This window comes from Helicobacter pylori, assembly GCF_002832345.1.
GTDB lineage: Bacteria > Campylobacterota > Campylobacteria > Campylobacterales > Helicobacteraceae > Helicobacter > Helicobacter pylori_CP.
The window spans coordinates 1-56,349 of sequence record NZ_PHLZ01000008.1; the positions used below are offsets into that span (position 1 = coordinate 1).

At 37.0% G+C, this 56,349-nt stretch carries 54 protein-coding genes and 4 pseudogenes; 39 read left to right on the forward strand and 19 right to left on the reverse strand.

Annotated features, from left to right (window positions below; genetic code table 11):
* From CXY28_RS03440 to CXY28_RS03550, 23 genes and pseudogenes are all read left to right on the forward strand, one after another.
* Window positions 1-657 (forward strand): annotated as a pseudogene (locus CXY28_RS03440) (DUF1542 domain-containing protein); the annotation flags it as partial.
* Window positions 658-682: 25 nt separating this feature from the next.
* Window positions 683-1,234, forward strand: coding sequence for a hypothetical protein (locus CXY28_RS03445; RefSeq protein WP_100979463.1), 552 nt, complete (start codon window positions 683-685; stop codon window positions 1,232-1,234).
* Window positions 1,231-1,626: a DUF1353 domain-containing protein gene (locus tag CXY28_RS03450; RefSeq protein WP_100979464.1), complete on the forward strand. Its 396-nt coding sequence runs from the start codon at window positions 1,231-1,233 to the stop codon at window positions 1,624-1,626. The genes CXY28_RS03445 and CXY28_RS03450 overlap by 4 nt, the downstream gene beginning before the upstream one ends.
* Window positions 1,626-2,027: a hypothetical protein gene (locus CXY28_RS03455; protein WP_100979505.1), complete on the forward strand. Its 402-nt coding sequence runs from the start codon at window positions 1,626-1,628 to the stop codon at window positions 2,025-2,027. The genes CXY28_RS03450 and CXY28_RS03455 overlap by 1 nt, the downstream gene beginning before the upstream one ends.
* A complete protein-coding gene (locus CXY28_RS03460; protein ID WP_100979465.1) occupies window positions 2,024-2,611 on the forward strand; it encodes a phage adaptor protein in 588 nt (195 codons plus the stop codon). The genes CXY28_RS03455 and CXY28_RS03460 overlap by 4 nt, the downstream gene beginning before the upstream one ends.
* 238 nt (window positions 2,612-2,849) lie before the next feature.
* On the forward strand, window positions 2,850-3,410 hold the full coding sequence (locus CXY28_RS03465; protein WP_100979466.1) for a Coiled-coil domain-containing protein: 561 nt from the start codon (window positions 2,850-2,852) through the stop codon (window positions 3,408-3,410).
* Between the two features lie 11 nt (window positions 3,411-3,421).
* Window positions 3,422-4,573 (forward strand): phage capsid family protein, encoded by a 1,152-nt coding sequence (locus CXY28_RS03470; RefSeq protein ID WP_100979467.1) that lies wholly within the window; start codon window positions 3,422-3,424, stop codon window positions 4,571-4,573.
* 14 nt (window positions 4,574-4,587) lie between these two features.
* Entirely contained in the window at window positions 4,588-4,953 is a 366-nt protein-coding gene (locus CXY28_RS03475) for a hypothetical protein (protein ID WP_100979468.1), read from the forward strand.
* 88 nt (window positions 4,954-5,041) lie between these two features.
* Window positions 5,042-5,473 carry a hypothetical protein gene (locus CXY28_RS03480; RefSeq protein WP_100979469.1) on the forward strand — a complete coding sequence of 144 codons (432 nt, stop codon included), beginning with the start codon at window positions 5,042-5,044 and terminating at the stop codon, window positions 5,471-5,473.
* A 66-nt stretch (window positions 5,474-5,539) separates the two neighbouring features.
* Entirely contained in the window at window positions 5,540-7,351 is a 1,812-nt protein-coding gene (locus tag CXY28_RS03485) for a portal protein (RefSeq protein WP_100979470.1), read from the forward strand.
* 112 nt (window positions 7,352-7,463) lie between these two features.
* Window positions 7,464-9,020: a hypothetical protein gene (locus CXY28_RS03490; RefSeq protein ID WP_100979471.1), complete on the forward strand. Its 1,557-nt coding sequence runs from the start codon at window positions 7,464-7,466 to the stop codon at window positions 9,018-9,020.
* Between the two features lie 66 nt (window positions 9,021-9,086).
* A complete protein-coding gene (locus tag CXY28_RS03495; RefSeq protein ID WP_100979472.1) occupies window positions 9,087-9,299 on the forward strand; it encodes a hypothetical protein in 213 nt (70 codons plus the stop codon).
* A 10-nt stretch (window positions 9,300-9,309) separates the two neighbouring features.
* Window positions 9,310-9,540 carry a hypothetical protein gene (locus CXY28_RS03500; RefSeq protein ID WP_100979473.1) on the forward strand — a complete coding sequence of 77 codons (231 nt, stop codon included), beginning with the start codon at window positions 9,310-9,312 and terminating at the stop codon, window positions 9,538-9,540.
* Window positions 9,540-9,866 (forward strand): holin, encoded by a 327-nt coding sequence (locus CXY28_RS03505; RefSeq protein ID WP_100979474.1) that lies wholly within the window; start codon window positions 9,540-9,542, stop codon window positions 9,864-9,866. The genes CXY28_RS03500 and CXY28_RS03505 overlap by 1 nt, the downstream gene beginning before the upstream one ends.
* 1 nt (window position 9,867) lies before the next feature.
* The gene (locus CXY28_RS03510) at window positions 9,868-10,833 is read left to right on the forward strand and encodes a coiled-coil domain-containing protein (protein ID WP_100979475.1); all 966 of its coding nucleotides are present in this window, start codon (window positions 9,868-9,870) and stop codon (window positions 10,831-10,833) included.
* Window positions 10,830-11,054, forward strand: coding sequence for a hypothetical protein (locus CXY28_RS03515; RefSeq protein WP_100979476.1), 225 nt, complete (start codon window positions 10,830-10,832; stop codon window positions 11,052-11,054). The genes CXY28_RS03510 and CXY28_RS03515 overlap by 4 nt, the downstream gene beginning before the upstream one ends.
* A gap of 47 nt (window positions 11,055-11,101) precedes the next feature.
* Window positions 11,102-11,647, forward strand: a complete 546-nt coding sequence (locus CXY28_RS03520; protein WP_100979477.1) for a DUF5675 family protein — start codon at window positions 11,102-11,104, stop codon at window positions 11,645-11,647.
* 3 nt (window positions 11,648-11,650) lie between these two features.
* Window positions 11,651-12,448, forward strand: coding sequence for a hypothetical protein (locus CXY28_RS03525; RefSeq protein ID WP_100979478.1), 798 nt, complete (start codon window positions 11,651-11,653; stop codon window positions 12,446-12,448).
* Window positions 12,448-13,011 (forward strand): hypothetical protein, encoded by a 564-nt coding sequence (locus CXY28_RS03530; RefSeq protein ID WP_100979479.1) that lies wholly within the window; start codon window positions 12,448-12,450, stop codon window positions 13,009-13,011. Before CXY28_RS03525 ends, CXY28_RS03530 begins: the two co-directional genes overlap by 1 nt.
* A gap of 8 nt (window positions 13,012-13,019) precedes the next feature.
* Window positions 13,020-13,346, forward strand: a complete 327-nt coding sequence (locus CXY28_RS03535) for a hypothetical protein (protein ID WP_100979480.1) — start codon at window positions 13,020-13,022, stop codon at window positions 13,344-13,346.
* Between the two features lie 55 nt (window positions 13,347-13,401).
* Window positions 13,402-14,283, forward strand: coding sequence for a hypothetical protein (locus tag CXY28_RS03540; RefSeq protein WP_100979481.1), 882 nt, complete (start codon window positions 13,402-13,404; stop codon window positions 14,281-14,283).
* A gap of 15 nt (window positions 14,284-14,298) precedes the next feature.
* Window positions 14,299-15,147, forward strand: a complete 849-nt coding sequence (locus tag CXY28_RS03545; protein ID WP_100979482.1) for a Coiled-coil domain-containing protein — start codon at window positions 14,299-14,301, stop codon at window positions 15,145-15,147.
* 1 nt (window position 15,148) lies between these two features.
* Complete coding sequence (locus CXY28_RS03550) at window positions 15,149-15,913, forward strand: helix-turn-helix domain-containing protein (protein WP_100979483.1); 765 nt, start codon at window positions 15,149-15,151, stop codon at window positions 15,911-15,913.
* Between the two features lie 608 nt (window positions 15,914-16,521).
* Here CXY28_RS03550 and CXY28_RS03555 read toward each other — a convergent pair.
* From CXY28_RS03555 to hopE, 5 genes are all read right to left on the reverse strand, one after another.
* Window positions 16,522-18,597 carry a porin family protein gene (locus CXY28_RS03555; protein WP_100979484.1) on the reverse strand — a complete coding sequence of 692 codons (2,076 nt, stop codon included), beginning with the start codon at window positions 18,595-18,597 and terminating at the stop codon, window positions 16,522-16,524.
* A gap of 224 nt (window positions 18,598-18,821) precedes the next feature.
* Window positions 18,822-19,724 (reverse strand): SAM hydrolase/SAM-dependent halogenase family protein, encoded by a 903-nt coding sequence (locus CXY28_RS03560; protein WP_100979485.1) that lies wholly within the window; start codon window positions 19,722-19,724, stop codon window positions 18,822-18,824.
* A 156-nt stretch (window positions 19,725-19,880) separates the two neighbouring features.
* Window positions 19,881-20,225: a hypothetical protein gene (locus CXY28_RS03565; protein ID WP_100950057.1), complete on the reverse strand. Its 345-nt coding sequence runs from the start codon at window positions 20,223-20,225 to the stop codon at window positions 19,881-19,883.
* A gap of 20 nt (window positions 20,226-20,245) precedes the next feature.
* Entirely contained in the window at window positions 20,246-21,172 is a 927-nt protein-coding gene (rsmH, locus tag CXY28_RS03570) for a 16S rRNA (cytosine(1402)-N(4))-methyltransferase RsmH (protein ID WP_100979486.1), read from the reverse strand.
* 178 nt (window positions 21,173-21,350) lie between these two features.
* On the reverse strand, window positions 21,351-22,172 hold the full coding sequence (gene hopE, locus CXY28_RS03575; RefSeq protein WP_157819742.1) for a Hop family outer membrane protein HopE: 822 nt from the start codon (window positions 22,170-22,172) through the stop codon (window positions 21,351-21,353).
* A 164-nt stretch (window positions 22,173-22,336) separates the two neighbouring features.
* Between hopE and uvrA the strand changes: the two genes are divergently transcribed.
* On the forward strand, window positions 22,337-25,162 hold the full coding sequence (gene uvrA, locus CXY28_RS03580) for an excinuclease ABC subunit UvrA (RefSeq protein WP_198542601.1): 2,826 nt from the start codon (window positions 22,337-22,339) through the stop codon (window positions 25,160-25,162).
* Between the two features lie 349 nt (window positions 25,163-25,511).
* Here the strand turns inward: uvrA and CXY28_RS03585 are convergent.
* The 14 genes and pseudogenes from CXY28_RS03585 to CXY28_RS03650 form a co-directional block, all read right to left on the reverse strand.
* Window positions 25,512-26,338: pseudogene (locus CXY28_RS03585) on the reverse strand (hypothetical protein).
* A 170-nt stretch (window positions 26,339-26,508) separates the two neighbouring features.
* Window positions 26,509-27,654 carry a transcriptional activator FlgR gene (flgR, locus tag CXY28_RS03590; protein WP_100968769.1) on the reverse strand — a complete coding sequence of 382 codons (1,146 nt, stop codon included), beginning with the start codon at window positions 27,652-27,654 and terminating at the stop codon, window positions 26,509-26,511.
* On the reverse strand, window positions 27,651-28,124 hold the full coding sequence (locus CXY28_RS03595; RefSeq protein WP_198542602.1) for a hypothetical protein: 474 nt from the start codon (window positions 28,122-28,124) through the stop codon (window positions 27,651-27,653). Before CXY28_RS03595 ends, flgR begins: the two co-directional genes overlap by 4 nt.
* Window positions 28,124-30,610: a DNA topoisomerase (ATP-hydrolyzing) subunit A gene (gene gyrA, locus CXY28_RS03600; protein ID WP_100979489.1), complete on the reverse strand. Its 2,487-nt coding sequence runs from the start codon at window positions 30,608-30,610 to the stop codon at window positions 28,124-28,126. The genes CXY28_RS03595 and gyrA overlap by 1 nt, the downstream gene beginning before the upstream one ends.
* A gap of 15 nt (window positions 30,611-30,625) precedes the next feature.
* Complete coding sequence (locus CXY28_RS03605; protein ID WP_024117987.1) at window positions 30,626-31,012, reverse strand: diacylglycerol kinase; 387 nt, start codon at window positions 31,010-31,012, stop codon at window positions 30,626-30,628.
* Window positions 31,005-32,033, reverse strand: coding sequence for a hypothetical protein (locus tag CXY28_RS03610; protein WP_100979490.1), 1,029 nt, complete (start codon window positions 32,031-32,033; stop codon window positions 31,005-31,007). The genes CXY28_RS03605 and CXY28_RS03610 overlap by 8 nt, the downstream gene beginning before the upstream one ends.
* Window positions 32,034-32,346: 313 nt before the next feature.
* The gene (locus tag CXY28_RS03615) at window positions 32,347-32,847 is read right to left on the reverse strand and encodes an acetone carboxylase subunit gamma (RefSeq protein WP_015085794.1); all 501 of its coding nucleotides are present in this window, start codon (window positions 32,845-32,847) and stop codon (window positions 32,347-32,349) included.
* A gap of 16 nt (window positions 32,848-32,863) precedes the next feature.
* Window positions 32,864-35,161, reverse strand: a complete 2,298-nt coding sequence (locus CXY28_RS03620) for a hydantoinase B/oxoprolinase family protein (protein WP_001285072.1) — start codon at window positions 35,159-35,161, stop codon at window positions 32,864-32,866.
* A gap of 11 nt (window positions 35,162-35,172) precedes the next feature.
* Window positions 35,173-37,314: a hydantoinase/oxoprolinase family protein gene (locus tag CXY28_RS03625; RefSeq protein WP_100979491.1), complete on the reverse strand. Its 2,142-nt coding sequence runs from the start codon at window positions 37,312-37,314 to the stop codon at window positions 35,173-35,175.
* 189 nt (window positions 37,315-37,503) lie between these two features.
* Window positions 37,504-38,505, reverse strand: coding sequence for a lipid A deacylase LpxR family protein (locus CXY28_RS03630; RefSeq protein WP_100979492.1), 1,002 nt, complete (start codon window positions 38,503-38,505; stop codon window positions 37,504-37,506).
* A 123-nt stretch (window positions 38,506-38,628) separates the two neighbouring features.
* Complete coding sequence (locus CXY28_RS03635) at window positions 38,629-39,993, reverse strand: TIGR00366 family protein (protein ID WP_100979493.1); 1,365 nt, start codon at window positions 39,991-39,993, stop codon at window positions 38,629-38,631.
* Between the two features lie 18 nt (window positions 39,994-40,011).
* The gene (locus CXY28_RS03640) at window positions 40,012-40,635 is read right to left on the reverse strand and encodes a 3-oxoacid CoA-transferase subunit B (RefSeq protein WP_100979494.1); all 624 of its coding nucleotides are present in this window, start codon (window positions 40,633-40,635) and stop codon (window positions 40,012-40,014) included.
* A complete protein-coding gene (locus CXY28_RS03645; RefSeq protein ID WP_100979495.1) occupies window positions 40,632-41,330 on the reverse strand; it encodes a CoA transferase subunit A in 699 nt (232 codons plus the stop codon). Before CXY28_RS03645 ends, CXY28_RS03640 begins: the two co-directional genes overlap by 4 nt.
* 10 nt (window positions 41,331-41,340) lie before the next feature.
* Window positions 41,341-42,516 carry an acetyl-CoA C-acetyltransferase gene (locus CXY28_RS03650; protein ID WP_100979496.1) on the reverse strand — a complete coding sequence of 392 codons (1,176 nt, stop codon included), beginning with the start codon at window positions 42,514-42,516 and terminating at the stop codon, window positions 41,341-41,343.
* 193 nt (window positions 42,517-42,709) lie between these two features.
* Here CXY28_RS03650 and CXY28_RS03655 point away from each other — a divergent pair, with 193 nt between their 5' ends.
* The 15 genes and pseudogenes from CXY28_RS03655 to CXY28_RS09020 form a co-directional block, all read left to right on the forward strand.
* Window positions 42,710-43,474 (forward strand): hypothetical protein, encoded by a 765-nt coding sequence (locus CXY28_RS03655; protein ID WP_100966765.1) that lies wholly within the window; start codon window positions 42,710-42,712, stop codon window positions 43,472-43,474.
* A gap of 10 nt (window positions 43,475-43,484) precedes the next feature.
* On the forward strand, window positions 43,485-45,401 hold the full coding sequence (locus CXY28_RS03660; protein WP_100979497.1) for a toprim domain-containing protein: 1,917 nt from the start codon (window positions 43,485-43,487) through the stop codon (window positions 45,399-45,401).
* Entirely contained in the window at window positions 45,391-45,693 is a 303-nt protein-coding gene (locus CXY28_RS03665; RefSeq protein ID WP_000649840.1) for a TrbC/VirB2 family protein, read from the forward strand. Before CXY28_RS03660 ends, CXY28_RS03665 begins: the two co-directional genes overlap by 11 nt.
* Window positions 45,694-45,954 carry a virB3 type IV secretion protein gene (locus CXY28_RS03670; RefSeq protein WP_100979498.1) on the forward strand — a complete coding sequence of 87 codons (261 nt, stop codon included), beginning with the start codon at window positions 45,694-45,696 and terminating at the stop codon, window positions 45,952-45,954.
* Between the two features lie 12 nt (window positions 45,955-45,966).
* Window positions 45,967-48,465, forward strand: a complete 2,499-nt coding sequence (locus CXY28_RS03675) for a VirB4 family type IV secretion/conjugal transfer ATPase (RefSeq protein WP_100979499.1) — start codon at window positions 45,967-45,969, stop codon at window positions 48,463-48,465.
* Window positions 48,458-50,392, forward strand: a pseudogene (locus CXY28_RS03680) (type IA DNA topoisomerase). Before CXY28_RS03675 ends, CXY28_RS03680 begins: the two are co-directional and overlap by 8 nt.
* Window positions 50,392-50,520, forward strand: a complete 129-nt coding sequence (locus CXY28_RS08885) for a hypothetical protein (RefSeq protein ID WP_001185488.1) — start codon at window positions 50,392-50,394, stop codon at window positions 50,518-50,520. Before CXY28_RS03680 ends, CXY28_RS08885 begins: the two are co-directional and overlap by 1 nt.
* A gap of 1 nt (window position 50,521) precedes the next feature.
* A complete protein-coding gene (locus tag CXY28_RS03685; RefSeq protein WP_100979500.1) occupies window positions 50,522-51,508 on the forward strand; it encodes a VirB8 family type IV secretion system protein in 987 nt (328 codons plus the stop codon).
* On the forward strand, window positions 51,508-53,049 hold the full coding sequence (locus tag CXY28_RS03690) for a TrbG/VirB9 family P-type conjugative transfer protein (RefSeq protein ID WP_100979501.1): 1,542 nt from the start codon (window positions 51,508-51,510) through the stop codon (window positions 53,047-53,049). The genes CXY28_RS03685 and CXY28_RS03690 overlap by 1 nt, the downstream gene beginning before the upstream one ends.
* Entirely contained in the window at window positions 53,046-54,281 is a 1,236-nt protein-coding gene (locus CXY28_RS03695; RefSeq protein ID WP_100979502.1) for a DNA type IV secretion system protein ComB10, read from the forward strand. Before CXY28_RS03690 ends, CXY28_RS03695 begins: the two co-directional genes overlap by 4 nt.
* 69 nt (window positions 54,282-54,350) lie before the next feature.
* Window positions 54,351-54,647 carry a hypothetical protein gene (locus tag CXY28_RS03700; RefSeq protein ID WP_100979503.1) on the forward strand — a complete coding sequence of 99 codons (297 nt, stop codon included), beginning with the start codon at window positions 54,351-54,353 and terminating at the stop codon, window positions 54,645-54,647.
* Entirely contained in the window at window positions 54,637-54,900 is a 264-nt protein-coding gene (locus CXY28_RS03705) for a hypothetical protein (RefSeq protein ID WP_033756313.1), read from the forward strand. The genes CXY28_RS03700 and CXY28_RS03705 overlap by 11 nt, the downstream gene beginning before the upstream one ends.
* Window positions 54,897-55,196, forward strand: coding sequence for a hypothetical protein (locus CXY28_RS03710; protein ID WP_000660142.1), 300 nt, complete (start codon window positions 54,897-54,899; stop codon window positions 55,194-55,196). Before CXY28_RS03705 ends, CXY28_RS03710 begins: the two co-directional genes overlap by 4 nt.
* Window positions 55,196-56,137: a CpaF/VirB11 family protein gene (locus CXY28_RS03715; protein WP_100979504.1), complete on the forward strand. Its 942-nt coding sequence runs from the start codon at window positions 55,196-55,198 to the stop codon at window positions 56,135-56,137. Before CXY28_RS03710 ends, CXY28_RS03715 begins: the two co-directional genes overlap by 1 nt.
* Window positions 56,134-56,226, forward strand: a pseudogene (locus CXY28_RS09020) (mobilization protein); the annotation flags it as partial. The gene CXY28_RS03715 and the pseudogene CXY28_RS09020, both read left to right, overlap by 4 nt.
* Window positions 56,227-56,349: the final 123 nt, after the last annotated feature.

Below are 56,349 nucleotides of genomic sequence, written 5' to 3' on the forward strand. Positions count from 1 at the left end.
GCCAACAATGAAATAACCGAAAACAAAACCCAAGCAATAACTAACATTAACAACGCTAAAGAAAGCGCCAACAATGAAATAACCGAAAACAAAACGCAAAGCCTTGAAGCGCTAACGCAAGAAAAGCAACAAGCCACAAACGAGATTAACGAAGCGAAAACGAGCGCATTTAACGAACTTTTAGAAACACTAAAGCCGAAGTTTAGCGGCTTGTTTGTGGGCGTTTATTATATTCATAATGCGATCTATATCCAAGGCGGATGGGAGCAAAAAGTCAAAGACTTGAGCGATTACCATCTAGAAAAAAGTAAGAAATACGAGATAGAAGTGTTTTTTCAATTTGTGAGCGCGAAAATTGTAGAAAGAGATCCAGTTTTTGGACTGAAAACGAACGAAGGCTTTTTGAAAGAAAGCATTCAAAAGATCACGCATAAATATGTATCGCAAATTTATTATAAAAAACTTTTAGTGGAAAACGCGAGCGGTATTTTGAGCTTGTATCATGGGTATTTTTACGGGAATATCAATTATTTTAATGAAGCGATTATAACAAGCATTAAAGAACTACCTAACGATGGGATCATAAGCAAGGTAAGTAATGGATCTAATTTTTCTAATGCTACAACGATCACGCAAAATTTAAGCGACATGATATAGAAACAACGAACACAAGGAGTTAAAAATGATTTTAGAAAACGCATGCCAATACAAAGACTACTTACCGGGTGTTTTTGATGATTTAGGATTTAGTGGGAGTTTTGAAGTGGTGGGTAACGCTATCCACCTTAACATCATTAGCGAAAACAACAAAACGCCGACTAAAGAACAGGTTTTAGAAAAACTCAAAGAAATCACGCTGAAAACAAAAAAACAAGAACTAGAAGCCAAAATTAACGCTATTTGTAAAGAAAAAATCACTAAAGACTTTAGAAGCAGCGTTTTAGGGAATTTGCACGCTTATGATTTGACTTTAGAAGATCAAGCGAACTTGCAAGCGCTAGTTCTTGCGAACATTGATTCGGTTTTTAGGTGCGCTGAAGTTAGTAGCGATGGCGTTGTAGGGGATAAGACTTATAAAAAACACACTAAAGCGCAAATCGTGAAACTATCGCAAGAAGCTTTAAGTTTCAAATATAAACTGATCGTTTTCTGTGGCAGAGAGAAAGAACGCCTGAACGCTATTACAAGCCTTGAAGCGCTAGAAAAATTTGTGGTTAAAGAATACTTGACATGAGGAAGTTTAGCGAGCCAATTGTGGCTGAGTTTAGCAACGATGGTAAGAGGTTAAGGCTTGTTGAAGGCTTTGAATACTATTTGAAGCAAGATCATTCTAAAAAGCTAATCGTGCCGAGCGGTTTTTCTAGCGATGGCTTTACGAATATGGGTTTTAGTTTTGTGATCCCAAGATACGGGAGCGCTTTGAAATGCGCGATCCTTCATGATTACATGTGCGATGTTTTGAATGGTGTAGTTTCTAGACCGCAAGATTTTTTTATTAACACACGCCAAGAATGCGATGATCTGTTTTTAGAAAGCATGCTTGAAGTCAAAGCGTTTTCAGTGTTTAAAGCGGTTTTGATTTATTTTGCTGTGCGCTTGTTTGCTAAAGTGAAAGGCTTGAAATGATGCGAGTTGTAGTTTTTGATGCGAGCGGAACATTAGAAGCGTTTGATTATAGAGGCGTTTTGATACACAAGCAAGAAATCAAAGCTAATCAAAATATACAACTACCTTTTACTCAAAAGAACTTATTTAAGTTTAACGATCGGATTTTTGGAGTGTGTGAAGGCGTGGGAGATTTAGATTATAGAGATTATCCTAAAAATCTTAATTTTAATGTGCTTTTAACTGAAACCATAGAAAACTACCTATTGAACGATAAAGAGCCACAAAACACGCAACAAAAGGTTCTATTAACGGATTTTTTAGAAATCTATGACAAGAACATAGAAAAAGGTTTTATCTATCTAGCGCCTAAGTTTTTTTTAGAAAAAGAAAAGCAATTGATAGAAAGGATTTTGAAATGATAGAAGTTAGCGAAGTAATAGCGAAAGTTAGAGAACGCCTAAACGACAACGAAGTAGGTAATTATGAGATATTAGATAGCGTGCTAGTGGAAAACATTAATCAAGCTATTTTAAAAATTTGTTTAGAATTCAAGTTGAATAAAACGATCACAAGAGCCTTACTTACTGAAGAAGAACGCTTTTTGACTATTCATAACCTTTTAGGAATAGAAAGCGTTGAATTAGATAAGAAAGAAATAGAGAACCGCAACACGATAGAAAAAGATAACGGAGAAATAGAATTATTGATTTTAGGCGATAAGTTAAGCGTTACGCCGTTTAGAAGCGGGGAGCTTGAAGTGGTGTATTATACTTATGAAGAGGTTAGTAATGCGATAGATACGATCAAACTGCCTAAAATATGCCTTGATGTTTTAGTGTATAGCGTTTTATGCAGCCTTTTAGAAATCCCTAACAATGAAACTAATTTTAGCGTTTTAGCGAATTATAAGCAATTATTGAAGTTAGCGAAAGATAACCTAACGAACTATTTAGGACTGATGTATTCAAAGAATATCCATTTTAGTAAGGTCGTGAGGGTTTAATGATGCCTCTTGATACTATATCCCATCAAGAGGCACTTAAAAGTTACAAATGCTCTAACAACATTTAAACTAAACCTGAAAGAAACCGCTATTAGGAACGACAGAAAATCCTAATAGCGAGTGAATATTAACAAAAAGAAAAAATAAAAAATAGGGTTAGGTTTTTCTAATAAATTCTAACCCTTAAAAACATTTTTATTTTTAGTTAAAGTTTTGAAATCAATAAGAAAGGATAAGCATGGGCATCAAAGAAAAAGAAATCGAGCTTGAAACTCTAAAGCGTGAAATCGCGCAAGCGGAAGCGAGTTTGGAACAGGATTTCATTAAACACATGGTAGACAAGACGAGCGAGAAAGTGGAAGATTTGTTTTTTAGCAACAAACCCGAGTTTTATCGTTTTGTTTTTAACGAGCAGAACAACTATTTGAGAGAGAAGCTAACGGACAAAGTAGGAAGAGCGATGGATTTAAGCGATGAAATTCAAAACGATAGGGACGCTGAAGAAATTGAAAAAGACAAGCAAGCGTTTTTAAAAAAACACCCTAACATTGATTTTAACGAGCTTTTAGAGTTTTATAACGAAGAAATGCCTAACCGCCTTAAAAAGCAAATTGACAAGTTAGATGGCGTGGCTTTTTTTGAAGCGGTTTTAGACTATTTCAACGCGCTAAACGCTAAAGAAGAAGAGTCTAAAAGCGAAGCCAAAGAAGAAGAAGGCCCATTACCTAAAGAAGTTTTAGGTAACGGCGTTAGCGGCGTAGGATACGCTAACAATGAAAACATCATGACAAGATACTAAGGAGCGATCAAATGTTAGAAAAACTTAACAACATCAATTTTAATAACATTTCCAATAACCCTAATTTAGGGATAGAAGTCGGTAGAGAGATCCAAAACGCAAGCTGGGTGAAAAGCCCGTTTTTTAGCATCACAGGCACAGGCGCGGATCGTGGCGTTAGGCTTTTTAGCGTGGCCAGTCAGCAACCCTTCCGCCCAAGGATTAAAGCGCAATTAACCGGAAGTGGTGTGAGCGGTAATACGGATTTTGAAGCGAATTACGACAATTTGGAAATTTTGAGTCAAACGATCTATCCGGACGCATTTGGTAATTCCTTAAGGTCTAAGATTAAAGCTTATAGCGAATTAGAGCGCATTGATTTCATTAAGGAGAGCGTGGATAGCTTGACTACATGGATGAATGAAGAAAGAGATAAAAGGATCGTTGCGAGCTTGACTAACGATTTTACGAATTATCTTTATAGCCCAACAATGAGCGTTGCCACTATTAGAAAAGCGATTTTTTACGCTAGAAACGGCTTAAAAAGCGATAATTCCAAAGCGTTCCCGATTAAACCCGTTAGAGCGACTATGCAAAGCGTGGGTAATGTAGTGGTGCAAAACACAAGCTACATTATCCTATTAGACAGCTACCAAGCCAACCAGCTTAAAAAAGACGCGGATTTCAAAGAACTAAGAAAGCTTTATGCTTTCGCTAATGAAGATAAGGGGGTTTTGTATCATGGGCTTTTAGGCGTGATCGACAATTGCCCGGTGATTGATGCGGGCGTGTGGAATAAATTGAATGTAGGCATGCCAAACTCTACCATTAGCGATAGCGATTTTACGCGCTATATCAATAAAGCGAATGTTAATTCTATTGTAACGCCTAACCAACTCAAAGAAAAAGCACAAGAACAGCTAAGAAAAACTCAAAGAAATCACGCTGAAAACAAAGAGATTTCGATCGGTTGTTTGATCGGCGCTAGCGCGGTGTTATTAGCGGGTTCTAAAGAAACGAGGTTCTATATTGATGAAACCGTGGATGCAAGAAGAAAATCACTCGTTGGTGTGGATTGTCTTTTAGGAGTATCAAAAGCAAGATACCAAAGCACGGACGGAGTGGTAACGCCTTATGATAACCAAGATTACGCCGTGATCGGTTTAGTCTCTAACATGGAATAAGAAAGGAAAAAAAGATGAAACAAAAAGTTCACAGCGTTAGCTATCTAGCAAAAGCGGAATTTGAATTTAAGAACGGCGTTTATGATTTGGTGGCTTTACCAACGGGTGCGGAAGTAATTAAGATGAGTTTGGAAGTGGTAGGAAATCCTACAGCCGGTGAGGTTAGCGTGGGGTTTAAAGATGAACCCCAAAAAAACTATTTTTTAGATTTAAATACCGCAGATAACACTAATGGAAAACATACTACGAGCGCTAAAGACTACACGGCTACAAGTAATAAAGTAGTAGTAGCAGAAGTCAAAAATGCTAACGGGAACGATACTAAAGGCGTTTTAAGAGTGTTATATTTTTTGCCAAGCGTGATTGAAGTAGAGTATTAAATAATTTAAGCATTTTTCAAATGTTTAAAAATGTTTTGAACTTTAATAAAAGTTAATCACGCTTTAAAACTTTAAGAAAGGTTAAAAAATGTTTTTTAAGAACCCTTTAAACGATCCTAACTACTTCAAGCCCAACAACGCTAAGAACACGCAAGAAAGAGCGAGCATGCCAAAAAACTTCGGCTTGTTGAATGTTTCTAAAACGAGTTATAGCGATTTTTTGAATGATTACAAGCCAGCGCCTAAAACTTCTAAATTTTCTAACTTCATGGAGAATGTGGGAGGTTATGGAGGGTTAGGAATGCTAGGGGGTGCTATCGGCGGTTTAGGGAGCTTGATCGTGGGAGCGCTGAATTTTAGCGAGCAAAACAAGAGCGCTAAAGAAAGCCAAAGAATGGCTAAGGAGCAGTTTGAATTAGAAAAACAACGCTATAACGCCAGAGAACAGGAACGCCTACAAAACAGGGAAGCGATTGATAACATAGCGAAAGCGAATGCTGATATTATGACAAGGTACTAAAAACATAACCCTTAAAATCAAGCATTGATTTAGCTAATCTTTAGCTAAAAGAATAAGGCAACTTTGATGGACTTCACCACACTACAAAACGATTTTACTAACGACTATCAAAAGGCTTTAATCGCTAATAATGAGTTTTTAGAAGCCAAGAAATACTACAACGGAAACCAACTCCCGCAAGATGTTTTAAGCATTATTTTAGAGCGCGGGCAAATGCCGATCGTGGAAAACATGTTCAAAGTGATTGTTAATAAAATCTTAGGTTACAAAATAGAGAGCATTAACGAGATACGGCTAAGCCCTAAACAAGAAGAAGACAGAGCCTTAAGCGATTTACTGAATTCATTGTTGCAGGTATTCATACAGAGCGAAAATTACGATAAAGCCATGATTGAAAGAGATAAAAACCTTTTAATCGGTGGATTAGGTGTAATCCAATTATGGTTAAATGAAGATAAGGATAAAAATGTAGAAATTGATATTAAAGCCCTAAAGCCTGAAAGTTTTGTAATAGATTATTTTTCCACCGATAAGAACGCATTAGATGCAAGGCGTTTTCATAAGATGCTAGAAATCACAGAGCAAGAAGCCTTATTATTGTTTAGTGATAGCGTGATAATCAATTATTCTAATGTGAATCATGAAAGAATAGCGAGCGTGATTGAAAGTTGGTACAAAGAATACAATGAAGAAACGCAAAGCTATGAATGGAATAGGTATTTATGGAGCCGAAGCGTAGGCATTTATAAAAGCGAACTAAAACCCTTCAAAAACGGCGCGCACCCTTTTATAATATCTAAGCTATACACGGACGAATTGAACAATTATTACGGCTTGTTTAGAGACATTAAGCCCATGCAAGATTTCATTAACTACGCCGAAAACCGCATGGGCAACATGATGGGAAGCTTTAAAGCGATGTTTGAAGAGGACGCCGTTGTGGATGTAGCGGAATTTGTAGAAACCATGAGCTTAGACAATGCGATCGCTAAAGTGCGCCCGAACGCTTTGAAAGACCATAAAATCCAATTCATGAACAATCAAGCGGATTTGAGCGCTTTAAGCGCTAAAGCTAAACAAAAACGCCAATTATTAAGATTATTAGCAGGTTTGAACGATGAAAGCTTAGGGATGGCAGTTAATAGGCAGAGTGGGGTTGCGATCGCGCAAAGGAAAGAAAGCGGTTTAATGGGCCTTCAAACCTTTTTAAAAGCCACGGACGACATGGATCGGCTAGTGTTTAGGTTAGCGGTTAGTTTCATTTGCGAGTATTTCACTAAAGAACAAGTTTTCAAGATTGTTGATAGGAAGGTAGGTGATCGGTATTTCAAAATCAATTCTAGCGATGAAAACAAAATAAGACCGCTCAAATTTGATCTGATTTTGAAATCCCAATTGAAGACGGAGAGTCGGGATGAAAAATGGAATAACTGGAACGAGCTTTTAAAGATTTTAGCGCCGATAAGACCGGATCTAGTGCCTAGCTTAGTGCCGTTGATGCTAAACGACATGGATAGTCCAATCACTAACGATGTTTTAGAAGCGATACAAAACGCTAACGCTTTACAACAAGAAAACGCCCAAGCGAACGCACCATATAACCAACAAATCCAAGCCTTGCAAATCCAAAAATTACAAGCTGAAATCATGGAATTACAAGCTAAAGCGCACAAATACGCCGAACAAGGCGCTCTATCACAAACCACGAACGAAAGCGAAAAAATTAACCAAGCCGTAGCGATTAGCGAAATGCAACAAGAAAACGCTAACCAAGACAAAAACGCCAAAAGCGATGCAAATAAGCCAAAAAAGAAACTCAAAACGAGCGATAAAACGACATGGCGTAAATACCCAAGCGCGCAGAATTTAGATTATTGAAAGCCTTGAAGTATGGATAAATTTTTAGAAAAATTAGCACTTAGCGTTTTAGTTTTAGCGTTAGGGATTAGCTTTATTTTTGCGGTTTGTTTTTCTATAGGAGCGTTATTTTATGGATAAGCAAAGAGCTTTAAAAGAATTAGCGCTTAGAGAATTAGCAAGGCGTGATTTTTATCAATTCTTGCGCTTGAAGTGGGAACGATACGAAAATAAGCCGTTTTTGGATAACTGGCACATAAAATATTTGTGTAAGGTTTTAGAATGCACGCAGGCCAACACTTGTCAAAGCGATGAGCTTATAAGGCGTTTGATTTTGAACATGCCTCCAAGCTATGGCAAAACGGAAATTATTGCAAGATGCTTTATAGCGTGGAGTTTAGGGAAAGATCGGACTAAAAAAATCTTTTACATTTCTTACAGCGACGAGTTATGCAGAAAGATCGCCAACCAAGTAAGGGATTTGATGAGTAGTTTTTTTTATCAAAGTATCTTTTTTGATGAGCCGTTAGAATTTTTGCAAAACAACTCAAGGGAGTTTATCTTACGAGAGGGTGGAGGCTTGTTTGTTACCACGCTAAAAAGCGCATTAACCGGATTTCACGCTAACCAGATACTGATCGATGATCCGATCAAAGTGAGCGGCATGAATTCTAGAAAAGAAGTGAATACCGTTAACATAAATTTCAAAGAGAGCGTTATTTCACGCTTGCAAGACACGCACTCTAACATAACTATTCTCATGCAACGCTTAGGAAGTAATGATTTATGCGGGTTTTTACAGAGCGAGCGCGAATTTGACACTGAAACGATCCAAAAATGGAAAATCATCCAGCTTAAAGCCTTGAACGAAAATCAAGAATTTTACAAAATTAAGGATTTTGAACACATAAGAGAAAAAAATACGCCGTTATTTGAAGCAAAACATAATAAAGAGCAATTAGAAGCCTTAAGGTTGCAAATGGGTAACGATGAATTTAGCGCTCAATACCAACAAGATCCAGTCGTTAGCACTGGTGGGTATTTTGATCCGCAGTATCTAAAGAAAGTCTTCACGCATGAATTAGCAGAGTTGAATACTTATATTTTTGTAGATAACGCTTTGAGTTTGAGTCATAACGCTGATAATAGGGCTATCGTGGTTGTGGGCGTTGAAAATTACAAAGAAAGCGTTAGATATATTGTTTTAGATTGTTTTTTTGGGATATGGAGCGAAGAAGAAACCATTAAACACATTTTAGTAGCTAAAGAAAAATACAAAGACGCAAAAACTTTCATAGAAAGCGATGGCGGAGGTTTAGTTTTGTATCGTTTGCTTTTAGTCGCATTAGCCAGACACAACCAACAAGCTAAGGAAAACAACAAGGAATTACTGAACGATGAGATTATTTGCTACACGCCAAGCCGAAAAATCTCCAAAGTGGATAAAATCAAAGCGCTAAGGCCTTTTTACAATACCGGGTTTTTAGTGTTTAGCCATTCTAGCAACAACACCGAACAGATAGAAAAAGAGCTTTTTAGCTTTAATCCGGATAAACCTTTTAAAAAAGACGATTGCATAGACGCATTAGCGAGCGCGATAACGCATGAGAGCGTGAAAGCGCCACTAAAACGAGAAATTAAAGCAATTTATAACGCCAGATTTCACGCTAAACCGACATGGAGGATATAACCAAAATATAACCCTTAAAAAAAACGAGCAATTAAGATTAAATAAGAGAAAAAAGAAGGGCAGTGAATGAAAAATATAAATATTATTAAACATTTTAGAAATGTTGAAAACATTAAAAAAAAGAGTTTAGCGTGTAAAAAGGCTAATGAAAGAAGCTTGAAACTTTTAAAAAATAAAGGTTATAGGGACTTTATAGCAAAAATTAGAAGCAAAAAACAAAGCGATGATGAAGTTTTAGAAAATTTAGAGCTTAGCTATCTTGGCGCTGACATTCACTAAGGTTTAGATCATGTGGCATGAAAAGTTTTTGAAAGTAATCCCGGCAGCGCTATTTTTGTTTTGTATTTTAGAAATTTTTGAAATGGTTTTGATAATTGTCCACATGAACAAAACCGAAAAATTAGAAGCCGAAATTAGAAATAATTTGAATGTGTTAGAATACATTACCATTTTGTCAAACGATCATTTAGAAGGCATGAGATTAGAACATTTCAAAGATAAGAAAAGTAATATCAAATAATGCAACAGCACTTAATCGTCTTGGGTTTTGAAATCTCAAAAATCATTCCGTATTTTTTAGTTGCGACGATCGGCTTATTCGTGGGTTTGTTGTATGTTTTACGAAGCATTAGGGACGAAGATTTTAAAAATAAAACCGAAAAATTGCTTTACATCATTCAAGGCGTGGGATCGAGCATGTTAACAACATGGATTAGTTACGAAATCACAGATTATTTTTTCACTTTGCCAACCAGCCTATGCGTAGCGATTAGTGGAGGCATGGGGTATTTAGGAGCGGAGAGCGTGAGCGCTTTAGTGTTAGATAGTCTAAAAAAAAGGTTGTAAAATGGATTTGAAAGGTTTAGAAAACGCTTTGAATAACGGGAATTTCAAAGAGCAGGTGTATAGCAGTTTAGAGGGAATTTATCAAATTTCTAAGGTTTTGAATGAACTAGATCTTTTAAAAAACTTTAGCGATCACGATTTAGAAATCGTAGCCAAAATTCAAGCGATGAAAAACGCTTTAGCGGGCTATGAAAACAGCGAGCAAGAACTAAAAGCTAAAATAACCGCTTTAGTGAATAGTTTAGAAGCTAAAAAGCAAGAATTAGAAGCCTTGTTGAATATGCAATTACAAAGCATGCTAAATAGCGAAAAAGAAAAACTAACGCAAGCAGGAAGCACCTTAAAAAATAATCTTATAACTGAACTCACAGAAGCTAAAAATAATCTAGCGTTAGAATTAGAAAAACTGAAAGCTAACACGCCAAGATTAGTGAAGTTTTTAGGGATTTATGTTTATGGGCGTCAAAGTTTTTTCAAAAACGAAAGCGATGAGTTTAGGGAATTGTTTAAATTTTCTAGTATTCATTTACAAACCGATAAAAGCTATATCGTGCAATTTAGCATGCCTTATGAATTATTTACTAATGGGATTTATAGCGAAAGCATGGGCGAAATGGTGTTATGCTTGAAAGCTAATTCTAAAGTCTATCCGATCATCAATAGCTTTTATCAAAACAAAACCTCTAATTTGAGCAGTGGTAATAAAATCGTTGACGTTTATAGGTGTTCTTGTGTTTTCAAAACGCCAAGCGAAGGAGTGGATTATAAAATAGCGGTATTTGCACGAAAACATAAAGATTTATGGGTTAATGTTAACTATACTTCCAACACGGAAGGGCTTGAAACAACCTTTTTAAGTAATGCGCATTTTGCTAACCTAACCACGCAAAGCCTACCGACTGATTATAATAACGACTGGGTCTTTTACAAGCATTCTCAAGCGTTAGTTTATGAAGTTTTAGAATGAAGCTTTTATTTTTAGCGTGTGTAATTAGCGTTAGCTTTAGCGCATGCGCTAAAAAGGTTATTTATAGAGAAGTTAAGGTGCCGATAAAATGCGATATTCTCATGCCATCGCGACCGAGTGAGCATTTAGAAGCGTTGGAATACCTAAAAGCGTTATTGATTTATACCGAAACGCTAGAAAACGATTTGAAGTTTTGCACAAAAGTAAAACCTAACCCTTAAAATCACACTCTGATTTTGATTAAATACTAAGAAACTAAAGGAAGTTAATGTATTTTGTCCTATTAGAAAGAAAACACGATTTAAGGCCGCTAGTTAGAAAAGACAAGAAAGAAAGCGGCATGTTAGGGATCTTTAGAGTTTTTGAAAGCACGCACGATCAAGACATGAGCGATAAAGCGATCCTAAAACACTACGAAAAACAAGCCGCTTTATTTAGTTGCTTTTCATTAGAAAACAGCGGAGAGCCAACGGATACGCCGAATTTAGATAAGCCGATCGTTGCTAGAGATTACGAATTAGCATGGAGCGATACGAGTTGCACGGTGCCTAAAGAATACCAAAATAAAAAATGCGATAACAAACGCCATGAAGCGTTGCAACTAATAGATCCGAATAACAAGGATTTCAAAAACCGAAAAATATTAATTCATGTAGGAAATAGCGCGCATGATACTTTAGGGTGTGTTTTGTTAGGGATGCAACACGATGAAGAAATGATTTATAAAAGCACTGAAGCAGTAAAAAAGTTTTTTGATTTAGTCAAAGACAAGGGCGTTAATAACTTTTTAGTAAAAGTGATTGATAAGGCGTGAAGAATGGATACAACACGATTTATAAGGAATTTTGTTTTATTCAAAGAAGCCTTACAAAAGCAAAATTTCAATAACAAAGATTTGAACACCACGAGCATGCAAGCGGCTTTACAAAGCGAGCAATTAGCTTTAAATGAAGAAGTGCAAGGCTTACAGAGCGAGCAAGTGAGAGCGAAAATGCAAATAGACTTTTTAGCGATGCAGGCGAATTTACAAAACACCAAAGCCGAAACCTTAAACAAGCTTATCCAATGCCAAGCGATGCTAAAAAGCTTAAAAGATAACGCTATGATCAACCGAGCGAACGCATTAGTAAGCTTGTTACAAGTGGCCGCTAACGGGATCACAGCGAGCAATTTTGAAACAGCGTTTAAGATCATTGCACAGATCGGCAGTGAATACAATCAAATCACTTTTAATAATATTGGTAATGGGAGCGTGAGCGTGCAAGAAAAAGAACAAACTAATGAACTCAAAACGATTTTAAATAATTTAAGTAGGGAATTAGAAAAACTGAACGAACAAAGCGAAGTTAATTCTATACAGGTTTTTAGCGATAAATTAGAAGTGTTGAAAGACGCGCCGATCAGGTTATGGGGATTTAGCACTTTATCTAACGCTGACGAAGGCTTTTATAATGAAAATAACGAGCAAATCGCAAGCGGTAGCGTGTGTTTGTTTAGAAGCGATAAAGTAGGAAAGCACACGGTAACCTTTAAAGCGAGTAACACTAAAACAAGCTTAGCTAAAAACATTACTATAAGCGTGATAGCGAATAAACTAAAAGAAAGGATAAACTAATGGCTTATTTTGAAAGCATCACAGCGGGCAGAGGCGGATTAGATAGTTTTAACCAGGCGTTAAATAACCAACGATACGCTAATTTAGCGTTAAATGAAAGCATGGGCAATTTTCTTAACACGATCGCTAATGCAGGAAGCCTTTTTGATAACGCTAAAATCAGAGAAGAAGCGTTAAAGTATCAAAGAATGCGAGATTTAGCGAACGATAAGAAGCAAGCCGAAGCGTTTGACTTGCAAAAAAGACAAGCCGAGCAAAACATGGAATTTGCTAAAAGGCAACAGCGCATGAATGAAGAAAGCCACAAGCAAAACAAAAAATTAAACGAACACAGAGCGAAAGCCTTAGAGCTTGAAAACATGCTAAACAAAAAACAACAAGACTGGCTAATGAAAGCCATACCGAGCGCTAAAGCGAGCGCATTAGTGAATAATAGCGCTATGAAAACGCCAACAAAACCAACAACGCCAACACCGACCGCACAAAACGCATTAAGCACACAAAGCACACCAAAGCCTAAAACCATTACTAAGGAAGAATTTTACGCTAAGTTTAGATTTTAGTTTAGTTAATGCCTTATGATTTGATTTTTAAGGTTTTTAGGGGGGGTATGCCTTATATTATCATCGTTTTATTGTTGATTTTGAATAGTAATCTAAAAGTTAAATTAGTGTTAGCAAAAGAAAGACTAATGATTAATGAAACGCATTTGATTAGGCAAAATGAAGCGATTGAAACGCTAGAATTAGAAAGCCAACAATACAAGGCTAACAAGCTTTTAGAAGCTACCAAAATTAAAAACAAATACCACAAAATAAACATTAAAGACAACACATGCGAAGCGAAGTTAAAAAGCTATGAAGCCCTGATAAACGCCTTTAAAAAACCTAACCCTTAAAATAATGTTTAATATTTTTTAAAATGTTTTGTAAAGATAGTAATGAGTTAAAAAAATGAAACTTTACAATAAAATCCAAGAACTCATTAACGAAAGCGAAACACTCAAACAAAAAAATAATGAAGTGCTAGGATTAGCGAGAGACGAATTAAGCGATCTAGTCAATCAAAAAGCTAATGAAAATTTAGAAAATTTAAAAAACACTTTTCAAGACTATCTAAACGGCCAATTGATAGAGATTCCTTTAATCGTGAAAGAAAATGTTAAGGAACTAATCAATAAGCAAGAACTGAGCGAAGAAGTTAGAAACGAACTTTTAAGCCAATTTGACAAGCAAGCGATCGCCAACGATTCAAAACAAGAACTTAAAAACGAGATTAAAAGCGAATTGAATAACCTTTTAAGCGATAGAGAGTTACATAACGAAATCAAAGAAGCTAAAAAAGAAATTTTAACCGAAACCACGAGCGAAGCCACGAACGCGCTAACGAGCAAGATTTTAGGTATTTTAGAAAGTAAATTAAACGCTATTACGGAGAGCGTGATTAAGAATTTAGATTTTAGTTTTTTGAGCGCCCAACCGAAAGCCTTTTATAGCGTGATTAATCAAAATTTAAAAGAAATGTTTTTAAAAGAGCTTGAAAGCGAGTTTTTACAAAAGTTCATTAAAGAAAGCATTGATGTCGCTTTAAAAAAAGATGAGAACTTCAAAACCTTAAAAATAGCGGAATTAAAAGCGTTAACTTACTTGCAGGTTACGATAGAAAGCCAAAAGGTGCAATTATCACAAAACGCTTTAATGATTGAAGCCGATATTTTAAACAATAAGATGAGAATAGAAAACGAGATCGCTTATAATTTGAAGCGTAAAGAATTGATCGCTGAGGGCAAGCTGGAACATGAAGCGTTTAAGAAAAACATTTTTAAAGTGGTTTAAAAGAAAGGAAAAGACATGGACGAAAGATTAGAAAGTGAAATTTTTGAAGAGCAATTAAACAGCCTTTACAAGCCTATTAAAGAAGCGCAAAAAACGCCAGAAAGCGAAAATAAAACTAATCAAAATTTAGCTAATCAAGGTTTAGAACGATTAGCGAGCGAACCAAAGAGCCTAAAAGAACAAGAAGCTAATGAGCCGTCTTACCTCTCTACCGGTATCGCTTATTTGGATGAAAAAATTAAAAATAGAACTATAACGGCGTTTGATTACTACATGGCTAAAAAGTTTTTAGGAATGGATTTAAAGGTGAATTTAAACGGGAATTTGAATATAACAAGCGAAAATCAAACAAGAGTGAAGAATTTGACGAGCGCAACGAGTAAAATTTACGATGGCATTAAGGCTTTGAATTTGGGCGACAGGCTGATAGGAAAAGCGCAAGATAACAGCGGGATTTTTAGCGCGCTCAAAAGGTTTGCTAATGAAAAAACTAACGGATTTTATGGCTTAAATAGCGATGAAGCAGAGACCGTAAACGCCTTAAAAAATTATTCTTACTCTACGGCGAGGCAGATGGGCGGACAGCTCACTAATCAAAAAATCAAAGACGCGCAAGAGATGACAAAGTTTGGTTTTAGAAGCAAAGAAGAGAACACCGCAAGATTAGGAGAAAATCAAGGAAGACTGATTCAAATTTTAGAACAAGATATAAATAATTTAGAGAGTTTAGGAGGCAGAGTGCCTGACGGCGTGATGCTAGAATTATTGAAACATAAAAAACGCCTTGAACACATTCAAAAGAATCAAGGCAAAATCAAGTTAAAAGAATACCTACAAATCAATCCCTACAGCGAACCTGAATAAGATGACGGAAAGTAAAAAAGTAAATAAAGCTTACCCAAACGACTTCAAGCTTAGAGTGAAAAGATACTATGAAAGAAGCTTAGAATCTAAACAAAAGATCGCTTCAAAATTTGGAATCAGTCACAGGACCTTAGCGTTATGGGTGATGGATGGGGAGTGGGAAAATAAGGTTATTTTGAGAGAGATACGGGCCATGTATGAAACGCATGGGATGAGCATCAACGCATTAAGTAGAAAGTATGGCGTGAGCGTTAGTTTGATTAGAAAGTTCAAGATACGGGACAAATGGGAAAAGAAAAAGATCGCTAACGAAGCCGCCGCAGTTTTAGAAGACAAGCTGACAACGGACAAAATGGGTTTATTTTTAGACACTAAAAAAGAAGAAGTAAAAGAAGTCTTGAAACAAAGTTTAGAAAACTTAGACCTTGACCCCGTGGTAGTGGAAGCGATAGCTGAAACCAGTAGCGACGAATTGATTTTGAAAGCGATGAACACCGCATACATCAAAAAACAGATTTTATTTTGTGCTATTGTAGCAAGAGGTGAGCTGATTAAGATGATAAAAAGAGCAGGCGATAAAGTGAAAGACAATATAAACATTATTGTAGCGGCTGAAAAGGTTTCAAAACTATTTATTGACGCTGGGGTTTCATTGTTTGGAAAAGAGCAAATCCAAGCGGTAGAAATTAAAGAGAGTAGTGACTATAGACAAATGAATATAAGCGAACTTATAGCACTAGCGAACACTGATGATAATGTAGATTAGCTTGTTTTATTTTAGTGTTTTATCCTTATTTTTGCGTGAAACGCTATTTGAAGCACCCAACCGCTAAAGCGATTGGGCTTTCTTTGCTGATGTTGCCCATATTAAACGCGCTCATAGCAATGCTTACACACCTACTATCGACTCCCCCCCCTTTATTTTAAAAGAGAAAGAAAATTTTTAAAACTTTCTGCTTTATTACATTATGAAGTTCCTTGCTTTATCAACAGAGGATGGTTTTACTTGGAAGCATTTAAAAAATGTTTTTTAGGTTTTAGGTTTTCTGACGCTTGTTGGTTATCTCACAGATAGCCTTACTTTTTAAATTTTTTTTAAAAAAAATTTAGCAGTAGTGTTCTTTTTTGCTATCTAATCTGATATTAATTCACCACTATAGCATCGTTATTTGTTGAGTTTTATTGGGGTGTTATTTTTATAAAGCGCTTGACAAGTTATTTAAAAAATGGTTACTATTTCCTAGCTATTTAAAATTTTTTGTAATTGTGAGACAAGCAAAGATTAAAGCGGACTTGATAGTAACGCTATTTTATGGGTTTTGTTAGGGGTTTTTGGTTTTGTTATTGATTATTTCTATCAATTCACTCCACGCCTTAAAACACCCACCCGTAATTAAAAAACACCTTAAAATGGCTAGCCCCTTCATTAAAAACAAAAGAGTTTGTGTAATCGCTACCACTAGAAACGACGCTAGCTTTTCTTTGGATTAAAGGGATGCTAATCCCTACAGAATATTTAGAATGCTTATAGCGGTAATTCAACCCAGTAGCCACATCTAAATTGCCACTTCCTTTGACTTTATTGAACACATAATAGCTGTTATACAAGCCCCTTAACCCCCCAAAGATACCAAAAGATGATGAAAAGTTCCTTTTGGTTTGAATGCCTGTAGGGTTATTTTTATTGGAATAAGTGGTGATGAAATCCAACAACAAATCTATCCCCCCACCATAGCTCAATTGCTGGAATTTTTGATTAAGGGCTTTAGCGTAATTGTATTTGATGATGCCATAATAAGCTAATCCTATGAAATCATTAAAGTAGTTTTGATAGCCTATTTTAGCGTTAACGCCCAATAAAGGGGATCTGAAGCGTTGCGAACTCTTTGAATGGTGATAAGAAGTCGTTGTTGTCGTGGAAGTGGTCGTCAGGGTTTTTTGAATGGTGCTGAGCATGGAATTGGCTAAATCTTGCGTGTTCAAACTAGCGTTTAGATTGTAGTTTGTTTGACTCCCTAAGTTAGCGTAGTTGATCGGCAAGGCGTTTTGATTAATAAGCTGTTGCCAAACCGCTGCTGTTACCCCTAAAAAGCCAGCTGGGACATCCGCGCAATTGTGATAGATGGAATTAGGGTAGTTGCTAGGGAAAGCGGGCTGACCTGAACCCCCATAAAGCGAACACACGTTATAGGGGAGACCATCAGAATCTTTTGGCTTGCCATTTTCATTTTGACCGGTTGGCACTCTTTGATAAGTCATGTTCCCGTTATGGGTGTAGCCTTTAGTGTGGCTGAATTCATGCAAGATGGCTCTTAAATTCTCTAAATTGATAGTCTTAAGGTTGTTGCCAAAGAGTTTTTGGGGGTTTAGAGCCGAAGCGACTACGGCTAATTGACCGTAATTCTTGCCATCATCATTATTTGTGGGAGTAGTATTAGAACCTAGCCCATCAACCCCAGCTCCATTCAAAAGACTCACATCAAGATCCGTTTTGCCTCTGAAATTATTGACAATGTCTTGTTTGTTTAACACATAACTTTTATTTTGAGAATTGACAAGCCCGTTTGTCCCAGGATTCACACAATCATTCTCTTTGCTGGTATCGCATTCCCCTCCTCCGCCTTTATTAGTGAATTCAAAAGGAGCGTTTAAGATCGCATCACCCCAAGACTGAGAGTCTAAGACAGCGATCATGTTCAACATTAAATTAGTGAATTCTTCGGCGGTTTTAGCGGTGAATTTTTCCGTCTTATCTTTGGCACTTTCAAAATTATTTGTATCGCTGTATTTCATGACCAAATTGGTGTTGATTTTACTGAGCGTTTCAAACACCCTTTGCGTGTTAGGATCAGAATGTGGCGTGCTCAAGACTTCGAAAGTGGGGAAAGTGAAGCTAGGCTCACGCTTGGTTTCACTAACATTGCTAGTTGTTTTATTTTTCCTGCGTTTAGCTTCTTTTTCATAGTACTTCTTCTGCTCCTCCATAATATTATCAAAAACCTGTTTGGTTTCATTGAATTGTTGGTAAGATAAAACGATTTTAGATTGCTTAGGGATAGTCTCTATCACGCCTAAATCGATCACATTGCCTTGAGCGTCTGTAAAACTAAGCTTAACATTATTTAAATTATAAGGCAAAAAGTTTTCTATAATTAAATGACCACTCAAATCTAAACTCGCCCTAACAGGGCTTAAAGAGGAAAACGATAATTTGGATATATCTGCATCCTTAAACAGATTAGTTGCTCTTTGTAAAATGGAGTTTAGTGGTAAATAATTGTAATTGTTCGTGGTGGTTTTTATGGTCGTTTGAGTCGTGGTGTGTCTTTTTTCTTGCGTTTGTGTGCCTTCTAACAGCCCGGTTTCAAACCCGGCTTCTATGAAAAAGCCATTTTTCTCATTCGCTTCTAAAGCACTGAATAATAAAAGTGGGATGAATAGTTTTTTCATGGTTATCCTTTGTTAGCTTATAGTGTCTTTATTATACAATTTAAGGGGATGGTTTGTTTATTTTTTGAAAATTAAAGTTTTTACAAGGGATTAGTGTTTCATATTAAAACAAAATTTTAACAACAAGCGTTTGTTTTATAGTTTATTTATCATTAATTAGGCTATGTTAATCAAAGTTTGATAGGGAAAAATATCTAACTCCCCTTAATTTTCTAAAAAGCGCTTTACTTAGTGCACTTCTTTATATCAATATTCCAGTCAGCACCGGATTTGATTTGATGTTTTTGCGCGAAATTATCCCTATTCAGCGCCACGGAAACATTCAACAAGCTGTTTAAATAGACCAACGGCTGGCCTTCTGGCACATTGCCAAAGCTCGCAACATACGGCATTTTCCCTTCGTATTGTTTCTTAGAACCTTTAAAAATCGTTACACACAGCGTGTCATTGAGTTTGATTTTTGCTTGATTGAGTAATTTATCGCTGATATTGCTCCAAACATTGCCGTATTGGATATCAAGAATCGGGATATTGCCTTTCACTTCCCCTTTTGTGGCTTTCGCTTTTTGGTAAGGAATTTCAACGACTTTTGGGGGAAGCTCTGGCCCAACCTGCTCGAATGTGATCGCCCCAGAAGCCAAGCGCGCCCCAGTGTAAGCATACACATCACGGCCATGGAAAGTATAGGATTTTTCAGAACCTTTCAAGCGGTTAGCTTTTTCATCAATTTCACGCACGCTATCAATCCCCAAAGTTTGCGCCACCAAAGTCAGCGTGCCGTTATCCGGCGAGACGAAATACTGGCCGTTTTTAGTTTTCAATACCACCGATTTACGCTTAGTGCCTACGCCCGGATCAACTACGCTCACAAATACCGATCCTTTTGGCCAATAACTAGCGGTCTGATACAAGCGGTAAGCGCCTTCCCAAATGTTATACGGAGGGATTTCGTGCGTTAAATCAAAGATTTTAAGATTGGAATCAACGCTGAAAGCGACGCCTTTCATCGCTGAGACAGCCCCATCTTTTAGGCTAAAGTCGGTTTGTAAAATCAAAGCGTTACCTGCATAAACAGACGATAACCCTATGCACGCTGATAAAAACAACGCTGAAATCGTTTTTTTCATGGTTACTCCTTGATTAACTTTTATGGGCTTTTAGCCCCTTTATTATACCATTTAAGGGGGTTTTTTCTAAACATTAAGGGTTTAAAAAGGGCTTTACATTTCATATTGAAACAAAGCATTAATTAGGCTCTCTTAAGGGGATAGGGGGGTTTTCACTTAAAACGCAATATCGCCAATATTTTCACTATTCTCTATATAGTATTTAAAACGCTCTTTTTCTAATTCGTTTTTTAGAATTTGTTGTTCTTCTAAAAGTAGGCGTTTTTGATCTTCTAGGGTGTTGATTTTACGGCTAATATAATAAATATTATTGCTTAAATAGATTTTAGGCGCTAATAAGGCTAAAAACGCGCCCCCAAAAACCAACACCCCTATTAAAGCCATTAAAGAAAGGCCATGCGAATTTTCATTTGCAGTTTCGGCGAATAATTCTTTCTTTTCGTCCTCTTCTATACGCACAAAGCGTTCTTTTTCATTTGAAGAATGGGTTTTGATATTCATGGCTTACTCATATAACTTACTCATGGCTTGAATTGGAACACCCTCATTTTAGCGCTTCGTGAACGCCTGTTGTTTTTAATTTCTTCTGGGCTTGGAGTGATGGGTTTTTTGGTTAAAATTGTGCCTAAAGCGTGGTTGTTAGAGCAAGCGCATTTGAAACTTGAAGGATCGCAAATGCAATTTTTAGCGTAATCTTTGAAAGCGTTTTTCACTAACGCGTCTTCTAAAGAATGAAAAGAAATCACGCACAAAATCGCTCCCTTAAGGTTTCTAGCGCTTTGTAAAAACTCTTTTAACTCTTCTAATTCGCTATTGACTTCTATGCGAACGGCTTGAAACACCAAAGTCGCTGGATGGATTTTTTTATTTTTAGAAAGGGAGCTTAAAAAATCGCTCAAATCCTTAGCGTCTTTAAAGGGCTTTTTAGCGCGCCTTTCTGCAATTTTATGGGCGATTTTTTTATATTCTTTGATTTCGCCATAGTCTCTAAAGATTTTTTCTAACGCCACTACAGAATAAGAGTTGATGACTTTTTGAGCGTTCAAATCGCTCTCTAAATCCATGCGCATATCCAGAGTGTGCGAGTGGAAATTAAACCCTCTGTTATCATCATCAAGCTGCAAAGAGCTCACCCCTAAATCCACTAAAACCCCTTTAATCTCCTTGTTATGCGTTTCTAGGGCTTCTTTAAAGCGTTTGGCAAACCCTCCACTTAAGAGATTATAACGCCCTTCAAAGGCTTTCAATCGTTCTTTAGCGATTTCTTGAGCGAACTTATCTTTATCAATGCCAATGAGTTTCAGGTGTGGTTTTTGGGATAAAAGGGCTTTAGAATGCCCCCCTAACCCTAAAGTGCAATCAATCAAAACCCCTTTTTCTAAAGGCGTGAACGCTTGCAAAACTTCTTGCAACAAAACGCTTTGGTGCAGATTTTCTATTTCTTGCAAACAATCCCCTTAAAACCCCTAGATGAATTTTCCAAACGCTCACTCAATGGTGTTGGTTTTGTTGGTTACGCTCAAAAGTTTCTTTATAACCAATTTTAGCTTTTTAAGATGCAAAAACCCAAACTAAAATCCCTTTTATAAAGACTAAAAAGGGCTTAAAGATACCCTTTTAAAGGGTTTAAAAAGTGTAGTTATACCCTAAATAAAGCGAATAATCCCGTTTCAAATGGTAATAAAGATTAGTAGCGTTAGGACCCGCACTCAAAAACTTGTTGATGAGTAGTGGCACTCTCACGCCAAACTCTACGCCATTATGCTTGTAGATATTGGCTCTCACCCCAAAATTCAACCATACCTGAAAAGCAACGGTTGAAGTTTTGGTGCTATAAGGAGCGTTAAGGTTACAATAAGTAGGGGTACAAACATCAGGACCTTTAGCTTCAATGATTTGCTCTTTCCAATAGTTTGCCGCTGAGCTTTTCCAAGTGTTACCGCCGATAGCGACCCCACCAAAAACACCAAAAGAAGCGTTATCGTTATCAATAATATCAGCTAACAAATCGCTCCCCACACCCCAAGAGACCATATCCAACTGGATTTTATTAGGTGCATAAACCTGCTTACCTAAATCGGCATGCCCATAATCAAAAAGCCCATACACCCTAAAACCAAACCACTTGCTTGTCATATCTAACGACTTGAACTGGAAAAATTTCTTATAACCCACATTCAACCCAAGACCATTCAAAGCCCCATTAGCGTATTTAGCATGCCAGTTGATATTGGTATGTCCTGGATTATACTTATTAGCGGTAAGACCTGGGGGGCAACCTACAACACTCCCTGTGCAATCCCCTGTGTTATAAATATTGCTATTCAAACGGGCCTGTCCAAGCTGATAATTAGTCCCTATATAAACACCATCACCTTCGGCTAACAACGAAGAGCTTAAAACTGCGGATAGAAGCCCTAAAGCTACAAACTTTTTCATAAATTCCATTCCTTTACATTCCTATCTTTAAAATTGTCTCATAAAATAATAGCATGTTTATCCTTAATCAAGCAAATATTTTTAACTCTTATGAATAAGAAATGATAATAAAACCATTCTTTTTTGAAGTATAATAGCTACTTTTAATCCATTTTCTTATTTTAAGGAAACTCTTGCAACATAAAACCATTATGGATAAGATCATTATTCAAGGGGCTAGGGAAAATAATCTCAAAAATATTTTTTTAGAAATCCCTAAAAACCAATTTGTTGTTTTTACCGGATTAAGCGGTTCGGGTAAATCCACTCTGGCGTTTGACACTTTATACGCTGAAGGCCAAAGGCGCTATTTAGAGAGTTTGTCCAGCTATGCTAGGCAATTTTTAGATAAAGTGGGTAAGCCTAATGTGGATAAAATTGAAGGCCTAACCCCTGCGATTGCCATTGATCAAAAAACCACTTCTAAAAACCCTAGATCCACTGTGGGGACGATCACTGAGATTTATGATTATTTAAGGTTGTTGTTTGCAAGGATTGGGGAGCAATTTTGCCCCACATGTTTAGAGCCCATTAGTTCTATGAGCGCGAGCGATATTATTTCTCAAATCTGTCATTTAGAAGAAGATTCTAAAATCATCATTCTAGCTCCCATTATTAAAGATAAAAAAGGTTCGTTTAACGATAAATTAGAGAACTTGCGTTTAAAGGGGTATGTGAGGGCTTTTGTTGATGGGGTGATGGTGCGTTTGGATGAAGAAATCCATTTGCACAAAACCAAAAAACACACCATTGAAGCGGTGGTGGATAGGGTGGTTATTAATAGCGAAAATGCTTCACGGATCGCTAGTGCGGTAGAAAAAGCCCTTAAAGAAAGCTATGGGGAATTAGAAGTGGAAATCTTGCAAGACAACGCGCCAAGCATCAGAAAGCATTACAGCGAGCATAAGGCATGCTTTAAATGCAAGATGAGTTTTGAAGAATTAGAGCCTTTGAGTTTTTCCTTCAATTCGCCTAAAGGGGCGTGCGAGAGCTGTTTGGGTTTGGGGACAAAATTCAGCTTAGACATTAGTAAGATTTTAGCTCCTAACACGCCCTTAAATCAAGGAGCGATTAAAGTGATTTTTGGGTATAACCGCAATTATTACGCTCAAATGTTTGAAGGCTTTTGCGGATATAATGGCATTGACACTGCGCTTTGTTTTAACGAATTGAATAAAGAGCAGCAAGACGCTCTTTTGTATGGGAATGGCACTGAAATCAGCTTTCATTTTAAAAACAGCCCCTTGAAACGCCCCTGGAAAGGCATCATCCAAATCGCTTATGACATGTTTAAAGAGCAAAAGGATTTGAGCGATTACATGAGCGAAAAAACCTGTTCTTCGTGCGAGGGGCATCGTTTGAAAGCCTCCAGTTTGAGCGTCCAAGTCGCCGGCTTGAAAATGGCGGATTTTTTAACTAAGCCCATTGAAGAAGTCTATCACTTTTTTAATGATCCCACGCATTTTAGCTATCTTAACGAGCAAGAAAAAAAGATCGCTGAACCCATTTTAAAAGAGATTTTAGAAAGGGTGTTTTTTTTATACGATGTGGGGCTAGGGTATTTGACTTTAGGGAGGGATGCGCGAACGATTAGCGGAGGGGAGAGCCAAAGGATACGAATCGCTAGCCAAATCGGGAGTGGTTTGACAGGGGTTTTGTATGTTTTAGACGAGCCTAGCATTGGCTTGCATGAAAAGGACACGCTCAAACTCATCAACACCCTTAGGAATTTACAAAAAAAGGGGAACACGCTCATTGTCGTAGAGCATGATAAAGAGACGATTAAGCATGCGGATTTTGTTGTGGATATTGGGCCAAAGGCTGGAAGGCATGGGGGTGAAGTGGTTTTTAGCGGGAGCGTGAAAGAGTTATTGCAAAATAACCATTCTACCGCCTTGTATCTCAACGGCACTAAAAAGATTGAGCGCCCTAAATTTGAACTCCCTAAAGAAAAGCATTTTTTAGAAATCAAAAATGTCAATATCAATAACATTAAGAATTTGAGCGTTCAAATCCCTTTAAAACAATTAGTATGCATTACTGGGGTGAGCGGGAGCGGTAAAAGCTCGCTGATTTTACAAACCCTTTTACCCACCGCTCAAACCCTTTTAAACCATGCTAAAAAAGCTCAAAGCTTGAATGGGGTGGAAATTGTAGGGTTGGAGCATTTGGATAAAGTGATTTATTTAGACCAAGCCCCCATAGGCAAAACCCCACGAAGCAACCCTGCCACTTACACAGGAGTGATGGATGAAATCAGGATTTTATTTGCCGAGCAAAAAGAAGCTAAAATTTTAGGCTATAGCGCGAGCCGTTTTAGCTTTAATGTTAAAGGGGGGCGGTGCGAGAAATGCCAAGGCGATGGGGATATTAAAATAGAAATGCACTTTTTGCCTGATGTGTTAGTCCAATGCGATAGCTGTAAGGGCGCTAAATACAACCCCCAAACTCTAGAAATCAAGGTGAAAGGCAAATCCATTGCTGATGTGTTGAACATGAGCGTAGAAGAGGCTTATGAATTTTTTGCTAAATTCCCTAAAATCGCCGTGAAATTAAAAACGCTTATAGATGTGGGCTTAGGCTATATCACTTTAGGGCAAAACGCTACGACTTTAAGTGGGGGGGAGGCTCAAAGGATCAAATTAGCTAAAGAATTGAGTAAAAAAGACACAGGAAAAACCCTTTATATTTTAGATGAGCCTACCACCGGTTTGCATTTTGAAGACGTGAATCACCTTTTACAAGTCTTGCATTCTTTAGTAGCGTTAGGCAATTCCATGCTAGTGATTGAGCATAATTTAGACATTATCAAAAACGCTGACTACATTATAGACATGGGGCCTGATGGGGGGGATAAGGGCGGGAAAGTCATTGCGAGCGGCACGCCTTTAGAGGTGGCACAAAATTGCGAAAAAACCCAAAGCTATACGGGAAAATTTTTAGCTTTGGAATTGGAATAGCTTGTGCATGGAGTTTGTTTGTTAAAACGATGTAAGGCTGAATAAAATAACAGACAGCCAAATATGAGAGAGCAGAAAATTACAAGGCTAGAGGCAATAATAGCCGCTTGATCATGCAAGAGTTAGCAAAGAAGCCATGCCTTTAAAATCCTCGCATGAAAGTTTGAAAGAACGGCTTTATTACCATTAAGTGTTAATCATAAATTATAAAAAATGCTAAAAAGCATTTTTTATAGTCAATAGTAAAGAGTTTGATTTTAATTTTAATTGCACGATAATTTTTGTAGCGCGGTTTTAGGGGTTAAAAATGACTTTTAATTTAAAAAACTAATTAAGACCCAACAAGATTTTATTTATTATTGTTTTCCGTCCGCATGATAATCGCTTGAATGGGATCTTTGCCAAGGAGATTGCCAAACAGAGGCCCTTTTGACAACTCATAAAACACCCTGCTTGTTATTTTAACGGCTGTCCTCTTTGAGTCTTTAAGATATTTGGGGAATTGTATTTTAACTTCTCTATCAATCATAGACCCCCACTTTTTATAGCGGAATTTGATCACAAATTCCGTTCCTCGTATCCGCTCTACCTTACAACTCCTAAACCCAACCTCCAAATACTTTCTCACCAACCACTCAATGTTGTAAGGCCCTTTGTCCAAAAAACGCCTGATATTTGCAGAATTGGTTTCATAATATAATATATTGTAGGCTCACCATTTTCAAGCAAATCAGCAAGAGTGGTGTTGTTATTATCAATCATAGGGGGTGCATAAAACCCTAAACGCTCATCAACCCCTAATTCCTTAACGATAAACAATCTGCAACTGATAAAATCACCATCCTTCTCGTTAAGAACATCAATGATTTTATAAGAGCTACCATACCCATAATAGAACGAGTTAGGTTTCTGTGGTTCTTTATTAGCCTTTAATTCATTAAATTCATCAAAAATACCCGCCATGAAATCATCATCATTTGCTAAAGCGGTCTTGCTACTCAATCTAACCATCGTTTCCTGACTCAATTGAACAATAACTCCGTCAGTTTCCTTATCCACTCCAACACCAATCACTCTATAGCCAAATCTATCCACTCTTTTACTCAATTTGTTACACAACAAACCATGCAACTCCTTGTTTTTTAATTTCTTAACCATAAAATCATTCGCTAACATAAAAACTCCCCATTAATTGAACCCCAATCTTTAAACCCCTTTAAGCAAAAATCCCAAATTAAGCGTTTCTAATAAACGCTTTTTCTAATGACCCTATGAAATTATAGCGTGATCGCTCAAACTTATTAAACTTATCTGGTTGCAGATGATTTATAAAGAAGCCTTGCAAACTACCTTTCCAAAAACAAATCTTTCTCTTGGATTTCTGTCCCTTCGCTTAAAATCGCCGCTCTTTCCACGACACCTAAAAGCTCTCGCACATTCCCATGCCAAGAATATTCTAAAAGGCGTTTTGCGGCGTTTTTTGAAAAAGATTTTGGCCCCAAATGATACGCATCGCATACTTCTTTAAGCTTGATTTCAGCAATGGGCAAAATCTCTTCTACCCTCTCTCTTAAAGGTGCAATAGTTATAGGCACGATTTGCAAGCGGAAAAACAAATCTTCTCTAAATTCTTTTGAAGCGATTTTTTCTTTCATGTTAGCGTTGGTAGCGGAAATGAAACGAACATCAATTTTAACGCTCTTATTATCCCCAAGGCGCGTGATCTCTTTTTCTTGAACCACTCTTAAAAGTTTGCTTTGCAATTGAAAGGGCATTTCAGCGATTTCATCTAAAAAGATCGTGCCTTTATTAGCGCTCTCAAAAAGCCCCATTTTAGGTGCTGTGGCGTCCGTGAACGCCCCTTTTTGATACCCAAAAAGCTCGCTTTCTAATAAATGCTCTGGGATAGCGGACATGTTGATCGCTATAAAAGGGTGCTTGGAGCGCTGAGAATGTTGGTGGATGAAATGAGCAAAAACCTCCTTACCCACCCCGCTTTCGCCTAATAGCATGACATTAGCGTCCGTGCTTGCGACTTTTAAGGCCTGCCGTTTGCTCTCTTCTAAAGCTTTTGAAGTGGCTAAAAAGCTGTGTTTGTGTGGTTTTTTTAAAGGTTTTTCTAAAGGGTGTTTTTTTTGAAATTCTAAAACTTTTTTAGTGCGATAGATGGATTCTAAAAGCAATTCTGGTTTAAAAGGTTTTTGGAAAAAGTCTTTCACGCCTAAACGAATGGAATCAATGGCTTTATTCAAGGTCGCATTACCGGTAATCACAATGGATTCGTATTTGCCTTCTAAAAGGCGTAAAAATTCTAAGCCGTCCATATGGGGCATGTTAATATCCGTGATGACTAAATCAAAGCTTTCATCTAACTTGGCTAAAGCGTCTTTAGGGTTTTTAAAACTCACAATCTCTAAATCGTCCTGAAGCTCAAAAAAAAGCTCCAGGCTTTTACGCATGTTAATATCATCTTCTACAATGGCGATTTTCATTCTTCTTCCTTTCTAAAAATATCTAAAGACAGTGCATCTCCCACTAAACTCGCTCTAACGCTTAAGGCTTTGAGGTTAAGAATGCTCGTGGTAGTGGTGCCGTTTTTATAGCTGTGATCATAATGCGTGATAGCGACTTGGCTTTTTAAAATGCAGTCTATGACTCGCTCTTTTTCTTTTTTTAACGCTATTTCTAAAAGGAAGCGTTCTAACTTTATTTGGAGCAAGGGGTTTTTCAAATTAGGTAAGTTGCGAGTGATGATGGAGCAATGATAGTCTAAAACATAGGGGGCTGTTTTGATGCGGCTAACGATAGGTTTAGAGACAGAATACTCTTCGCCCATCACTCTAGAATCAACGATTTTCAAGCGGTACGAAATTAAAAATTCTTGATCTTCTAGGGGGCTTAGGGCATGCAAAGAAACCCCTAAAAAATACAATAAAAAATAACAGAATGAAAAGAAACGCATCACTCAAACAAATTTTGCGCCGAAGAGGTTTCTAAATTTTCTGGCTCTTCTTCTTTGGGGCAAGAATTGACATACACGACTTTATCAGTGGTGTTTATGAGCTTTACCCCACTAGCGTTTCTTCCGGTTTCTCTAATGTCTTTAATGGAAACTCTGATCATTTTTGCGCTCGCAGTAAGGATCATCAAATCCAGGTTTTCATCATCCACGCTGATAACGCCCACCAAATTACCGGTTTTTTGAGTGAGCTTCATGCCAATGACCCCCTTGCCTCCACGAGATTGCTCCCTATACGCTTCGGCTAAAGTTTGCTTGCCAAGCCCGTTCTCGCTCACGCTCAAAAGCTTGTTGCCATCATCGCTAATGACGACCGCACCGACAACAAAATCGTTTTCATTCAGCTTAATCCCTCTAACCCCACGAGTCGTTCTTCCGATCTCGCGCACATCTTCTAAAGGGAATTTAATGAAAATACCCAAATGCGATGCGATGAGCAAATGCTTGGCGTTGTTATCCACAACTTTTGCGCCCACTAATTCATCGCCTTCATCTAAAACAATCGCTCTGATACCGCTATAACTCCTATTACCGCCAAATTCGCTCAAATTGGTGCGCTTCACCACGCCATTTTTTGTGAAGAAAGCTAAAGAGCGTTCATCGCTAAAGTCTTTAGTGCTTAGAGTCGCCATGATTTTTTCATCCGGAGCGAGCGAGATTAAATTCACAACGGCTTTACCCATAGCGATCCGGCTCGCTTCTGGGATTTTATAGACTTTCAAATGATACAATTGCCCCTTATTGGTGATAAAGAGCAAAATATCATGCGTGTTAGCCACAAAAAAGTTTTCAATGAAATCGTCTTCATAAGTGCTGCCTGAAAGCTTGCCCTTACCGCCACGATTTTGCTTTTCATAAGCTTTTAAATCCACTCTTTTCACATAGCCTTTATAACTCATGCTCACTACCATAGGCTCATTAGCGATCAAATCTTCTATATCAATATTTTCATACGATTCTTGAATTTCAGTGCGCCTTGGAGAAGAAAACTGCTCTTTGACTTCTAAAAGCTCTGTTTTGACGACCTCATTCAAGCGATCTTCGCTCTTTAAAATGCCATTGAGATCATCAATAAGCTCTAACAAGTTTTGGTATTCTTCTTTGATTTTATCTCTTTCAAGGCCTGTTAAGCGTTGCAAACGCATTTCTAAAATGGCTTTGCTCTGGATTTCGCTCAAAGTAAAACGCTCCATTAAGGCGTTTTTAGCCGCTTCTGGACTTGGGCTTGTTTTAATGAGTCGCACGATTTCATCAATATTGTCCAAGGCGATCAAATAGCCCTCTAAAATATGCGCTCTAGCCTTAGCCTTTTCCAATTCAAAAATCGTGCGTCTTATAATAATGGTTTTTCTGTGGTTTAAGAAAAGGCACAACAACTCTAAAAGCGTGAAAATCTTAGGCTCTTTATTATAAATAGCGAGTAGAATGATGCTAAAAGTGGTCTCCATGGTGGTGAGTTTGTAGAGGTGGTTTAAGACAATTTCACTTATCGCGTCTCTTTTTAATTCAATCACCACTCTAATGCCCTCTCTATCGCTCTCATCGCGCACTTCGCTAATGCCTTCAATTTGTTTTTCTCGCGCTAAATCGCTGATTTGTTCCACTAATTTGGCTTTATTGGTTTGAAAGGGCATTTCATCTAAAACGATGATTTCTTTATTTTTTGTTTTTTCCACATGCACTTTGGCCCGCACTTTCACGCGCCCTCGCCCCGTTTTATAGGCTTCAATAATCCCTGCTTTACCATAAATGATCCCACCAGTAGGAAAATCAGGCCCTTTGACAAATTCTAAAATTTCATCTAATTCAGCGTTAGGGTTTTCTAAGACATGAATTAAAGCGTCTATGATTTCATCAATCCTGTGAGGGGGGATAGAAGTCGCCATCCCTACAGCGATCCCATTAGCCCCATTGACTAAAAGGTTAGGCAGACGGCTTGGTAAAATATCTGGCTCTTTTAAGGTGTCATCATAATTAGGCACAAAATCAATGGTGTCTTTATCAATATCCCTTAAAATTTCTTCACTCGCCTTAGTCATTTTGGCTTCAGTGTATCGCATCGCTGCAGCGTTATCGCCATCAATAGAGCCAAAGTTGCCCTGCCCATCCACTAATTCCAAACGCATAGAAAAATCTTGCGCCATTCTCACTAGCGCATCATAAACCGCTTTATCGCCATGGGGGTGGTATTTACCAATCACATCACCCACGATCCTAGCGCTTTTTTTGTAAGCGACTTTGGAAGTAAGGCCTAATTCATGCATCGCATATAAAATGCGCCTATGCACAGGCTTTAAGCCATCTCTAGCGTCCGGTAAAGCGCGCCCTATGATCACGCTCATGGAATAGGCTAAATAGCTCTCTTCAATAGAATAATCAATCCCCACTTCTACAATATTTTTTGTTTCATTGACTGAATTATCTTGCATGTATCTCCCTAAAATTTAATTAAAATAAAGCGTTATAAGATAACGCCCCCAAACAAAAGCCCAAAAAATAAGCCCTATCAGTTGGGCTGCACTGGCCATGTCTTTAGCCTTTTTGGCTAAAGGGTGGAACTCGGTGCCAGTAAAATCCACAGCCTTTTCAATAGAGCTATTGATGAGTTCAACCACCACCGATAAAAAACAAGGCGCAATCAATAGCCCCCATTCTAAAAAATCTTTAGCTAGATAGCTCGCTAGAACGATACAGAAAAGAGCCAAGATGGCAATTTGCCTGAACGCGCTCTCTTCAGCCCACGCGCATTTAAGCCCGTCTTTAGAATAAAAAAGGGCTTTAAAAAGGCGTTTAAACCCTTTAGCTTTGGGGGGGACTTTGAAATCACTCATGGCTTATTTTGTAAGATTGAAAGAAATTCACGCTAAGGCTATCTAACAAGGCGTTAAAAGTCAGCTTGGTGTTGTCTTTAGCTTGGGCGTTAAGAGCGATCTGGGATCGTTTGTCTTTAGCCATAGAAACAAAGGCTTGCAACAATCCTTTAAAATTTTGTTGGAGCTCTGCATCATCTTTAAAACGGGATTGGAACAAGGCCATAAAATAGTTTTCTAAAGAAGCTAACGCGCTTTCATAAGAAACGCTAGGGGTTTGAGATCGCAAGCTAAAATAAGGGGAAAAAAAGCCCAAACTCTCTTTATTTTGGTGGTAAAAGGACTCTAAAAGGTTTTTAAGATGGCGCGCTTGGATAGAAACGCCCAACTTTGGCGCTAAAAAACGCAGTTTGTCTTGCAATTCTTCTATGGCTTTAGCGTCTTTAGAACTCAAGGTTTTAAAAATATTTTTAAGGGATAGATTTTCTTGAGTCTCCATTAAACCCTCTTGAAAAAAAGTGTAAGCAAGGATATTTTCCGCATTAGTCAAATCGCATTTTAAGTTGTCGTTTAAGGTTTTTTCATCTAAAGCGTTGAATGTTAAAGAGCAATTCAAGCGCGTGGGTTTCATTTTTTCCAATAATGCATTCAAGTCTTTTAGGGGGATTTGATGGATTTTTTGCTGAACGGATTGTTCTAAAATAGGGGATTTGATTTGAGAATGGACAGAAAGGGTAAGAGAGCTTTTATCTAAAGAGTTGAGCTTAATACTCAAATTTTTAAAATCCATAATAGGGGAGTTTTGAGAATTTAAAAAACTGATCTCTTTAGAAGTGCATGCAATTTTAAAAAACCCTTCGCATTCAAAAGGAGCACCCACAATCCCCATTCCCTTAATTTGGGGGCGTTGATCTAAATAAGAGTTAAGATAAGCACTTAAAGATTTTTTAACCGACATGCTAGTAAAGAAGATAAACACCCCTAAAAGCACGCAAATTAAAGCCCCAATAACCACCATCCAAGACATGAATTTTTTAGTCAAAAACACCCTTTATTCTATTGAAAGCATAGTGATAGAACTCATAAAATGCGTTTTCTTATTTTTGGGATAGAAAATATCGTATTTGTTAGGGCAAAAAAGTCGTTAATGGTGCCTTGTGTTACTTTCATAGCTTTTCCTTTTAGGTGGATTAAGATTATACCGAGTATTAAATCAAAAAAAAAGAAAAAAGCTTAAATTTTTTAATTTGTAGCTAAATTTGTTAGGATTGAAGAAAATTTGCTTGAGTCAAACTAACCCAAGCTTTTAGCGCCAAGAGGCATAAAGCCTCTTTCATAAAAAGGATTGAGCAATCTTAGCGTCTTTCTGGGGGCTGTATGCCTAGCCAATCTTTATAAAACGCCTCTATATCAGGCTCAAAATCATGGATCACGGGATACCAAGGAGTTGGGGCTTCAACATCTAAAAGGACGCCGCAATCCGGGCAAATATACTCCCGATACACTTGCCAATTAGTGTCACTGGCTAAGAGTTTAGGATACACCTCTTCCATTTTTTCTGCCGTATCGCGCACATAGATGTTTGCATGCAATTTCCAATTCTCCTCTGGAGCGCAAAACGCATGACCGCATGAACACTTAATAACCCACTTCTTTTGAGGATCTTGCACCACAAACAAATGCGGTCCCAAGGGTAAGACGATTTTGTCATCAAAATCTACCTTATCTTGCAACACCTTCAAATACATTTGGAACCTTTCATGATCTTTAGGCATGCTAAGCATTTTTAAGACAGTGTTCCAATCCAAGTTCCCCTCTACCAAATTTTTAATTTGTTCTTGCGTGTATTTTGACATAACCATTCTCCTTTCTTTATTTCTCATCAACCAACAAAACCGTGCGCACATCAGGCAATTTGCTTAAATCCATCCTGTATTTAGATCCATAGGTGAATACGCCAAGCTCATCTTCTTTCACGCTCCAACTCTTTGGCAAGTTCCAGAATGTTTTAAAATCGCTTAAAAACTTGGGCGAGAGATCAAAGCTAGTCGCATACATGTGCTTAACCTGTTTGGAAGCCTCTTTTTCAAGGATAGCGTTTCTTTCTTGCTCCATCCATTCTTTTACAGGGATGGATCTAGCCTTTCTGTTTTCAAGAATTTCTTTTCTTCTGGCTTTCGTTTTAGCTTCATCGCCGACCCACACGCCGTCTTTATTTTGACTCACAATCGCACCATAAACCTTGTAAGCGTATTCTGGCAACAGCTGTTTGCTGTTGAGATCTTCTAAAATGGCATTCAAATCCCTTTCAATCGGATCGCCAAATCCAGGACCGCCTTTGATGTAATTCAAATACAAGTCATAATTATCAAAGCAGTTCTCGGTGGTGATGCATTGCTTATCCCTTTTGACTTGAGACGCATGAGAAATATGCTTTTCATAATCTCTATCCGTTGGGTTAAAATCACCTCCCAAAGGCAAGCTGGCGTTATTTTTAATCCTGTTTTTCAAGTCGGTGTTATGCGCTTCAAACCTATAGCCACTGGCCGCTGGATAGCCCCCCATCATACCCCAATCGCTATTCATATAGCCATTACCCATAAAGAACATGGTCCAATCATGCGCTCCCCACACCATTCTTAAAGTTTCAAACCCGTTACCGCCTCGATATTTCCCATACCCACCGGTATTGGCTTTGACATTCCTGCCTAAATAAAGAAGAGGCTCTGCCATTTCCCAAATTTCAACATCGCCCATATCGCCCTCTGGATTCCAAATAGCCGCTGCGTGATTCAAGCCGTCTTTTATCGCGCAAGCTCCAGTCCCGCAAGAACTCGTCTCAAAGCTATTCACCGCATGGATTTCTCCATCCTGGTTGATACCACCGCCTTGCAACCAATTGGAAGTGTTAGCGTTCCCGGAATTGACCTCTTCTAAATACCCTCGGCTGTAATACGCTTGAGACAAGCCTCTCCACAAAGCGCTCCAGCCTGATACCAAGAAGTGCCACGCATAAGCATGCCCAGTGCGCCTGTCATCTGGATTCATCCAAGTCCCTTTTTTGAGTCTGAATTGAGTCGCAAAATAAGCGCCATCGTTGATGCGAGAAGTGGGTATCAGCGTTTGAGTCATCATCACCCAAATACCGCTAGTAAAAGACACTTGGTTGCAATTGAAAGAGTGCCATCCCCACCTGGACGCGCCATCAAAATCCAATTTCCATGTAGCGTCCTTATTGATAGTGATTTCCACAGGAGAGTGCATGATCGTGTCTAGCTTAGCAAATTCAGAGCACACGCCAATATCCTTATGCGCATAAGGCACATCCACAAACGCTACCTTCCTATACTTACCCGGTATGGTCATGGATTTGATCCTAGAGATAAGGCCTCTCCTCCCCTCTTCAATCACCTCATCAATAAATCGCATGTAAGAATCAATGCCGTCTTCTTTAATGACTTCCATCACTAAATCCCTAATCATATGGCATCCTGCAATCCTAGTCCTTTCATCTAGAATCCAATATTTAGGCGTGCGAACCGATCTTTGAGATTCATGCAACCAATCTTTAAAGCTTTCATCATTCGCTCCTGTCTTACGGCAAGTGATCATGTATCCATCCCCAAATCTTTGAACCTGCCCGGTGCTCATCGATCCTGGAGTAACTGATCCGGTATCAATCACATGCGTAACACCGCCTACCCACCCAATCAATTTTTCATCGTGGAAAATAGGCACAAGAGTCATAATATCGCATGGGTGCACATTCCCAATCGCGCAGTCGTTATTGGTGAAAATATCCTTGTCATTGATGCCTGGATTGTCTTCCCAATTATTCTCTACCATGTATTTGATAGCTGATCCCATAGTGCCTACATGGATAATGATACCCGTAGAAGTCAGCACGCTATCGCCCACAGCGTTATAAAGCGTGAAGCACAATTCTCCCTCTTGCTCAACAATAGGACTTGCCGCAATCCTTTTAGCTGTTTCTCTGGCATGCACGATACCGCCTCTTAATTTAGAGAACATTTTCTCATAACCGATCGGATCTCTTTCTTTAAACTCTAGTTTTTTGAGACCATTATAATGCCCTGTTTTTTCTGTCCTGGCTAGGATTTCATCTCTAGCTTGTTTTAAAGTTTTGCCGTTTTTCAATAAATTTGCCATTTTGAACTCCTTTATTTAATTTCTTTCAAGTGGAACAATCGGTGTTTGTCTAGTCTTGTCGCAAAGCCCTTGGGTATCACGAAAGTGGTCGCATCTGATTCCACGATCGCAGGCCCTATGACTTCATTTCCGGGCAGTAATTTTTCCATTTGCCACACATCTGCATCCACCCATTTTTTATGCCGATAGAATTTTCTAACGCCTATTTTGGCTTCTTTTGGGGGCGTAGCACCATGCTCTTTTTCAACCGGAATCACAGGTTTTTGTGTAGCCACAACACCACGCATGATCACGCCGGTCACGCTAAAACCAAGCTCTGGAGAACACGCTGATTCAGAATAAACACGAGCGTAGGTTTTTTCATATTCTTTGACAATCTCTTCCCAATCAGCCACGCTTGCAGCTTTTGACACAGGAGAAGTGATCTCTAAGTCATTCAATTGCCCCATATACTGCATCCTGTATCCAGGTCTTAAGATCACATCTTTTTCAGAGAATCCATTGATCTTGAACTCTTCAATCACTTTCAAAGTCAACTCATCCCATGCGTCTTGAATGATCTTGCATGCTTCTATTTTGGACTTGTCTGAAGAATACTGCGGAATGGCAATATCCACGCTCTTGTCGTATCTGTATTCAAAATCAGCGCAAGCGCAACCAAAAGCGCTAAATCCAGCCGCCCACGCAGGCACTACCACATCCTTAAACCCTAAACCTTCTGTATAACCATAGGTATGCACAGGCCCCGCGCCACCATATGAAAAGCACACAAAATCAGATGGGCTATACCCTTTAGCGCTAATATTGGATCGCAAGTATTCTTTAAGCTCCAAATCAAGCAGCTCAATCACACCCGCAGCCGCATCTTCTACGCTAATGCCTAGCGGATCAGCGATTTGCTCTTTAATGTGTTTTTTAGCCCTATCCACATCTAATTTGATTAGACCGCCTAAGAAATTATCCGGGTTCAAATAGCCTAAAACAATATGGCAATCGGTTACTGAAACCGTGTCTAAACCGCTGTCTTTCCAACAAGTGCCAACTCTATACCCCGCGCTGTCAGGCCCTAGTTTGACCGATTGGCTGTGTGGATCAATGCGCACAAAACTCCCCGCACCAGCACCAACGGAATCCATAGCCACAAGCGGTAGGGATAAAACAAGGCGTGCCATATCAGGGTCAGAAGCGATGTTGAAATTGCTCTTAACGATAAGCGCCATATCAAAGCTCGTGCCACCAATATCGCTGCATGCAATATTGTCATAACCAAGCGTTTCGCCTAGCAATTTGGATCCAATCACGCCTCCAATAGGACCGCTCACAATAGTTCTAGCAAGCTCTTTAGCTTTCCAGCTAATGGTGCCTCCATGCGTTGCCATCACTCTAAGATCAAATTTAGCGCCATGCTCTTTGAAGCGGTTGCTGACTTTAGAGAGGGTTTGTCTGCTTGGCTCAGCCGCATAAGCTTCTAAGATAGTGGTGTTCATTCTGTGGCTTTCTTTTCTTTGAGGGTAGTAATCCACAGAAGCGAATACAGGAATATTTTTACCCAATTTTTCAATCTCTTTTAACGCAATATCTCTAACAATCCGCTCGCTTTCAGCGTTTTTATGAGATTGTAATAAGCAAATCACAATGGCCTTTGCACCTGCTTCTAAAAGCTCCTTAACAGCAACTTTAACCTCTTCTTGGCGCACCGGGATAACCACTTGCCCCTTGACATCGGTTCTTTCTGTAACGCCTCTAATCCTTTTTAAAGGAATCAGCGGATCATCATATTTGTGCGTGTTGATATGCAACCTTTCTTCTAGTGCATACCCCAAGTAGGATTGCAACGCTCTGCCCATAGAATGCATTTGCTCAAAACCCTTATTGCAAATCAGGCCCACTTCCATTCCGCGCCTTTGGACGACCCGATTGAGCATCGCCGTGCCAGAATACACGCAAGTGATCAACTCTGGATAAACCTTACTCACATCCGATTGCCAGTGCGATAAAGCGTCTTGTGAGCTATTATAAATAGCTAAGCTCTCATCTTCTGGGTTGCTTTGGGCTTTACCGACGACGAAACTGCCATTTTCTTTCACAAAAAACGTGTCCGTCATGGTGCCACCGGCATCAATACCCATCACCTGAACTCTTGCGTCTTTCATTTAGACTCCTTGTATTAAAGTGTTGCTCAAGGCAACCTATTAGAATTATAAGGCTGATTTTTAAATGGAAATCGTTTATTTCAAAGCCAGTCAATAACAATGTGAAAATTTGGTTTCATAAAGTGGAGAATAGTAATAAATTCGTTCAAAAAATATCGTATAGGAAGAAAAATATAAACTGATATTAAATCAAAAGGCGAAATTCAATTCTAATGTGCCGATTTGATGGTGCTTAGGCTGGGATTGAAAGGTTTTACTAATATCAGTAATCGTAAAAGCCACCCTGAAGCTGTGCCACATCATAGCCGCTCCTATTTCACTGGCATAAACAAAGTATTCCAAATTAGCAATGCCCCTAGTTTCAGGGCTATTGCCTTGAATGAAGATGTTAAGGGGTTGGAAACGCCCAAAAGCCCCTACAAAAAAATAGATGGAAAATTTATCGCTATAAGGCATGCCTCCATCAAAAGCGGTATTGACCTTATTGACACCATAATCAGCGTCCAGGTTATACCCAGCCCTAAAGAGCGATCCGAGTTGGAAATAATCCCTCGCATTACCCAATTCCACATTAAACCCAGGCATTAACTCCATGGAAAAAAAACGAGTCTTTAAAAGGGGGACTTTTTTGAGCAATTGGTAGTGCAATTCAAAGATAAATTCGTTTTTGAGCTGCGTGTTCCAGCCATAAAATTGGGGGTCATGACCCCATTTATGAATGAGACGCTGCGTTTGAGCGGCCAAAGAATCTTGCCCTGTCGTGCCTAAAGAAAGCGTGAATAATTCCATAAAAGTTTGATGGCGGTTATACACGTTCAAATTCACCCGTAAATACCCCCCATAAGGGTGGTTGTCATGCAAATGCACCAGTTTTCTGTTTGCAAGTGAGGGGGTATACATATCTTGAGCGAGAGAAATACCAAAACGAGTGACCCTAGGGCTTTTATTGAAAAAACCTAAATACGAAGTCCATTTCATCGCTTTATTTTTAGAAAAATCAAACTCTTTAGTAGAAAAGCCTATTTGATTGCCTGCGGTATAATACTCATCAATGTAAGGATTGATATAACCATCATTTTCAGTCATCAAATTGATAGAATAGCGTTTAGAGGGCGTTAATGGGGTAGGAATATCCTCTTTTGCCCATGCAAACATTCCTAATAATAAACATAAAATAAATTTGAAAAACAAAACACTTCCTTAGGTTATTATGGGGTTGGTTATTGTAACGAAATAAGGCTTAATTACAAGAGCGTTTAAGGGGTAAAAAGAGAAAACTTTACCCCAAAGAGCGTGGTTTTAGGCATAAAAAACTCACACTAAAAAATAAAACACCCCACACACGACTAAGCCTACAAAAATTAAAGTCAAAACGCAATAGCCCATAATATCTTTAGCGCCCAAACCCGCAATGGCTAAAGCGGGCAAAGCCCAAAAAGGCTGTATCATATTCGTCCAAGCGTCTCCCCAAGCGATAGCCATAGAAACCACTCCCGGATCCACGCCTAAGCTTTGCCCAGCCGGAAGCATGATAGGAGCTTGAATCGCCCATTGCCCTCCACCAGACGGGATAAAAATATTGACAATCCCCGCGCTCAAAAAAGTCATGAGCGCGAAAGTTTTTTCATTAGCGATGTGCGTGAAGGCTAAAGAAAGCATTTGCGCTAAAGAATGACCTCCCACGCTATGGCTTGCCATCATCCCCATAATCCCGGCATAAAAAGGGAATTGGAGTAAAATCCCAGCCACGCTCCTAGCGGAACGATCGATCGCTTTCACATAAGCTAAAGGGGTTTTATGGAGCAAAATCCCTAAAAAAAGGAAAATCGTATTGACAATGTTTAAACTAATCCCTCCTCCTTTAAAAAAATAAATACCCAAATACCCAAAACCCAAAAAAACCAAAAGATAAGAAAGCAAAGCGCTGTTTTCTAAAAAATGCGCAATCGTTTTGTCTTGTTGGTGATCAATGAGTTCCGTTTCCTTGTATTCGTCTTTTAAAAGCTTTGAATCAATCTCAACAATTTCTTCTTTTTTAGGGTGGATCATTGCCATTAAAAAGGGTAACCCTACAAGAATGATCCCTATAATGATTAAATTATAAGAAGAAAAAATCGTCTGACTGATAGGAATAGCTTTTTCAATCACCCCAGCGCTTATTTTGGACAGATTTTCATTTTGGGTGGCAACGCTTAAAGGGATAGAGCCGGATAAACCCCCATGCCAGATGACAAAACCCGAATAAGCACTAGCAATAAGCAGTCTGTAATCCACCCCTTTAACATTTTTGGCGATCTCTTTTGCAAAAATCGCGCTAATCACTAAGCCAAAACCCCAATTGATCCAATTAGCGATTAACGATAAAAAAGTAACCAACCATAAAGCCGTATAATACCCTTTAGGTAAAGACGCTAGATATTTTAAAAGTTTTTGGACTAATTTAGCGCTAGCCAAAGCCTGACCCAACACCAAAATAAGGGCCATTTGCATAGAAAAACCTAAAAGCGTCCAAGCACCATTCCCCCAACTAGAAATGACAGACGAAGCGTCTTGCCCTGTCAAGCAATAAACAAGAACAAACACAACAAACGATAAAAGAGCGACCAAAACAAAAGAGTCCGGCAAACATTTAGACGCTAAAAACACGCACGCTGAAGTCAAATGCCTTAATAAAAACATAAACACCCCCTTTATAAGCTATAGGTGCACTTCAAATTCGGCTTCTGTTTTTTCTTTCACTTGATCAAGGCTGACACCCTCTTGCAATTCCACTAATTTCATGGCGTTATGGGAAAACTCAAACACCGCTAAATCCGTTATCAATTGATGCACCACGCCCTTTCCTGTTAAGGGTAAGGAGCATTCTTTTTTCACTTTAGACTCCCCGTATTTGTTGCAATGCTCCATGATGACAATCACTTTTTTAGCGCCATGCACCAGATCCATAGCCCCTCCCATGCCTTTTATGAGCTTTTTAGGGATCATCCAATTAGCCAAATCCCCATTCTGTGAGACTTCCATCCCTCCTAAAATCGCTAAATCAATATGCCCCCCACGAATCATTGCAAACGAATCCGCGCTGTTGAAAAACGAAGCACCCGGCACCACGGTTACGGTTTCCTTTCCTGCATTAATGAGATCCGCATCAACGCCCCTTTCCAATGGGTAAGCGCCAATCCCTAACAGCCCGTTCTCGCTTTGGAAAACGATATTCATCCCACTCACTTCATTAGCCACAAGCGTGGGCAAGCCTATCCCTAAATTCACATACATGCCCTCTTTTAATTCCTTTGCCGCTCTTTTAATGATAGCTTCTCTCATTTCGCGCTCCTTGTTGTGATTTTTTCTATCCGTTTTTCAAATTTCTCGCCCTTATAGATGTGTTGCACATAGATTCCTGGCAAGTGTATTTCATCTGGGTCTAATTCCCCGGCCGGGACAATTTCTTCCACTTCAGCGACGCATATTTTTGCCGCCATCGCACACAAGGGATTGAAATTTCTGGCTGTTTTTCTGAACACCAAGTTCCCAAGAGTGTCGCTTTTATAGGCTTTAATAAGCCCATAATCGCCTGTGATCGCTTTTTCTAAAATATACTCTTTGCCGTTAAACTCCCGTGATTCCTTGCCTTGAGCGATCAAAGTCCCAACCCCTGTTGGGGTGTAGTAAGCGGGTATCCCAGCCCCTCCAGCGCGCAAGTTTTCAGCCAAAGTGCCTTGCGGTGTCAAAACGACTTCAATTTCTCCGTTCAGCATTTGCGATTCAAAAATCTTATTTTCTCCCACATACGAAGCGATAATCTTTTTAATCTGCTTTTTTTCTAAAAGAATACCAAGCCCAAAGTCATCAACGCCACAATTATTACTCACGACAACCAAATCCTTGATGCCTTTCTTGTAAATGTAATCAATGGCGTATTCGGGTATCCCGCACAGCCCAAAACCGCCCACTAAAATAGTATCTCCGTCTTTTAATCCGCTCAACGCTTTGTCTAAATCGGTTATAACCTTGTTCATCTCATTCTCCTTATTTTTGTTCAACTACCACTGATAGCCCTTGACCGCCACCCACGCACAATGACGCACAACCCACGCCATGCCCACTTCTTTTCATTTCATGCAATAAAGTTACTAAGATCCTAGCGCCGCTCGCACCAATAGGGTGGCCAATCGCTATCGCGCCTCCATTCACATTCACGATATTGGGGTTTAATTCAAGCTCTTTTAACACGGCTAGGCTTTGCGCGGCAAAGGCTTCATTGAGTTCAAAAAGATGGATGTCGTTGAGATTCATTTTGACATTTTTAAGGTTGTTTTTAATCGCAATGCTAGGGCATATCCCCATTATATCCGGACTGCAACCACCCAAACCAAACCCCTTAATAGTAGCCATGGCTTTTAACCCCAATTTTTGCGCTTTTTTAGCGTTGCATAAAATGATAATACTCGCACCATCATTGATCCCTGATGAATTTCCTGCCGTTACCGATCCGTCTTTTTTGAAAGCGGGTTTGAGCTTTGCAAGGGATTCTAGTGTCGTATCTCTAGGGTATTCGTCTTCTTTAAAAACAACCACGCCTTTTTTATTCGCTATTTCAATAGGCGTGATTTCTTCTTGGAATTTCCCTGCATTAATGGCGGCTCTTGCTTTGAGTTGCGATTGGAGCGCGAAATTATCTTGCTCTTCTCGGCTTATGTGGTATGCTTGAGCGACATTATCAGCGGTGATCCCCATGTGGTAATCATTGAACGCATCCCACAATCCATCATGGATCATGGAGTCTATCATGTTCGCATTCCCCATTCTTTTCCCATCTCGCATGTCAAACGACAAATAAGGTGCTGCGCTCATGTTCTCCACGCCACCGCACACCACCACCTCATCGCGCCCAAGCATGATGCTGTCATGCGCTAATTGAATGGCTTTCATAGACGATCCACAAACCATATTGACGCTAAAAGCGTTTTTGTCATTAGGGATGCCAGCGTCCAGTTGGATCTGCCTGGCGATATTTTGACCCAAACCGGCGCCTAAAACATTGCCTAAAATGACAGAATCCACATCGCTAGGCTCAAGAGTGCTCGCATTCAAGGCGTCTTTAAGCACATAAACACCCATTTCTCTAGCACCCACATTCTTTAGAGAGCCTAAAAAACTCCCTACAGCACTACGCTTTGCCGCCACTATAACCACTTCATTCATGTCTTTGCCTTTAAGTTGATTTATTAGTCATAGTATCACTTTTAGGTGATTGACGCCCTAACAGGTTTGATTTTGTTTTAGGTTTTGTTTTGGATTGAGGGAGATCCGTTTATTTTTTTCACAAAAATATTATTCTTTAGAGAATGTAATTATTTATAGAACTCTTATCTGAGCTTCTTTTAAAAGGAAGTTTATGAAGTTTTTTAAAATCCCTAAACTGCACTTAAATTCTAAAGAGTGCCAAGAAATGTTTTTAGACAATGTTAAATTTTCCAAAAAGACACAACAATTTTATTTCCAAAACTATCCAGATGTTAATGTAGAAATCTTTAGAAAAGTTGTTGAAGATAGGTTTTATAGCACTTTATTTGGTGGGGTTGGGTCTAGAAGGCTTTACAGAGAGCTTTGTGAGCTTGCACTAAGTTCAAAAAGCAATAAAATTGCATTAAGTAGACACTATTACACACAAGTGCATCAGTGTGTAGATAGGTCTTTAAGAAACGCAATCAATGATTTGGAAGCTCAAGGGTTAATTGAAGCGGTAAAAAATAAGCCAGGCTATGTGTATATCTATTTAAAAGACTTCACAAAAAATAAGGAGTTTCAAGGGAGTAAATTCAATAAAAACACACTCCCTTCCCCTTTTTTTTTAAAAATTATTAACTTTTTACAAAAGAACACACAAAGGCTAAAAAGCGTGAAGTATAGAGTTAATAATCAAATTTGCGAGCTTAAAGAGATTGTTTTTAGTAAATTCAGACAATTTAACGACTTACTTTTTAGTTTTAACCCTTTGAATGACACACAGACAATTTTTACGCTTAATTATAAAAGCTTGAGCAAAAAAGCACTCCCTAGTAACAAATGTCCTTATCAAAAAGCTATTGTATTGAAAAATTTGCAAAGAGCTTTTAATAGATTGAGCGTTAAATCTAAAGATTTAAGAGGATGTGCATAAAGGCTTGATTATGGCTTATGTAAAGAACGCTATATACTTACCACTAGATAGACTTTTAGAAAGAAATGGTTATAGATTGAACGCACAAAAAAGCACTAAAATTTGGAAAGTTTATGGTAATAGCAATGAAAAGCTTCTTGTAAGACAAAATGCTAATTTTCAATGGTTTTATTTCAACTGCGATAATAAAGCTGATAGCGGTAATATTATCAATTTCTGTAAGAACAGAAATTTAGATTTAATGGGTTTTACGCAAGGTTTAATCATAAACGATGATACCATAAAAGAAAATGCCTCTAAACTAACTAGTAAAGAAGCAGATAAATTTAAAGAGCAACAAAAAATTATTGATAAATTCAATCAATTTGAACTTTATGATTTAAACAATTCCAAAATGTTAGAAAAAAGAAAGCTTAATGGTAATCTCTTTTTAGCCTATAACCACTCTTTAAAAAGAGACAAACATAATAACATGTGTGTGCCTAACTTCTTATATTCCAAAAATAGCCATTCTAATAAGATCATTTCTTACACTAGACGCTTGGAAAATCCTATGACTAGCTTAAATAATCAAGTATTAAATAGACCTATCAATGCTTTAAATAAGGGGGAAAAAGGTATAGAAATGCTTGCCCCTAAGGATTTAAAGCTGATTAAAAATATTGTTTTAAGTGAAAGCATTATTGATAGCATGAGTTATTTGCAATTAAGAAAACTCAATGCTTATGAAAGTATTCTATTAAGCTGTAATGGGCAATTTAATGCTAATAAATTAGACGCTTTTTTAGAAAAATTATTGAGCGATATTGAGCAATCTAAAAGCAAAGAATACGCTGACTATCTTAAAAAGGTTCAGAGCTTTGAATTGTATAAAGGCACTCAAACAAGAATTGAAAATAAAACAAACACCACTAGAGATAATTTAACTATCCATTTTTCAAGGGCTAAATATCCTAGTAGCACAGATTTTATGCCAGCTAAAGATTGGGTTAATGAAAGTGTAAAAAGTTTAGATGAATTAGTCAAGGTGATTACAAACTACCATTATTCAAGCGCGATTTATAAGAATAACTATAGAAATACCCATAACACCAAAGGCTTTTCTAACTTGCTTATTTTTGATATAGATAATGACAAAGATAAGCCTAATATTAGCCTAGAAGAGACTAAAAATCTCTTTAAAAAACATGGCATAGAAACGCTTATTATCCCATCAAGAAACCATAATAAAGAAAAGCACGGACACATTGCTGAAAGATTTAGAATCATTATCCCTACACAGCAAACTATAGGTCAAGATTTTAATTGTAACAATGATTTTAGTGCCTTTAACAATTTTTGTGCTAAGGCTTTGGGTATTTATGACTACATAGATAAAAAAGTTTCTGTGGATCAATCAAGGGCGTATTATAAAAGCCCTAATGATGCAACACCTATTATTTTAAAAGGACGCATTATGGATATAACCCATTTAAAACAACAAGCAATGAGTAATTTATTTACACAGAACACGCAAATTCAAACCACAGAGCCTGAGCCTGTGAATAAACCTGATTTGTCTTTAAATATTGTTTTAGCCTATGACAATGATAAAAATGGACAAATCTATACACAGATTAGTGAAGAAATCATTTATAAGCATACAGAAAATATGCCTAATGTTTTTATCCCATATTCTAAGGATTGTAACGATGACTTAAAGATAGCCAATTTAATCGGTAATGATCATATCAATAATGAAATGATAAAAAACTTTTTAGAAAGAATAGAGAAGCAATCTTTGTTTTTTGATGGTGAGAAAAAAGAAAAATTAGAAGCTCTTAAAAATGAGTGCTTAGCTTTATTAAAACCACAAGAACAAACAATCTCACAAAACAACACAAAAGAAAATGAAAAACCAATTCAAGGAGTAGATTATGAAATGTAAAAATTTCAAAGAAAAAGCTTTATATTTTATGCTGTTGGCTATGCCCAATTTATTGTTGGCAAATGGAAGTGGCGTGTGGCAGTCTAATGCATTACAAACAATCATCAATTTTACTAGTGGTCCTTTTATGAAAGCAATAGGTGCAATTATTGTGATTTGTGTTGGTATTTATGTAGTTAAAAACCTAGACAGGTTAGGAGAAATTGCGTGGAAATGTATAGGGATAATTTTAGCCACTATTGCCATTGCAAACGCTCAAACTATTGCTAATAAATTATTTGGAGTTGGGTGAATGATTTTAAATTATGTAGAGACCATCAATGTTAGAGAAATATCTAAAAAAGAGAAGTTTTTAAAGCTTAATATGAATAGTTGGATCATTTCTTTTTTGAGTGCTTCTTTCTTATTTGTGTGGTCTTTATTATATGGCGTGGTGCTATTTGTGGCATTAATAACAATGTTTTACATACTAGAATTTTTTGATGAAGATATTACAAACATTATTTTGGCAAACCTAACGCTAAAAAATGACACTAAAGAATATTATGCTTAAAGGGTTTTAAAAATGTTTCTTGGTTTAGAGGGTTTTAAAAAATTTATTTTCAATTTCTTAAGTTCTTGTATTCCTAGACAATATTCTTTAGTTCAAGAAAACAATATTAATGGGAAATTTGATGAAAAGTTTGTGTTAACGCATAAAGGAAACTTAGTAGGAGCAATATCTTTAAGTGGAATAACTTATTCAAATTTTGATAAAGAAGAGGTGGCTACACAATTTTTATACAGAACACAAGCTTTAAATGAATTGATAGATGGTGTTACGCTAAGAATTGTTGCTAAACGAAGAGATATAAAAACTCAAACTATTTACAACAAAGATGGCGTGAGTAAATACGCTAAAAAAATTGTTAATGCTTATGAAAAAGATAAAGAATTTTATATCACGACTTACTATTTAATTATTGAAACAAAAAACGTCAATATAAAAGGGCTTTTAGAAAAGTGGAAAGCGAAAATGACTACTGATAAGTATGTAAATAATGATGAAGAGGAACCTTTAAAAGATAATCTTAAAAACTCAGAAACACAAAAACAGGAAGCTTATAAAATAAAAAAGAATGTGCTAGAAAATAAAGAATTGCAAGATAAAGCAACTCTTTTAGCTGAGATTTTAAATAAGATGAGTTCCATACTAACAGACTTTGAGCCTAAATTTTTAAGTTCAGACGATCTATTGAATTTATACGCTGAATATTGTAATGGTCATTATTGTGATTTTAAATACAAACAAGGACGATTGAGTGATGGGAATATCCAATCTCATTTATATTTTAAAAAAGACCACTTTATACATGACTATAACGGAATAGAGACTTTTAAGCGTTTTATTGCTGTGAAAGCTTATGATGTGGATAATATTACTTCTTTGGCTTTATCTAATCTTTTGTGTGAAAAGTTTAACTTAGACATTTTGCTTACCATAGAAGCTATGGATAAAGAAAGAGCTTTGTTTTTTATTAGAGAGCGTAAAAAACGCTCTAAAGATATTAGCTATCAAAATATAGAATATTTAGAGCAAATGGTTTCTACCGACAGAGCACAAATACAAAAAGTTAGTTTATCAATCATGGTTTTTGCTAATTCTAAAAAAGAATTAGATAAAAAATCAATTATTGTATATAACACTTTGAAAAAAGAAGGCTTTTCAGCGGTTTTAGAAAGCATCAATATGCGTCCTATATTTTTTTCATTTTTTCCTGAAAGAAACTTTTTAAATTCACGCCTAAGACCTCAAACTAGCCAAAATATTGCTAGTTTGATTATGTTTGAAAAATATCAAGAAGGCTTTAAAGAAAATAGTTGGGGGGATTGTCCTATCAGCGTGTTTAAAAATCAAAATGGATCAGCCCACTTTTTCAATTTTCAAGCTAAGCAAGGTAGAGATAGAAACGACAATGTTGTAGGTCATACCATGATAATTGGTAGCACAGGAAGCGGTAAATCCACTTTTATTAGTTTTTTAATCGCCAATTTACTAACTAAATACGATATGAGCGTGGTAGCTCTTGATAGAATGAATGGTTTAGAGATTATGACTGACTTTTTTGAAGGTCAATACAATACTGCTAATACAGATGGTGGTTTTTATATCAACCCTTTCAGTTTAAAAGATACAGAAGAAAATAGGCAATTTCTAGCAAACTGGATTAAATTTATGCTCAATATTGATAGCGATAACCAACAAGATAATAAGGCTTCTCAGTCTATAGATAAGGTTATTAGAGATACTTATAATTACATGGGCGAACAAAAAAATCAAATAAACGTATTAGAAATTGCCAAAAATTTAGGCTCTAGCGAACAAGATTTTAATGAGATTTTAAAATCACAAGGGGAAAAAGTCTATTTTAAAAAATTTCAAGATTGTTTGGATTTTTCTAAAAGCCCTTTAAGCGTGATCAACATGGATGCTTTTGCTAACGATAAAAAACTTATGGGGCTAATTGCTATGTATTTGTTCCACAAATTGTTTTTTGAAGCAAAGGAACACAACAAACCTTTTTTCCTATTCATTGATGAAACTAAAGACTACATTATGCATCCTATAATGTTTACCTATATCGCTAACGCGCTCGCTCAAGCTAGAAAAATCAACGGAACACTTTGCATGGCGTTTCAAAAAATATCTCAAGTCAAAGAATTAGGTATTGATAAAGCAAAGAGTTTGATAGGCAACCTTTCTCAAGTGATTATCTACCCCACAAAAGATACTGATGAATTAATAGAATGCGGCGTCCCATTAAGCGATAGCGAAATCAATTTCTTACACAACACGGATATGAGAGCCAGACAAGTGCTGGTAAAAAATATCGTTACAAACGCTTCAGCTTTTATTGAAATTGATCTAAAAAAAGATTTGCAAGAACTACTTTATATTCTTGATAGCAATGCTGGTAATAGAAAAATCCTCAATGATCTTAAAAAAACAAACCAAGAAACTTATAAGGAAGAGTATTTAAAAACTAAAATGAAAAAAGAAAGCGAGAATGTTCAATATGTATAAAAACTGCGTATTTATCATAGAAAGTCCCAATAAGATCGCTAAAATCAAAGAATTAACAGGAAGTTCATTTGTTTTTGCGACTGGTGGGCATTTTGTTGAGCTAGTCAATATTGAAGTGAGTCAAGAATTTAACCCTATTTTTGAAATCAAAAAAAGCACGGATAAGAAAAAGGATAAATCCACTTATATCAACCATATGATAAATCAATGTAAAGATAAAGTGGTCTATATTGCTACTGACCCTGATAGAGAGGGTTATGGCATAGGTTATAAATTTTATGAAAAAATCAAAAATCTAGCTAAAACAATTTATCGCACAGAGTTTCATGAAATTACAAAAAGCGGTGTAGAAAAAGGCTTGAACAATGCTGTGCTATTTTCTCAAAGCAATCTCAATCTCTATTATAGTTGGCTAGGTAGGATTGTAAGCGATCAATTTGTAGGCTTTACTTTAACGCCTTATTTGCGCAAAAACATTAAGAATTTTGAAGTGAGTGCTGGTAGGGTTCAAACCACTGCTCTTTCCATTTTGGTAGAATTAGACAGAAAAATCCAAGCCTTTGAACAAAAGAATATTGATGAGAAATTAAGTTATAGCATAGAAGCTATTATTGATGTGTTAGGTTCTCAAATCTCTATTACTTTAGTAGAAGAGGATAATAAGGAAAGTGTTTGATACCAAAGAATTAGCCCAAAACTTTTTAAATGACTTAAAAAATAATCTTAACCCATTAGCTTTTTTAGACTCAGTAGAGCAAAAAGATAAAGAAAAAGCTCCACCTAAACCTTTCACCACTTCTAATCTTTTAAAAGATGGGGTTAGAATTTTAGAAATGGGCGTTAAGCAAATCCAAGAACACGCCCAAAAACTTTTTGAAGCTGGATTGATTACTTATATTCGCACCGATAGCGAAGCGTTAAGTAAAGAATACTTGCAAGAGCATCAAGCATTTTTTGAAAATATTTATCCTAGCGTGTATGAATACAGAGAATATAGGGCTGGTAAAAATTCGCAAGCTGAAGCGCATGAGGCTATAAGAATTACACACCCTCACTGCTATGAAGATCTTAAAAAGTGTGTGAGAAACACAATATTACAGATATTGATGATTTAAAAGTCTATACGCTTATCTTTTTTAACACCATTTGTTCTCAAAGTAAAAACGCTATTTATGAAAACACAACTTTAAATTTTAAAGTAAAAACGCACAGCTTTAAATGCAGTTTTAGCAAACTCAAATCTAAAGGCTTTAAAGCGATTAAAGACTTAGAAGAAGAAAAGAAAGATGAAGAAGAGATTGAAAGCGATCTTGATTTTTCTAGCTTGCAATTAAAAACTCAAATGCCTATTTTAGATTTTAATATCAAAGAACTAAAAGCTAAAGCTCCTAGCCCTTATACTGAAAGCACTTTTATCGCAATGATGGAAACCTATGGCATAGGAAGACCTAGCACTTATACAAGCGTATTTGAGATCTTAAAAAACAAAAATTACATTACATTAGAGGGCAAAAATAGGAAGATCACGCCCACAGCTCTTGGTAAAAGCATTGTTGATTTCTTCTTGAATGATAACCAAACACAATGGATTGCTATTTCTAAAGTGGATGATAGTTTTACAAAAAAATTAGAAGAAATGTTAGATATGATTATAAAAGATGGTAAAAGCGCTTATCTTGATTTAATGCAAAATATCCAAAAGAAATTAGGCACAGAAATTTCTAACTTATATAGAAATAATAGCAATAACAACGCTTCTGCTGTTAAAAAAGAAATGATACCTCCAACTGAAAAACAACTTAATTTTGTAGAAACTATAGAAAAAACTCTTCAAATAAAAGCTTCTGATATGACAAAAAAAGACAAGTTTGCGTGCATGAAGTTTATAGAAGAACATAGTAAAAAAATGCCCAAAAAGGATAAGTGATGGCGTTAAAACTTGTATCTATTTGCTATGCAGTCATTATTCTTATGGGTTGCTCCAATAAACAATATGAAATGTATAAAAGCCCTTGCGCAAACTTAGAAAATCTACAAAAAGGCTTTAAGGCATAAAATGGAAAAAGTTTGCATGAACGCATGGGAGTTGCCTAAGGTTTTAGAAGAAAGGTTAAAAGAAAAATATGGCGATGATTGGGAAAAACATGTTAAGTCTAAAGCAATAAACGAAGAAGAGCTTGAAGAACAAGCCAAAGATAAAGCTAAAGAACAACAAAAGATACAAAGAGAAAAAACACTCAGTGGGTTTTTAAAAAAAGTTGGTCTAAAAAAGCGTGATATGTTACAAAGCACTATGCTGTTTGATGGAGTCAAAGAAGCTGATGCACTTTTTCAAGCAGAGCGTAAAATTGGCGATTGGATTTTTAGCAGTGCGGTATTCTTTTTTGCTCTAGCTTTTATAGAAGCCATTATTATTATATGCTTATTGCCCTTAAAAGAAAAAGTGCCTTATTTGGTAACCTTTTCAAACGCTACACAAAATTTTGCCATAGTCCAAAGAGCAGACAAGAGTATTCGTGCCAATCAAGCGCTTGTGAGACAATTGGTAGCATCTTATGTCAATAATAGAGAAAATATTTCAAATATAAAAGAGCAAAACGAAATAGCCCACGAAACCATTAGATTGCAAAGTGCATTTGAAATATGGGATTTTTTTGAAAAACTTGTTTCTTATGAACATAGCATTTACACTAATATCAATCTAACACGAAAAATTAGCATTATCAATATCGCTTTAATTAGTAAAACCCAAGCCAATATTGAAATATCCGCACAACTTTTTAATAAAGAAAAGTTAGAAAGCGAAAGGCGTTATAGAATAATTATGACCTTTGAATTTGAACCTATTGAAATTGATACAAAATCTGTTCCCTTAAATCCTACAGGCTTTATTGTTACAGGTTATGATGTAACTGAAATTGCGATTTTAAAAGACTTGGATGAAAAAAATAAAGTCAAAGATGATGGGGTGAAATCTAGGATTATCCGCACCGAGAAAAAAGACCCTCATATGAGCCAATATAAAGATGTTAAGGAACAATAATGAAAAAATTCACTCTATCGCTATTTTTGTATTGCGCTTTACTTAGCGCTGAAGAGGATATTTTTAGAAACAATACAAATGAAACTGATCCTACGAGTTCTTTTGAACATGGCAAAGAAAACAACAATCTTATCCCAGCAAAATCTGATAGTTTAGAAAGTTTCAAAGAACAAGAAAACAAAGAAAAAGCCAAACAGCTTATGGATTTAAAAGCCTTACAGAGCGTGTATTTTTCTAAAAATAGAAAATTGCAAGACAATAATTTCAATGTCTTATATGTGGCAGGCAACACCAACAAAATCCGCTTACGCTATGCGATGACTACCACTTTTATTTTTGACAATGATCCTATTATCTATGTGAGCTTAGGAGATCCTAGCGGTTTTGAACTCACTTACCCTACTAATGATCATTACGATTTATCCAATATGCTAGTGATCAAACCCTTGCTTATAGGGGTGGATACAAACCTAACCGTAGTCGGAGCGAGCGGAACAATTTATACTTTTTACTTGTTTAGCACCACTTACACTAGCAAATTTCAAAGTTATTTTTCAGTGTTTGTCTCTAATAAAAGGGCTATCGGTAAGCTCAATATTTTGTCTAAAAACGAGCTAGAAAAAAGAGAGCAAGAACAATTAGCTAAAACAGAAACAAATACAAATAGCTTTAATAAACAAGACAAACAAAAGCTTGACTACAGAAAAATCCATTATGAGAGCAAGGAAATTGATGATGGCAAGTTTATAAGAATTGGAGATGAAGTCAATCACATTTTCATTGAAAAAGCTAAAATCAATCGTGGTTATTTGCAAAAACCCAAACACAAACGCACCTGGTGGAGTTTGTGGCTCTATAAAAAACCCAGTGATGATGCGCTTGATATAAAAGCACTAGATGTCTTTGATGATGGCAAATACACTTATTTTAGATATGACAGAGATCAAGCCTTTTCAAAATTTCCTTACACCTATAAGGTTGTAGATGGGTATGATAATCCTATCAATAGCCGTGTGGTAGGGAATTACATTATTGCTGAAGATGTTTCTAAAAAATGGACTTTAAGGAGCGGTAAGGAATATGTGTGCGTAAGAAGAGATAAACACAAATACCAAAAATCTAAGGACTTCATGCGTTTAAAAAGGCTTTTAGAGCAAGATGAAACCATGAAAGCCAAACGAAACAACATTCACTTGATTGAAGACACTACGCCTCAACCTAAAAATGCCATTAGTGTAACGGAGTTGTTAGCTCAAATCAAAAACCAAACTCCAAGTAAAGAATGCCGAGCCTTAAATGAAGAAGAAGTTAAGACTTTAGAAGAGGTTAAAAACATCATAAAAGCTCCCAAGCCTTTGCAAAAAGATTTGAAAAACAAGCTCAAAAAACACACAATCAAAACCCACTATTGCGTGCCTATCCCCTATATAGAAAGATCAAAAACCACTGATAATTTAGAGAAGAATAAAAAGGGGCTGAATAACACCCCAAAACAACATCAAGCAAACCCTATTAAAGATGTTAAAGAAAACAAGAAATGAAAAAACTTCTTTTACTTTTAGAGCATAAAATCATAAAAATTGGCTTAATTATTGTGATTGTATTAGCTGGTTTTTTTCTTTTTTACGAACAAGAAATCAAAGAAAAAACTGTTAATGTTTCTCAAGGTAAATTCCCTATTTCATCTTATTTGTTTCAAGCTTACGAAGGCATTAAGAATAAAATAGATACTATCAATGAAGTGAAGCCAAACGATGAAACTAAAAGCGTTAATGAGAATATAGAAAAAACACAAAAAGATTTAGATGATTTTAATGCACTAGTGCAAAAATTACCAAATTTGCCTAAGGATTTTAATAAAACGCTTATTAAACCACAAAGTCCATCTTCCAACTACAATACCGCTAACGAAGAAGAAAAAACCCGCCTGGTGATTTTAGCGTCTCGTATTAGCAGCCAAAAAGAAACGCAACCTCCCATTTCTATAAAAAATAGCGTTTCTCACATAAAATCCAAAGAAAAACGAGAACTTGAAAAAGAATACGGCTCTAGCGGGTTTAAAAATTTTAAAAGAAAAAATATAGCGAGCAGTGAAAACAAACTTTTAAGAACGATTACAGCTGACAGGATGATCCCAGCCATTCTGATCACTCCTATTAGCAGTGAAATAGGGGGGAGTAAGATAGTCGCTCAAGTGGAGAGCGATATATACGCAACGATGGGTAGAGCGGTTTTAATCCCTAAAGGGAGTAGAGCTATAGGCTATTACAACTCTAATAACAAAATAGGAGAATACCGCTTAGAAATTGCTTGGAACAGGATCATCACGCCACAAGGGGTCAATATCATACTAAGCGATGCTAAGGGAGCTGATGTCAAGGGCTATAACGGCATGATAGGCACACTCCATAACAAATATTGGGAACGCTATGGCATTCCTTTATCCTTAAGCACCTTGTCAAATGGGCTACTCATAGGTCTTACTAGCGGTCTTACCGAAGCGATGAAAAACAAAAGGGGTGGTTTTAACCAAAACTATTTTGGAGATTATATGATGATGCAAATGACGAGACAAACGGGTATCAGCCTAAATAATATTATCGCTCAAATCATGCGAGATCAAATCAGGATTAAGCCCATTATCACTATTAGAGAAGGAAGCCATATTTTTATTAGTCCTAATACGGATATTTGGTTTCCTATCCCTAAAAACAATGAAGTCTTAGCGAAATTTTTTAATGAAGAAAAGGAGCAAAACAATGATACAAAATAGCATTATTAATAATAATTTTATTCTAAATAGTGTAAAATTAAAATACAATATTAAACATAAGGATTACCAATGAAACTCAACCCTGAAGAAGAATTATTGAACACTCTAGAAGAAAGCAAAGATGCAGAATATGTGGAGCTTTGCAAAAAAGCAGTAGAGGCGCAAATGGAATTAAGAAAAGTTATGGATAAACGCCTAGAAAATGAAACCAAAGAATTAAGATCCAGAATGCAAGCAAGGATTACTGAAAGGCTGGTTTCAGAAATTTTAAATGCCGAAGAGCATTTTTCAAAAAAGATTATCCAAAACGAGAAAACGCTTGAAATTATTTTTGATATAGAAAGGACTTATAACAATGATTGGTGAAAATTTTAATTGCGATAAAAAGCTTGCTCATTTAAATGAAGAGCGGCCCATTTTAGAAGCGCCTAAAAAAGATAAAAAACCTAAAAAGCCTAGAAATTCTAAAATTAAGGATTTAGATTTTTATGCCTCCTATGTGAGCAAAAATGTTGAAATCCAAAAAAAATTTGATGAGACTTATAGGTTGTGCGAACAAAAACAGCAAGAACTCAATAGTTTATTAAAAGAACTAGAAAACTTAAGGAAACAATTATGAAAGAAAAACTAGACAAATTATTAAAATTAGAGCTTAATGAATTAGATAAACTGGATTTAGAAAAAGAGTTATCTAATCTAAAACTCACAAGCCATAAAATTTACCAAGAATACTTACTAGAAAAACACGAAAATTGTGAAAAAAACCTGGAGATTAAAGCTAATAATAAAAGGCTTTCCAAAATCCACCATCTCTATTCTTTAGCTAAAAGAATAGAAGATAAAAGAGAAAAAGAGCGCATTGAACTTCAAAGAAAAATGTTAAGGGATTTTGATAACCATCAAGGAGAGCCATAATGATTTCTAATCTTTTAAAAAGTTACCTTGATGACTTTATGCCTATTTTAAGCCAGCCTGATTTAAATGAAGTGGTTTTTAATAAAGAAAAAGAGTATTTCTTGCACCGCCCAAAGGAAAAAGTAAGGTGTTTTAATGAAAAATTTACTAATGATTATTTGTTAGTTTTTTGTGAGCAATTAGCCATTTTTAGAAACCAAAAATTCACTCTAAAAACGCCTAAGTTAAACACTTCTTTGCCTTACACGCAAATTAGAATTAACGCATTACACCCTAGCATTATTGCTAGTTCTAATATTTCTATCAATATCAGAGTGCCTAGCAATTTCAAGTTTGAAATTAACGCCTTTAAATTAAGTGAGAAGTGTCTGGCTAAAAACATTACCTATGATTTTTTACTTAACTTAGTAAGTGCAGGTAAAAATATTTTAATCAGTGGTGGCACAGCTAGTGGTAAGACTAGCTTTGTTAATTCTTTGATTGAAAATATTCCCAAAAACGAAAGGGTGGTTACTATTGAAGATAGTCCTAAGTTAAAAATCAGTAACGAAGACCAAGTTAATATTTTAGTGGATAAAAGCGGGAGCGGATTTTTTACTTATGAAGATGGCTTAAATGCGGCCATGAGAATGTCTCCTGATAGATTATTATTAGGCGAAATTGACACGCATAACACTGCATTATTTTTGCGTTTAGCGAATACTGGGCATAGCGGAATGATAAGTACCTTACACGCTAATAGTGTAGCAGATGCTTTTATAGCTATTTGTCAGAATATAAACTTGAATAAAGGCGGTAAGCCTACGCCTAAAGAAACGCTTTTAGATTATTTTTGCACTGGTATGGACTATGTTATCCAAATCAAAAAAAAAGGTAGCGATAGGATAATTGACGATGTTTTAAATGTTAAAAGCGAATTTAAAAAGGAGTTGATGTTATGAAAAATTCAAGACTTTACAGAAAATCTAAACAAAAAGGGGGCGCTAAAAGGATGGAATTTTTATTGGATGTTAGATGTGTCCAAATTTTAACCACCCAAAGCAGAAATCCCAAATATCTTTAGTGTTTGGGATGAATGCTACCAATTCATGGTATCATATCCCCATACATTCGTATCTAGCGCAGGAAGTGCGCAAAGTTACGCCTTTGGAGA

Excerpts from the sequence above, each read along its gene's own strand:
- CXY28_RS03445 (WP_100979463.1), top strand. The coding sequence starts at position 683 with ATGATTTTAGAAAACGCATGCCAATACAAAGACTACTTACCGGGTGTT.
- CXY28_RS03450 (WP_100979464.1), top strand. The coding sequence starts at position 1,231 with ATGAGGAAGTTTAGCGAGCCAATTGTGGCTGAGTTTAGCAACGATGGT.
- CXY28_RS03455 (WP_100979505.1), top strand. The coding sequence starts at position 1,626 with ATGCGAGTTGTAGTTTTTGATGCGAGCGGAACATTAGAAGCGTTTGAT.
- CXY28_RS03460 (WP_100979465.1), top strand. The coding sequence starts at position 2,024 with ATGATAGAAGTTAGCGAAGTAATAGCGAAAGTTAGAGAACGCCTAAAC.
- CXY28_RS03465 (WP_100979466.1), top strand. The coding sequence starts at position 2,850 with ATGGGCATCAAAGAAAAAGAAATCGAGCTTGAAACTCTAAAGCGTGAA.
- CXY28_RS03470 (WP_100979467.1), top strand. The coding sequence starts at position 3,422 with ATGTTAGAAAAACTTAACAACATCAATTTTAATAACATTTCCAATAAC.
- CXY28_RS03475 (WP_100979468.1), top strand. The coding sequence starts at position 4,588 with ATGAAACAAAAAGTTCACAGCGTTAGCTATCTAGCAAAAGCGGAATTT.
- CXY28_RS03480 (WP_100979469.1), top strand. The coding sequence starts at position 5,042 with ATGTTTTTTAAGAACCCTTTAAACGATCCTAACTACTTCAAGCCCAAC.
- CXY28_RS03485 (WP_100979470.1), top strand. The coding sequence starts at position 5,540 with ATGGACTTCACCACACTACAAAACGATTTTACTAACGACTATCAAAAG.
- CXY28_RS03490 (WP_100979471.1), top strand. The coding sequence starts at position 7,464 with ATGGATAAGCAAAGAGCTTTAAAAGAATTAGCGCTTAGAGAATTAGCA.
- CXY28_RS03495 (WP_100979472.1), top strand. The coding sequence starts at position 9,087 with ATGAAAAATATAAATATTATTAAACATTTTAGAAATGTTGAAAACATT.
- CXY28_RS03500 (WP_100979473.1), top strand. The coding sequence starts at position 9,310 with ATGTGGCATGAAAAGTTTTTGAAAGTAATCCCGGCAGCGCTATTTTTG.
- CXY28_RS03505 (WP_100979474.1), top strand. The coding sequence starts at position 9,540 with ATGCAACAGCACTTAATCGTCTTGGGTTTTGAAATCTCAAAAATCATT.
- CXY28_RS03510 (WP_100979475.1), top strand. The coding sequence starts at position 9,868 with ATGGATTTGAAAGGTTTAGAAAACGCTTTGAATAACGGGAATTTCAAA.
- CXY28_RS03515 (WP_100979476.1), top strand. The coding sequence starts at position 10,830 with ATGAAGCTTTTATTTTTAGCGTGTGTAATTAGCGTTAGCTTTAGCGCA.
- CXY28_RS03520 (WP_100979477.1), top strand. The coding sequence starts at position 11,102 with ATGTATTTTGTCCTATTAGAAAGAAAACACGATTTAAGGCCGCTAGTT.
- CXY28_RS03525 (WP_100979478.1), top strand. The coding sequence starts at position 11,651 with ATGGATACAACACGATTTATAAGGAATTTTGTTTTATTCAAAGAAGCC.
- CXY28_RS03530 (WP_100979479.1), top strand. The coding sequence starts at position 12,448 with ATGGCTTATTTTGAAAGCATCACAGCGGGCAGAGGCGGATTAGATAGT.
- CXY28_RS03535 (WP_100979480.1), top strand. The coding sequence starts at position 13,020 with ATGCCTTATGATTTGATTTTTAAGGTTTTTAGGGGGGGTATGCCTTAT.
- CXY28_RS03540 (WP_100979481.1), top strand. The coding sequence starts at position 13,402 with ATGAAACTTTACAATAAAATCCAAGAACTCATTAACGAAAGCGAAACA.
- CXY28_RS03545 (WP_100979482.1), top strand. The coding sequence starts at position 14,299 with ATGGACGAAAGATTAGAAAGTGAAATTTTTGAAGAGCAATTAAACAGC.
- CXY28_RS03550 (WP_100979483.1), top strand. The coding sequence starts at position 15,149 with ATGACGGAAAGTAAAAAAGTAAATAAAGCTTACCCAAACGACTTCAAG.
- CXY28_RS03555 (WP_100979484.1), bottom strand. The coding sequence starts at position 18,597 with ATGAAAAAACTATTCATCCCACTTTTATTATTCAGTGCTTTAGAAGCG.
- CXY28_RS03560 (WP_100979485.1), bottom strand. The coding sequence starts at position 19,724 with ATGAAAAAAACGATTTCAGCGTTGTTTTTATCAGCGTGCATAGGGTTA.
- CXY28_RS03565 (WP_100950057.1), bottom strand. The coding sequence starts at position 20,225 with ATGAATATCAAAACCCATTCTTCAAATGAAAAAGAACGCTTTGTGCGT.
- hopE (WP_157819742.1), bottom strand. The coding sequence starts at position 22,172 with ATGGAATTTATGAAAAAGTTTGTAGCTTTAGGGCTTCTATCCGCAGTT.
- flgR (WP_100968769.1), bottom strand. The coding sequence starts at position 27,654 with ATGAAAATCGCCATTGTAGAAGATGATATTAACATGCGTAAAAGCCTG.
- CXY28_RS03595 (WP_198542602.1), bottom strand. The coding sequence starts at position 28,124 with ATGCGTTTCTTTTCATTCTGTTATTTTTTATTGTATTTTTTAGGGGTT.
- gyrA (WP_100979489.1), bottom strand. The coding sequence starts at position 30,610 with ATGCAAGATAATTCAGTCAATGAAACAAAAAATATTGTAGAAGTGGGG.
- CXY28_RS03605 (WP_024117987.1), bottom strand. The coding sequence starts at position 31,012 with ATGAGTGATTTCAAAGTCCCCCCCAAAGCTAAAGGGTTTAAACGCCTT.
- CXY28_RS03615 (WP_015085794.1), bottom strand. The coding sequence starts at position 32,847 with ATGTCAAAATACACGCAAGAACAAATTAAAAATTTGGTAGAGGGGAAC.
- CXY28_RS03620 (WP_001285072.1), bottom strand. The coding sequence starts at position 35,161 with ATGGCAAATTTATTGAAAAACGGCAAAACTTTAAAACAAGCTAGAGAT.
- CXY28_RS03625 (WP_100979491.1), bottom strand. The coding sequence starts at position 37,314 with ATGAAAGACGCAAGAGTTCAGGTGATGGGTATTGATGCCGGTGGCACC.
- CXY28_RS03635 (WP_100979493.1), bottom strand. The coding sequence starts at position 39,993 with ATGTTTTTATTAAGGCATTTGACTTCAGCGTGCGTGTTTTTAGCGTCT.
- CXY28_RS03640 (WP_100979494.1), bottom strand. The coding sequence starts at position 40,635 with ATGAGAGAAGCTATCATTAAAAGAGCGGCAAAGGAATTAAAAGAGGGC.
- CXY28_RS03645 (WP_100979495.1), bottom strand. The coding sequence starts at position 41,330 with ATGAACAAGGTTATAACCGATTTAGACAAAGCGTTGAGCGGATTAAAA.
- CXY28_RS03650 (WP_100979496.1), bottom strand. The coding sequence starts at position 42,516 with ATGAATGAAGTGGTTATAGTGGCGGCAAAGCGTAGTGCTGTAGGGAGT.
- CXY28_RS03655 (WP_100966765.1), top strand. The coding sequence starts at position 42,710 with ATGAAGTTTTTTAAAATCCCTAAACTGCACTTAAATTCTAAAGAGTGC.
- CXY28_RS03660 (WP_100979497.1), top strand. The coding sequence starts at position 43,485 with ATGGCTTATGTAAAGAACGCTATATACTTACCACTAGATAGACTTTTA.
- CXY28_RS03665 (WP_000649840.1), top strand. The coding sequence starts at position 45,391 with ATGAAATGTAAAAATTTCAAAGAAAAAGCTTTATATTTTATGCTGTTG.
- CXY28_RS03670 (WP_100979498.1), top strand. The coding sequence starts at position 45,694 with ATGATTTTAAATTATGTAGAGACCATCAATGTTAGAGAAATATCTAAA.
- CXY28_RS03675 (WP_100979499.1), top strand. The coding sequence starts at position 45,967 with ATGTTTCTTGGTTTAGAGGGTTTTAAAAAATTTATTTTCAATTTCTTA.
- CXY28_RS08885 (WP_001185488.1), top strand. The coding sequence starts at position 50,392 with ATGGCGTTAAAACTTGTATCTATTTGCTATGCAGTCATTATTCTTATG.
- CXY28_RS03685 (WP_100979500.1), top strand. The coding sequence starts at position 50,522 with ATGGAAAAAGTTTGCATGAACGCATGGGAGTTGCCTAAGGTTTTAGAA.
- CXY28_RS03690 (WP_100979501.1), top strand. The coding sequence starts at position 51,508 with ATGAAAAAATTCACTCTATCGCTATTTTTGTATTGCGCTTTACTTAGC.
- CXY28_RS03695 (WP_100979502.1), top strand. The coding sequence starts at position 53,046 with ATGAAAAAACTTCTTTTACTTTTAGAGCATAAAATCATAAAAATTGGC.
- CXY28_RS03700 (WP_100979503.1), top strand. The coding sequence starts at position 54,351 with ATGAAACTCAACCCTGAAGAAGAATTATTGAACACTCTAGAAGAAAGC.
- CXY28_RS03705 (WP_033756313.1), top strand. The coding sequence starts at position 54,637 with ATGATTGGTGAAAATTTTAATTGCGATAAAAAGCTTGCTCATTTAAAT.
- CXY28_RS03710 (WP_000660142.1), top strand. The coding sequence starts at position 54,897 with ATGAAAGAAAAACTAGACAAATTATTAAAATTAGAGCTTAATGAATTA.
- CXY28_RS03715 (WP_100979504.1), top strand. The coding sequence starts at position 55,196 with ATGATTTCTAATCTTTTAAAAAGTTACCTTGATGACTTTATGCCTATT.